The organism is Nitratireductor sp. L15S-10 (genome assembly GCF_045011005.1).
Taxonomy (GTDB): Bacteria; Pseudomonadota; Alphaproteobacteria; order Rhizobiales; family Rhizobiaceae; genus Nitratireductor.
The window spans coordinates 676,644-732,230 of record NZ_CP120674.1 but is presented as its reverse complement, the minus strand read 5'-3'; the positions used below and the strand labels follow the sequence as shown (position 1 = coordinate 732,230).

Genomic DNA, 55,587 nt, shown 5'->3' with positions numbered 1-55,587 from the left:
ACGAGGGAGTGTTCGGGGTCGCAGCCCCTTCTACCCGCACCCGTTCGGCAGGTTCAGGAGGCGAAGGGGCAAAGATGTGGTGCGATCATGTGAAGAGCTTCATCCCGACCGGGCGAAGCGCCAACCGGACCGCATGGCAATGGGGCCGAGACGCCCTGCCCTGAACACAACCTCAGCCGACGAAGGCGCGCTCGACGACGAAATCGGCCGGCTCGGCGTTGGAGCCTTCCTTGAGGCCCGCCTTCTCGACCAGCGCCTTCACATCCTTGAGCATGGCCATGGAGCCGCAGATCATGACGCGGTCATTCTCGCGATCGAAAGGCTCGGTGCCGAGCTTCTTGAAGAGTTCGCCATTCTCAATCAGCGTCGTGATGCGTCCCATTACGGGCGAGGTTTCGCGCGTGGTGGAGGTGAAATGGGTCAGGCGGCCCTCGACCAGCTCGCCGATCAGCGGATCGTCCCTGAGAGCGGTCACCAGTTCCTTGCCGTAGTCAAGCTCGGCGACGTCGCGGCAGGTGTGGGTGAGAATGATGTTGTCGAACTTCTCATAGGTCTCCGGGTCGCGGATCAGGCTCGCGAAGGGCGCGATGCCCGTGCCGGTGGAGATCATGTAGAGGTTTTTCGCCGGCGTCAGCGCATCGTTGACCAGCGTGCCAGTGGACTTCTGGCGCATGAGCACCGTGTCGCCGGGCTGGATCTTCTGCAGATGCTGGGTCAGCGGACCATCCGGCACCTTGATGGAGAAGAACTCCACCTCCTCGTCCCAGGCGGGGCTGGCGATGGAATAGGCACGGAAGACAGGCTTTTCCGCATTGGGCAGGCCGATCATCACGAACTCGCCGGAGCGGAAGCGGAAGCTCTGCGGCCGCGTGATGCGGAAGGCAAAGAGATTGTCCGTGTAGTGTTTCACCGATGTCACGCGCTCGGCAAAGCAGCCGGCGGGAATCGGGAATTCAGGGGTCTTTTCGGCGTCGTTCTCGCGGAGCGCAGCGCTGTCCATGAATACTGTCCTCGTTCGGTCGGAAGTCTCTATGCCTGTTTCCGGTTCGGATGCAAACCCAAATCGCGGTACCAATGGCTGCTCTTGCCTGTCGAAATTATTAGTATACAAATGAATTTGACGTCAAGTTTGGTGCGTTCGACACCTATTTCATTTGGTCGGGTCAACAAAGGTTTCACATTCCGGATTTCACCCATGAATGAGAAAAAAGGCATCAATTCGGGTTCTGTGGTCGTCGGCATCGATGTGGGCGGCACCTTCACCGACCTGATCCTGATCGATTCCCGCGAAGGGTCGGACACGGGAGCCCGGGTGCGGGTCGCCAAGACCCCGACCACCGTCGAGAACCAGGCTTTCGGTGTGGTCAACGCGATACGCGAGACCGGGGTTCCGGCATCCGAGATCGGCCTGATCGTGCATGGCACGACCACCACGACCAATGCGGTGCTGGAGCGGCAGCTTGCCAGAACCGGGATGATAACGACCGCCGGTTTCCGCGACATCATCGAGCTTGGGCGGCGCACACGGCCACAGGCCTATGGCATGACAGGAACCTTCACTCCGGTGGTGCCGCGCAATCTGCGGCTCGAGGTGGATGAGCGCATGGACGCCGCCGGAAACGTGCTCACACCACTCGATGAGGATGGTGTGCGCGCGGCGGTGAAGGCGCTGCTCGATCAGGGCTGCGTTTCGCTGGTGATCCACTTCCTGCACGCCTATGCCAACCCGACGCACGAAAAGCGCGCGGCTGAAATTGCCGCCGAACTCTGGCCCAACAATTACATCACCACCGGACATGCGCTGCTTTCCGAAGCGCGCGAATTCGAACGCGGCGTAACGGCCGCGGTCAACGCCTCGGTGCAGCCGATCCTGGAGCGCTACATCGCCCGGCTTTCGAACGAGTTGCAGGGCCTCGGCTATGCGCGCGACTTTCTGGTGATGAATGGCAATGGCGGCATGATTTCCGCTGCCCATGTGGCCCGTGAGGCCGCCAAGACGGTGATGTCCGGCCCGGCCTCGGGCGTGATGGCCGCAGCCTTCACGGCGCGGCGGGCGGGCCTCGACAATCTCATCACCTACGATATGGGCGGCACATCCACCGATGTGGCTCTGGTGCGCGGCGCGCGACCGGCCGTCTCCAACGAGATTGAGGTGGAATATGCCATGCCGATCCACGTGCCGATGGTGGACGTGCACACGGTGGGAGCCGGCGGCGGATCGATCGCGCGCGTCAACGATGCGGGGCTTCTGGAAGTGGGGCCGCAGAGCGCGGGCGCAAAGCCTGGCCCGATCTGCTATGGCCGCGGCGGCACGGAGCCGACCATCTCCGATGCCAACCTTCTTCTGGGCCGGCTGAACTCGAAAAAACTTCTCTCCGTCGACAATCCGGTTTCCGTTTCCGAAGTCGAGGCGATCTTTGCAAAAAGGCTTGGAAGCCGTCTCGGGCTTTCGGGCGTGGAAGCGGCGGGTGCGGTGCTGCAGATCGCCAACATCAAGATGGCGGGCGCGATCCGCATGGTCTCGCTCGGCAAGGGGCACGACCCGCGCGATTTCGCGCTGTTCGCTTTCGGCGGCGCTGGGCCGCTGCACGCGGCAGCCCTTGCCCGCGAACTAGGCATTCCGCGCGTGATGGTGCCGGCGCGGCCCGGCATCACCAACGCGCTCGGCTGCGTGGTCGCGGACCTCAGGCACGATTTTGTGCGCACGGTGAACCGCCCTGTCGCGAGCCTCGACGTGGCGCTGGTCAAAAGCGTGCTTGAAGAGCAGCGCGCCGAGGGCGAGGCGCTGATCGCGGAAGAGACGGTGCAGCCGGAGCGCATCGAGTGTGTGCACACGGCGGACATGCAGTTTGTCGGCCAGACGCATCTCATCAATGTGCCGCTGCCCGGCCCCGAGGTTGATCGCGATACGCTGCAGACGCTTTTTGAAGAAGCCTATTTCGCCCGCTTCAAGGTGCGTCTGCCAGAGATCCGCGCCAATCTCGTCAATCTCAACACCTCCGTGATCGGCGTGCGCGCCGATATCGACCTTGCCAGCCTGATCGACCCGGCGGGACGTGTGGCAACACTGGCCGAGGCGCTGAACGAAAAACGACAGGTCTGGTTTGCCGGCGACTGGCACGACACGCCGGTCTATGCCCGCGAAAGACTGCCGCTCGATGCGGAGATCGAGGGGCCGGCGATCCTTGAACAGCTCGACACGACAACGGTGATCGAACCCGGCGACCGGGCCGCATCCGATGCCGATGGGAACATCATCATCACGGTGGGAGCGGGCCGATGAACGACACCTCTTCTCTCGACGCCATCACGCTTTCCGTCATTCAGGCGGCACTTCAGCAGGTGTGCGACGAGATGGACCTGACCTTCTCGCGCGCCGCCTTCTCTCCCGTCATCGCCGAGGCAAACGACCGTTCGGACGGCATCTACGCCGCCGAGGATGGCGCGCTGATTGCGCAGGGCTCGGCCGGGCTGCCGGTCTTTGTCGGCGTGATGCAGTATTCCACGCGCACGCTCATCGAGCGCATCGCGGGCGGCGAGACGGCAGCGCCCGAACCCGGCGACATCTACATCGTCAACGACCCGTATCTCGGCGGCACACACCTCATGGATGTGCGCTTTGCCATGCCGGTCTGGCGTGATGGGAAAATCTTCTGCTGGCTCTCCAACACCGGCCACTGGCCGGACATTGGCGGCGCGGTTCCGGGCGGCTTTTCCGCCTCCGCCACGGCGGTGGAGCAGGAAGGGCTGCGCCTGCCGCCGGTGAAGCTTTTCAAGAAGGGCGAACTGGATCCTGAAATCTACGCGATCATCTGCTCCAACATCCGCGTTGCCGACCAGCGCATCGGCGATATTCGGGCGCAGGGCGCGGCGCTGGAAGTGGGTGCAGATCGGCTGGCACAGGTGCTCGATCGCTATGGCGACGAGACCGTGCGACAGGCCATTGCCGAACTGCGCACCCGCGCGGCGACGCAGATGCGCGCGCTGATCGCGCCGATCCCCGACGGGGTCTATCGCGGCGAGGCTTTCGTGGATTCCGACGGCGTGATGGACGAACCGCTGACCATCGCGCTGGCCATCGAAAAGAAGGGCGACACGCTGACCTTCGATTTCAAAGGATCGAGCCCGCCCTGCATGGGGCCGATGAACAGCGTGCTCGCGACAACGCTGTCCTCCGTCTATCTGGCGATGCGCCACATCTTTCCCGAAGTGCCGCTGAGTGCGGGCGCGTTCGAGCCGCTGATCATCAAGAGGCCGGAGGGTACGTTTCTCGACGCGCGCTATCCGCGCCCGGTCTCGGGCTGTGCGGCGGAGGTCTCGCAGCGCATTGCGGAGGCCGTATTCGCGGCGATGGTGAAGGCGCTGCCGGAAAAGGTGACTGCTGCACCTGCCGGCTCCAGCGGCAATTTTGCGCTTGGCGGGCACGACCCGGCGCGCGGCCGCGATTTCGTGATGTACCAGATTTCCGGCGGCGGCTATGGCGGCAATGCCGACCATGACGGGCTGACCAATGGCTGCTCGACCATCGGCATTTCGAAATCGCCTCCCGTGGAGGTGATGGAGCAGGCCTTTCCCGTGCTCTATCGGCGCTATGCGCTGCGCGAGGGCTCGGGCGGTGCCGGCGAGCATCGCGGCGGGTTCGGCCTTTCCTATGAGGTGGAGCTTCTGCGCGGCGATGCCCGCGCCTCCTTCGTGATGGACCATGGCCGCACCGGCCCGCAGGGCGTGCTTGGCGGCAGGGACGGCAGGGTGAACGAGGTGACGGTGTGGCGCGATGGAAAAGCCCATGTGCCGCCACATCTTTCCAAAGAACAGGATATTCCACTGAAAGCCGGTGACCGGGTTTGTGTCGGAACGCCGGGCGGCGGCGGCTATGGCGATCCGCTGAAGCGCGCGCCGGAGAAGGTTTTGCGGGACGTAGCGCTCGGATATTACACGGCGGACGAGGCCAAGGCGCTGTTTGGCGTGGTGTTCAGCGCAGATGGGATGACGGTGGACGCAGTGGCGACGCAGTCGAAGCGCGGCAGCTGAGAGGGTTGAGCCAGGCGCCCTCGCCCTGAGCTTGTCGAAGGGCGAGGGCGCTTGGTGCCATAGGGCGCCACTCACTCCCCAAGCAGCCGAAACTCCAGATAGAGATTGCGCTGCAGCAGCGAGTGGTTGTCGTCGGACATGAGCGACACCATGGTCGCGCCATCGGCACGCTGCCAGACATCGAGCGCTTCCATATTGTCGATCTGGTGATCCATGCCAGCGGTGAAGAGCACCGGGCCGTCGGCCACACTGCCGGGCGCGATGGTTGCGCCGTCGATCCGGCGAATGCGCAAGGCGACACCGCTGGCGAAGGTGAAGCGGCGCTCCAGCAGAAGCAGATCGCCATCGGGCAGAAACGCGCCATCGGTGATGTCAAAACCTTCGGAGCGCGCGACGGTGAAAACACCCTTCATCGGCCCTTCGAGAATGGCGGCAAAGCAATTGCCGTCCTCATCGATGCTGCGCTCGGCAACGATGACCCGCGCACCTTCCAGCCGTCCGCCCGACGGCGCATAGGCGATGGTTTCGAAGCCGCGATTGCTGCGCAACTCCTCTCGCGGAACGAGATAATCCAGATCCCGGATGGCAGATCCCATGGCATCGCGCTCGATCTCGAACTCGGCAATGCGCTGAACGCGCTCGAAGCTCACCGTCGCCAGGTCGCCCCTGACGGCAATGCCTTCGGCATCGGTGGTCCATTTCTCGCGCGTGGAATTGCCGTCTCCGTCCACCATGGGCTGCATGGAGAACTCGGCAAAGCCGGAAGGCCGTCCCTCGGCATCTCGGGTCACAGTCCCGAAAAACCAGAACCCCGTGTCGGAAACGCCGATGAACTCAGTGCCAGGCGAGGTGAAGCGAAAAGACGAAAACGCCCCGAAATGATCGACCGGTGAGGTCATGGAGAGACCGCCGACAAACTCCAGCGGTCCGAATTCGGTTTCATAAGAGCCAATGGCGAAATGCCGAATTGGCACTGCATTGACCGCCATGGGGATGGACGGTTCCTGAGCCTTTACCGGGATGGCTGTTGCAAGTGTCAACGCCACAAGCAACAGGCGCAAGGCCAAAGGACGCAGCCTAGCCCGCACGTCGCATCGCGCCGCCGCCACGGCGCGCGCCCTCTTCCTCGAAGAGCGAAGCAAGCTGCTCGGTCATGGCGCCGGCCAGCTCTTCCGCATCGACAATGGTGACGGCGCGCCGATAATAGCGCGTGACGTCATGGCCGATGCCGATGGCCAGAAGCTCGACCGGCGAACGGGTCTCGATTAATTCGATGACCCCGCGCAGATGCCGCTCCAGATAATTGCCGGGATTGACCGACAGGGTGGAATCGTCGACCGGCGCGCCATCGGAAATCATCATCATGATCTTGCGCTGCTCGGGCCGCGCCATCAGGCGCTGGTGCGCCCACAGAAGCGCCTCGCCATCGATGTTTTCCTTCAGGAGCCCTTCGCGCATCATCAGGCCGAGATTGCGCCGCGCGCGGCGCCAGGGCGCATCGGCGCTCTTGTAAATGATGTGGCGCAGATCGTTCAGACGGCCGGGATTGGCTGGCTTGCCTTCCTTGAGCCATTTCTCACGCGCCTGCCCGCCCTTCCACGCTCGCGTGGTGAAGCCGAGGATTTCGACGCGCACACCGCAGCGCTCCAGCGTGCGGGCCAGAATGTCGGCGCAGGTGGCGGCCACCGTGATCGGCCGGCCTCGCATGGAACCCGAATTGTCGAGCACCAGCGTCACCACCGTGTCGCGGAAATTGGTGTCGCGCTCCTGCTTGAAGGAAAGCGGCTGCATGGGATCGATCACGAGGCGCACCAGACGCGCCGTGTCGAGAACGCCTTCTTCCAGATCGAAATCCCAGGAGCGGTTCTGCTGCGCCATCAGGCGGCGCTGCAGCCGGTTCGCCAGACGCCCGACCACGCCCTGCAGATTTGAGAGCTGCTTGTCGAGGAAGGCGCGCAGACGGTCGAGCTCTTCCTCATCGCAAAGCTCTTCAGCGCCGATAGTCTCGTCGAACTCGGTGGTGAAAACCTTGTAGTCTATGTCGCGCGCGGCCTGGTCGAACGGGCTGTCGGGACGGCGCGCCTCTCCAGGCGTTTCCGAATCGAGCTCGTCGTCTTCTGAGACATCGTCGGCGGTGGTGTCGCCGGCTTCGCTCTCGCCGGTCTCGGTGTCCTCGCTCTCGCCGCTGGACTCCTCGCCTTCGCTCTCTTCGCCGCCGGAATCATCCTCTTCGCTCTGCTCGGCCTGTTCCTGCGCCTCGGGTGCGTCGCTGTCTTCCTCGCTCTCCTCGGTCTGCTCTTCCTCGGCCAGGTCCTCGCCCAGGTCAATGGAGGAGAGAAGATCGCGCACGGCACGGGCAAATCCGTTCTGATCGTCGATCTGGCTCGCTAGCGCGTCAATGTCCGCTGACGCCTTGTCCTCGACCCAGTCGCGCCAGAGCGCCACAAGCTTCTCGCCGCTTTTTGGCGCGGGGCGACCGGTCAGCTTCTCGCGCACCATCAACGCGATCGCTTCCTCAAGCGGCGCATCGGCCCTTTCGCTCACATCGGCCAGATTGGCGCGCTCATACTTGTCCTCGAGCATGGCGGCAATGTTGTCCCCCATGCCCTGCATGGCACGCGAGCCAATAGCCTCGACGCGCGCCTGCTCGACGGCGTCATAGATGGCACGCGCCTCATTGCCTTCCGGCGCGAGACGACGGTGCAGATCGATGTCGTGGCAGGCGCGGCGCAGCGCCATGGAATCGCCAATGCCGCGCGTGACCGTGAGCGCTTCGGCCGTCGCCCGTTTGGGCAGATCAGGAAGGCGTGCACGGCTACCGGTCAGCGACGGCTTGTCCTTGGAAAAGGACACCTCAAGCTCGTGATCGCCCGCCACCGCGCGCATGCAGGCGGTGGTGGCCCGCTTGAACGGGTCGAGCGGCGCTTCGGCGGCTTGTCCGGGCTTTCGGTTGGTCTGGCTCACGGGTCGTCTTTTCTCGGCCTTGTCGCCGCGCTAGCTCAGCGCAACATTCGCAGCCGATTCCGGCAATTCCTCACCGAAGGCGCGCTGGTAGAACTCGGCGACCAGCGCCCGCTCCAGCTCATCGCATTTGTTGAGGAAGGTAAGGCGGAAAGCGAAGCCGACATCGCCGAAGATCTCGGCATTTTCCGCCCACATGATCACCGTACGCGGGCTCATGACGGTGGACAGATCACCATTCATGAACGCCGAGCGCGTGAGATCGGCGACCCGGACCATGCGCGAAACGGTCTCACGCCCCTTCTCGTTCTGAAAATGCTTGTTCTTGGCCTGAACGATGGCGACTTCATCGTCATGCGGCAGATAGTTGAGCGTGGTCACGATGGACCAGCGGTCCATCTGCGCCTGGTTGATCTGCTGCGTGCCGTGATAAAGGCCGGTCGTGTCGCCCAGGCCCACCGTGTTGGCCGTGGCGAAGATGCGGAAGGCGGGATGCGGGCGGATGACGCGGCTCTGATCGAGCAGGGTCAGGCGGCCGGACGATTCCAGAACGCGCTGGATGACGAACATCACATCCGGACGGCCGGCATCGTACTCATCGAAGACCAGCGCGACATTGTGCTGGTAGGCCCAGGGCAGGATACCGTCCTTGAACTCGGTGACCTGCTTGCCTTCCTTGACGACGATGGCGTCCTTGCCGACGAGGTCGATACGGCTGACATGGCTGTCGAGATTGATGCGGACACAGGGCCAGTTGAGACGGGCTGCGACCTGTTCGATATGGGTCGACTTGCCGGTGCCGTGATACCCGGAAACCATCACGCGGCGATTGTGGGCGAAACCGGCCAGAATGGCGAGCGTCGTCTGCTTGTCGAACAGATAGTCCGGATCAACGTCCGGCACGTGGGAATCGGCCACGGAATAGGCTGGCACGACCATATCGGAGTCAAACCCGAATGTATCTTTCACCGAAACGGTCGTGTCGGGCAAATTTGCGATATCGCGGTCAATCTTGTTCATCATGCCTCCAGCGGCCAGGCCCTTGCCTGCATCGCTTGAACTTTTTGTTTTCCGGAACGTCTCATCAGACATCGTTCAAGGCGTCTTATCAGACGCGCGCTTTAACAGAAACCCGCCTGCTTCAACAGACGGTATGCTTCAAGCACGCTTCTGAGCCGGTCTTCGGACCCCCGGTCGCCACCATTCGCATCGGGATGGTGTTGCTTTACAAGGTTCTTATACCGCGCCTTGATCTCTTCGCTAGTGGCTTGTGCGCCCAGGCCCAGTGTTTCCAGCGCCTTGGCCTCAAGCGGTTTGAGACGTTTTGCACGCGGCTTGCGCTCCGCCTGCTTGTCGCCAAACAGGTTAAACGGATCGCCCATGCGGTTGTGATAGGCAGCCCGGCCGGAACGATAGGTCGAAAAATCGGCAGCGGCACGCGTTTCGCTGTCACCGCCCATCTTCCAGGTGGGGCGGTGCCCCGTCAGCGCTTCCTTCTGGTAGCGCGCAACCTCGGTGTCGCTCAGGCCTGAAAAATAGTTGTAGCCCTTGTTGTATTGCCGCGCGTGATCGACGCAGAAGCGGAAATACTGCCCCTCCGCGTGACGCCCTACGGGCGCACGATGCATGCCCGGCTCATCGCAGCCATCCCATTGGCAGCGTGGCGCGCGAGATTTCGCCTCCGCCTGAGGGTCGGGTCGAATTCGAATTTTCTCGAAATATTTCGAGTAGGGTTTCATATCGGACTGTGTGTCACCAAATCAGTGTGGAAGTATGGCCGCTCAGCGCAGGGATACAAGAATTGACTTTTGGTCAAAGTTCGACCTAGCGCTTGAATCGAACGTGAATTTGGGGATGCACCCCATATGGTGTGAGGAAACGGAATTGTCCATCCAGTCAACGATAGAAAGCAAGCTGACCAGTGCATTTTCTCCAGAGCGGCTTGCGGTCATCAATGAAAGCCACCTGCATGCAGGCCACCAGGAGCATTTCGATGGCACGGGCGAGACGCATTTCCGCGTGCGTATCGTTTCAGAAGCATTTGCCGGGATGAGCCGCGTGGAACGGCACCGCGCCGTCAATGAGCTGCTCGCCGAGGAACTCAAACACCCGGTACACGCACTCGCCATCGAACCGGCAGCTCCTGGCGAGCCGACGCGCTGGTGATCAAGCGAAAACGGAGGATCAGGCGAGCGGCCTGATCCGAAGCTTCGTGATGCGGTTCTTGTCGCGCTTCATGACGATGAAGCGCTTGCCGAAGAAGGTGAAGGCCTGCTTTTCTTCGGGAATCGTCTGGGTCTCGTGGATGACAAGGCCGGCAATCGTCGTCGCCTCCTCATCCGGCAGGTTCCAGTCGAGCGCGCGGTTCAGGTCACGGATAGGCACAGAGCCCTCCACCACGATGGAGCCATCGGCCTCCTGTTTGACACCCTGAACCTCCACATCGTGCTCATCGGCAATGTCACCGACGATTTCCTCGATGATGTCTTCGAGGGTAACAAGGCCCTCCACCTCGCCATACTCATCGACGACGATGGCGATGTGCGCCTTGCGGCGCAGAAAGGCGTTGAGCTGGTCCTGCAAAGTGGTGGTGTCGGGAACGAACCACGGCTTGGACGCCACTTTGGCGATGTCGATCTTTGTGTAGTCGTTCTGCACATCGCCGAGCGCGCGCAAGAGGTCCTTGGCGTGAACAACGCCGACAATATTCTCCGTCGACCCCTTCCAGATCGGAATGCGGGTGTAGGGGCTGCGCAGGATTTCGCGCACCACAACCTCCGGAGCCTCGTCCGCATCGACCGAACGCATGTTGGTGCGGTGGATCATGACGTCGGAGACTTCCAGCTCATGCAGGTCGAGCAGACCGCCGACACGGTCGCGGTCCTGTTTCACCACAGCACCCTCGCGGTGGAGCACCTCGACGGTACCGCGCAGCTCTTCATGGGCAGACAGCATCGACTCGCGGCTTTGCAGATCGACGCCGAAAATCGAGAGAAGAAGCCGGACAATCCCGTTGGCAAGCGAGGACAGGAAGCCGAACAAAAGCACCACGATGCGCGCGAAAGGCGACACGGTGAGCGCGAACAGCTCGGGCTTTGCAAGCGCCCAGGACTTGGGCAGGATTTCAGCAAAAATGACCAGAAGGACGGTCATGATGACGGTTGCGTAGAGCACGCCGGCATCACCGAAGATTTTCAGGAACAGGCTGGTCGTGAGCGCAGAGGCGAGAATATTGACCAGATTGTTGCCGATCAGAAGCGCTCCCACGAGCCGGTCTCGCCGCTGTATCAGGCGATCGACCAGACCGGCGCGCGCATCGCCATTTGCTTCCATCGTGTGAAGCCTGGCGCGCGAGACGGCCGTCATGCCGGTCTCGGTTCCCGAAAAGAGAAATGAGAGCGCGATCAGGCCCAGAATAATGCCGCCTGTGATCCACATCTCGGGTGTCATTGCGATAGAGCTCCCTCAAGAAAGGACAAAACCTCGCTTGCCGGCACATCCTTCGCAACGAAAGACTGGCCGATGCCGCGGGTGAGAATGAAGGTAAGCGCGCCGCGCGATACCTTCTTGTCCTGCGCGATATAGGTCAAAAGCCGATCGGCGCCAGGCAGGTCGCCGGGCACATCGGAAAGCCGGGTGGGCAGACCGACAGCAGCAAGATGCGCCTCGACGCGCTCGGCATCATCCGGGCTTGCCAGATTGAGCCGCGCGGAGAAACGGTGTGCCAGTGCCATGCCGATGGCGACACCCTCGCCATGCACCAGCCGCGCGCTGTCATAGCCCGTCGCCGCCTCAAGTGCGTGGCCGAATGTGTGGCCGAGATTGAGCAGCGCCCGGTCGCCCTTCTCAAGCTCGTCGCGGGCCACCACGTCGGCCTTCGCCTGACACGACTGCGCAATGGCTTCGACGCGCTCGCTCCCCCCGGCAAAAACCGCCTGCCAGTTTTTCTCCAGCCAGGCGAAGAAGTCCGGCCGGTCGATCAGCCCGTACTTGGCGACCTCGGCATAGCCCGCGCGGAACTCGCGCGGCGAAAGCGTATCGAGCACGACCGTATCAGCGATGACAAGCTGCGGCTGGTGGAAAACGCCGACCAGGTTTTTTCCATGAGCAGTGTTGATGCCGGTCTTGCCGCCGACAGAGGAATCCACCTGGGCGAGCAGCGAGGTGGGCGCCTGGACGAAGTGCATGCCGCGGCGCACGACGCCGGAGGCAAAGCCCGCCAGATCGCCCACCACGCCACCGCCAAGCGGGATGACGACATCACCGCGCTCAAGCCGGGCATCGAGGATGCCGGCCACCACCTCTTCAAGCGTCGCGAAACTCTTCGAGCGCTCACCCGGTGCAACAGTGATCGCGGCCGATTCCACACCAGCGGCAGCGAGACTTCCCTGAAGGGTTGCCAGATGATTTGCCGCGACATTGGTGTCCGTGACAATCGCTGCGCGCACACCAGGGAGGCGGGAGGCAATTTCCGCGCCCGCCTGTGCCAGCAAGCCCGGCCCGATCAGGATGTCATAGGAGCGCGCACCAAGCGAGACATGCACCCTAGCGGGCGCGGCATTTACATCATTCATGATCGGATGTCCTTCCGGCGTTCGTCCTGCAGATACGCGTCGAGGGCGGCAATGACCTCGGCCACGATGACCTCCTTGGGCTCGTTGCGCGAGTGAATGACAATGTCTGCTTCGGCGTAGAGCGGGTAGCGTTCGTCCATGAGACTGCGCATGACGCCTTCGGGGTCGTCATTGTTCAAGAGGGGTCGGTTCGAACGACGCCCGACACGCTCCATCAGGGTCGGCAGATCAGCTTTCAGCCAGACCGAGACACCGCGCCGCGCGACGGCCCGGCGCGTCTGAGCGTTCATAAACGCCCCGCCGCCGGTGGAGACAACACGGGGTCCGCTCTTCAGCAAGCGAGCGATCACCCGGCGCTCCAGCGAACGAAACTCGGTTTCACCATAGGCTGCGAACAGATCCGGCACCGTCATGCGCGAGACCGTCTCGATCTCGTGATCGCTGTCGATGAAGGGCAATTTCAGCACATCGGCCACACGCCGGCCAATCACCGTCTTGCCTGCGCCCATCAGGCCGACGAAGACCAGCGACCGCCTGCCCAGCCGGCAAGCGAGATTTTCTGCATCTGGAACTGATAGGTTTTCGGTGAATGTCATTCTCGCGCCTCTGCCTGCCGGTTTCGACATAAAAGCCATGATCCGTCAAGCGCTTGACTGTCGAGCACCCCACATACTTGCTTGCAAAGAAGGAACCGGCATCCCATAAACGGCCTGGGCAGGGGAAGACAGAACGGGGCACTGAAAGCATGCCGACGCTTTTTCGGCTATTGATGATCATCGCGGTCCTTGCCGGCCTGGTTTATGGCGCCATGGTCGCTCTCGTGACCTTCGTGGAACCGCAGACCGGCGAGATGAGTGTGCGGATTCCGGCAGAAAAGCTGAATCCATCGCAATGACACCCAGGATCGGCAGCGGCGCGCGCATCGAGGCTTTTCTGGAGATGATGGCAGCCGAGCGCGGCGCCAGCGACAACACGCTAGCCTCCTACCGCCGTGACCTGGAAGACGCAGCCCTGCATCTTGCAGCAAGTGGAAAGACACTGCAGGATGCCGACGCAGACGATCTGCGCGCTTTTTTGAGCACCCTTTCCACTCAGGGTTTTGCAGCCACCACCCAGACCCGCAAGCTCTCCGCCCTCAGGCAGTTTTTCCAGTTTCTCTATGCCGAAGGTCTGCGCGGCGACGACCCGACAGGCGTACTCGACAGCCCGAAAAAGGGGCGCGGCCTGCCGAAGACGCTGAGCGAGAAGGATACGGGAAACCTGCTGGAACGAGCAGAAGCAGAGACCCACGAAGCAACGGCAGGTACGCCGGAGCACACTGCCGCGGTGAGGCTTCATGCACTGCTTGAGGTGCTCTACGCCTCGGGCCTGCGCGTTTCAGAACTGGTGAGCCTGCCGGTAACGGTTGCGCTTCGGGACGAGCGTTTCTTTGCCGTGCGCGGCAAGGGCGGCAAGGAGCGTATTGTGCCGCTCTCCGGCAAGGCGCGCGCGGCCATGCAGACCTGGCTCACCGTGCGCAAGGCAAACCCCTCCTGGGCAGAGAGCACCTGGCTCTTTCCTGCCAGTTCCGAGAGTGGTCACCTGCCACGACAGGTCTTTGCACGGGAACTGAAGGCGGTCGCCGCGCGCGCGGGCATCGATACGGCGAAGATCTCACCGCATGTGCTGCGCCACGCCTTTGCAAGCCATCTTCTGCAAAATGGTGCGGACCTGCGCGCCGTGCAGGAACTGCTGGGTCATTCGGACATATCCACGACGCAAATCTATACGCATGTGCTTGAAAAACGCCTTGCCGAGCTGGTTCAAAAGCACCATCCGCTTGCCGATTAGCTTCATGAACGTTATGTGGAGCGTCACATTACCGGCGGCAGGCCGTGTTCAACCCAGAGATGCCTCTATCGCAGTGTCTCGTGTTCGATTTGGCGAGTGAATGTACAACTATCTCGATTTTGAAAAGCCCGTTGCCGATCTCGAAGGCCAGATCCTTGAACTGAAAAAGCTCGCCGAAAGCGGCGAAGCTGTGGACGTCGCCGATGAGATCGCACGCCTTGAGAAACGCTCCAAGGACGCACTGGTAGAAATCTACCGGTCTCTGACGCCCTGGCAGAAGGCACAGGTCGCGCGCCATCCCGACCGTCCGCACTGCCTCGATTATGTACGCGGACTCTTCACCGATTTCACACCGCTTGCCGGCGACCGCGCTTTCGGCGAAGACAATGCGGTGATTGCCGGTTTCGCGCGCTTCAACGGTCAGTCCGTTGCAGTGATCGGCCAGGAAAAAGGCAATGACACGCAGAGCCGGCTGAAGCACAATTTTGGCATGGCCCGGCCCGAAGGCTACCGCAAGGCCGTGCGTGTCATGGACCTGGCGGACCGTTTTGGCATTCCTTTGATCAGCATTGTCGACACGACAGGTGCCTATCCCGGCATCGGCGCAGAAGAGCGCGGACAGGCCGAAGCCATTGCCCAGTCAACGTCGAAATGCCTTGGTCTGAAAGTTCCCAACATCGCGGTTGTCATCGGCGAAGGTGGCTCGGGTGGCGCCATTGCCATCGCCACGGCCAATCAGGTCTACATGCTGGAGCATGCCATCTATTCGGTGATCTCGCCGGAGGGCGCTGCCTCCATTCTGTGGCGCGACTCTGCCCGTGCGAAGGATGCGGCAACCAACATGAAGATCACCGCACAGGACCTCATGGGCCTTAAGGTGATCGACGGCATCATTCCCGAGCCGATCGGCGGCGCGCACCGGGCACCGGAAAAGGTGATCGCTGCGGCCGGCGAGCAGATCGAGAAGGGATTTGCCGAAATGGCCGAGGGCAAGATGGACTATCGCGAGCATCGCCGCGAGAAGTTCCTCGCCATCGGCCGGACGTTGTAAGCCTCGATCAGGCGGCGGAAGCACGCTGGGGTCTGCGCACCACGCGGATGGTACCACTGTTTCCGCCACCACAGAAAAAGCGGTCGCCGCCGTCGGATTCAAGACCCGAAATGCCCATACCGGACGGCATGTCCAGTTGGGTCAGCACTGCCCCGTTTTCGGGGTCGATGCGCCGAAGTTCATTTTCGTCGCCTTCCCACGTGCCGTGCCACAGCTCTCCATCCACCCAGGTAACACCCGTAACGAAGCGGTTGGATTCAATGGTGCGCAGGATCGCTCCTGTCTCCGGGTCGATCTTGTGGATTTTCCGATCACGGAACTGCCCGACCCAAAGTGCGCCATCCGCCCAGGCCAGTCCGGAGCTGCCTCCGTCCTGCGGTGCAGGGATGCTGGCCAGCACCGAGCCGGTTTTCGGATCAATCTTCTGGATCCGGTCTTCCGCGATCTGAAACATGTGCGTGCCGTCGAAGGCCGTGCCCGCCATTGCCGTCATCTCGATCGAGCGAACGATATGGCCTGTTCCGGGATCGACGGCGTTCAACCTGTCTCCCGAAGCAAACCACACATACTGTCCGTCATGGGTGACGCCGTGAACGGCCTCCACGTCCGGGAAGGGGCCGAGTTCCTGGATGATGTCTGCTTTTGATCTGGTCATGATCCATTTCCTTTCCGATTGATCATGGACCGAACCTATCCGTCGGTGATTTTGGCCGGGAGTAACAAGTTTGTCGGGAAACCGGGCAGTGTTGGCACGACCCAGCGGCAGGCGCGACCGCGCCCGAAGGATCGCACCTTCTTCTCCTCCCGCAACCGCTCAAGGGCCCGCTGAACCGTACGGGAACTGACACCCAAAGCCAGTGCAAGCGCCGCGCTGGACCAGGCCTCTCCATCCGCGAGCAGCGCCAGAACATCTGCATGGCTGTCTTCTACGGGCTGCGCCAGAACAACAACGTCCCGCCCCTCTGGAACAGTCAGAACGAAGCCCGCATCTGTTGCGCGCAGACCTGCATGGTGCCTGAGAAGCGCTCGCAATCTGCCGATCTCGACCCGCAGACGCGCGCGGTGGGATTCATCCGCAACCCGGCTTCTGAACGCTTTTGCCACCAGCACCTCGCGAGACACATCCGACGGCCATGCTTCGGCAAGCGCACGTGCAAGAGCGAAGAGAACCGGTCGTGTCTCGAGCCCGATGATCGCGCCTTCACTGCGAATGACATGCCGGCAGGCATCGACCACCAGCGTGTTCGCCGCGAGAAGCGTCTCCACCTGATCAAGCTGGAGCAACGCTTCACGCTTGCTCGTCACCAACCTGGCAGCAGGCGCCTCGAGCGCCCGTTTGGCCGTCTCAACCTCGCTGACCAGTGCGGGGATGCCCGCCTGCCTTGCAGCAGCGGCAGCGCGCTCCAACGCGGTCCGCGCCTTCCTTGCTTCAACCCGACGCATGGCGATGCCGGCGACCACCATCTCGCAGCCGGCCTGTGCCTGCAGTGGCAGCAGGCGCGGATCGAGCGCATCAAGCGCGTGCTCGGCCTCATCCAGACGGCCGATCAGCAGGAGATGCCGCGCGGAGAGGTAACGGGCATAGGCGGCGTTGACGGTGTCGCCGTGTCGTTCGAGCGTATCGCGAGCCCGTTGAAGCGCCTCCTCCGGCCAGCCCAGATCGCGTGAGACGAGGGCGATCTCGGCTTCCGCCACGACACAGCGCGCCCGCGCCCTGTGCTCCCGCGGACTGAATGCGCGGGCCGCGCGGCGCAAAAGCGCCTTGGCCAGATCCAGATCGCCAAGCTGCGCCATGGCAATGCCACGCAATGCGAGTGCCGGCGCATCACTACGCAGGGCAATGCGATTGAGCGCGCCCAGAGGGTCACCCGCCGCCAGGGCACGGCCCGCTGCCGTGATCAGAGCGTCCATCTAAATCGCGTCACGATTGTCACTCTCACCCCCGAAAACCGATCCCTACTCTAGCCGACAGCCGCCCGCCGACAAGACGCGGATGACGGGCGGCAATGCAAAGGAGAAAACCATGACCGTACACTTAACCGGAACACGTGAGGAATGGCGCGCAGCGCGGCTGGCGCTTCTGCAGGAGGAAAAAGAGCTCACCAGACGCAGCGATGCGCTGGCACAGAAGCGCCAGCAGCTCCCCTGGGTGCGCATCGACAAGGAGTATCGCTTCGACACGGAGAAGGGCGAAGCCTCGCTGCCTGATCTTTTTCAGGGACGTTCGCAGCTTCTCGTCTACCATTTCATGTTCGGCCCGGACTATGAGGTGGGCTGCCCCTCCTGCTCTGCCATAGCGGACGGGTTTGATGGCTCGGTGGTTCATCTGGCCAATCACGATGTGACCCTGATGGCCATATCCCGCGCACCGCTCTCAAAGCTGATGGCTTTCAGGAAACGGATGGGCTGGTCCTTTCCATGGGCCTCTTCCGGCAAGTGCGACTTCAATCAGGATTTCGGGGTTGGCTTCACGAAAGAGCAGCAAGCCGAAGGCATCGAATACAATTTCCGCAGCGAACCTCCGATGAAGAACTCGCTGGCCGGCAAAACGATGGCGACCTGGGATGGCGACAGCCCCGTTGCCCAGACTGCCGCGATGACGGGGACCGACGTACCAACCTTCACACGCGAACGACCCGGTGCAAGCGCATTCGTGCTGGAGGACGGCGTGGTCTACCACACCTACTCGGCCTATTCGCGGGGGCTGGACGGGCTATGGGGCATGTATCAGTGGCTCGATCGCACGCCCAGGGGACGCAACGAGACCGGCATGTGGTGGCGCCATCATGACAAATACTAAAGCGCTCCCCGTGGCGCTCGCCCTGGCCACGACGCTGGGGCTCTCCGCTCTCTGCTGGGGTGTCATGGCGCAGAGGTTGGGCACCATGCAGATGGGGCCGTCCGCCCCACTCGGCCCGCTTCCTGCGTTCATTGCAATGTGGGTCACGATGATGGCTGCGATGATGTTGCCCGGTATCGCACCAACCGTTGTGAAGACTGCCAGAGGTGGCGCTTCAAGTACAGCCGTGCTGGGGTTCGTTGCCGCCTATCTCATCGTCTGGGCCGTGATCGGCCTGCCGGTCTATCTGCTCTACCAGCCTCACGGCACCGCCATTGCGGGCATCGTCACGATTGCGGCAGGCCTATACGAGCTTACTCCGGTCAAGAAGGAGGCTCGCCGGTGTTGCCATGACCCGATAGCATCCGGAGTTGAATGCGGACTCTTCTGCGTCGTGGCGACCATGGGACTGATGGCAATGCAGATCGCCATCGGCGTCATGAATCTTGGCTGGATGGCGGCGGTGACACTCATCATTTGCGTGCAGAAACTGATACCGCCGCGCGCAGTGCTGGACACCAGCCTGGCCCTGGGCCTGATCGCCCTCGGGCTCGCCATCATCGCCGTTCCGGAACACGTGCCCGGCCTAATGCCGGACATGTGAGGATCAGCAGCCCGATCAAAGCACCTTGCGCAGAAATGCGCGGGTGCGCGGGTCCTCCGGATTGCTGAACATCCTCTCGGGCGGGCCCTGCTCGACGATTCTTCCGCCATCCATGAACAGGACGCGGTCGGCTATGTCGCGGGCGAACTGCATTTCGTGCGTGACGATCAGCATGGTCTGACGCGCATCGGCCACGCGCTTCAGCAATTGAAGCACCTCATCCACCCATTCGGGATCGAGCGCTGAGGTGGGTTCGTCGATCAGCATGATCTCGGCCTCCGCCGCCATGGCGCGACCTATGCCGACACGCTGTTGCTGACCACCGGACAACGCGGCCGGGTAGCTCTGCGCCTTGTCGGCGAGACCGATGGTGGCCAGTATCTCTTCGGCACGGGCATTCGCCCTCGCCCTGTCCCAGCCCCGGACGGTGATGAGACCCTCGGCGATGTTGTCGCGCGCGGTCTTGTTGGCAAAGAGCGCGTAGTTCTGGAACACGAAGGAGGTCTGCCGCCTGAGCGCCAGTTCGTCCGCCGAACCTGCCCTGCGCGCGTCGACGGTGACGGGGCCGATGGTGATGGTTCCCTCGTCCGGCCTTTCGAGAAAGTTGAGCGAGCGCAGCAGCGTCGACTTCCCTGTGCCGGACGGGCCGATGATGGCAACACGCTCACCCGAACGGATATCGAGATCGATGCCATCCAGAACGGTATTGTCGCCGAAACGCTTGGTGAGCCCCCGGACAGAGATCATCGCGCCACCGCCTTTCCGAGCCGCGCCTCAAGTTGGCGTTGGACCACCGTAAGCGCCTCGACAATCACCCAATAGATGATCGCCACCAAAATGAAGGCCTCGAAATAGAGAAAGCTGCCGGCGGCTTCCTTCTGGGCAGCGCCCATCAGCTCCGTCACGCCCAGCGTGAAGGCAAGCGAAGTGCTCTTGATGATGTCAACGAAGTAGTTGACGAGGGTCGGAGCAGCTATGCGGGCCGCCTGCGGCAGGATGATGCGACGCATCATCTGCGCTGTCGTCATGCCAACAGAGCGCGCCGCTTCCCATTGTGAACGGTCAACCCCGAGGATCGCAGCGCGAATGCTCTCTGCCATATAGGCCGCGAAATGCAGGGTGATCCCCATGATCGCCGCGGTAACCCCATTGATGGCTGTCAGAAACGAAAACACCTGCGGCAGGCCGTAATAGAACAGGAAAAGCTGTACCAGCAGGGGTGTGCCGCGGAAGAAGCTGATGAACACCTGTGTGAGGCCATCGAGAAGAGGGACACGCATGACGCGCACTATGGCCATCAATGACGCTAGCAACAGCGCAAGGACCATTGCCACCGACGCCATGGCGAGCGTCAGCGGCACATATTTGAGAAGCACGGGGACGAGCCCCAGCATATAGTCGAGATCAAGTGGTCTCATCGTCCCCGGCTCTCATTGGCGTTGCGTGTTTACTGGGTAATGTCGGTGCCGAACCATTTCTGCGAGATTTCGGTCAGCGTGCCGTTTTCCTTTAGCGTGGTGATGGCCGCATCCACGCGGTCGCGCAGCGCCTTGCTTTCATCGTCGTTGCGGAACGGGAGCGCGTTGCGGATCTCGGAAAAGGGCTGGCCGGCGAGCGCCAGCGGCAGCGGCGTTTCCTTGATCACCTGGCTGGCGCTGACGCGGTCCATGACGAAAGCGTCGACGCGGCCGAGCGCCGTGTCCTGCTCGAGATTGCTCTCATAGGTCTTGATGTCGATCTCGTCGGCATAGGGCAGTTCGCGCAGAAGCTGCTCGAAATTGGAGCCAAGGTTGACGGCGACCGAGCGGCCCTTGAGGCTTTCAGGTCCGGTGATCTCACCCTCATTGCCCTTCTTCACGACCACCTGCGCGCCATCGATGACATAAGGCTGCGAGAAGGCAAACTTCGCCTCGCGCTCGGGAGTGATGGTGATCTGATTGGCGATGGTGTCGATACGGCCGGACTCGAGCGCGCCGACAAGGCCGGAAAAGCTCATCGTGACATACTCCACCTCGTCACCCGTCTCCTTGACCACGGCGTCAATGAAATCCACCTCGAAGCCCTGAAGCTTGTCCTGCTTGACGAAGGTGAACGGGAAATAGCCGCCCGACATGCCCACACGGATGGCTTCTGCGTTGGATGCCGAAACAGTGGCGGCGAAAATTGCTGCTATTAGTGCCAGTTTGCGCATTGTAATCTCCAGCGGCGCCATGCGCCTGCGTGTTGCTTGGTGCGGCACAAATAGCCAGTGTAGAAAAAATTTCTATACACTGGCGATAATGGCAAGATAAAAAGCCAGTTTTTTGTCTTTTAATCCATAGTTTTAGTACATAATACTATAAAATATGGATTGTTGAGCATGCTTTGGCTGCCCCGTCCGCAGCGTCGATGGCGGGTTTCTGCCGCTAAGGCAGGGACAGGGAGCGCAGGCACCACTTGCGCGCCGACCATTCCTCGCCTAGAAGCCGCGAAAAGGCCACAAAGCCCGACAAAATGCCACGAAAAGGTCACGGCCTGGCTGCAATGCCTAACGAGCCGGGTAATCTTTTCGAAAGCATAAGGGTTCATTTTCTATAAGCGGAGTGGCATTCTAGAATCTCCGCATGGGGCCCAAATTGGCGGGACGCGACAACATTCCATGACACGCCTGATCAAATATGCCTTCTTGCTGTCGACAGCGCTCGCGCTCGCCGCATGCAACGAAACATTTGAAGACATCGCGCCAAAGGCCGAGCGTCAGTTGCCGGCACGCATCGTGCAGACGATGAAGGCCAAGGGGATGAGCAAGAACTCTCCCGTCATGATGCGTATCTTCAAGGAAGAAGGAAAGCTTGAGGTCTGGAAGGCCAGGACCAATGGCCGCTACGACATCATCGCCAGCTACGACATCTGCAAATGGTCGGGCCAGCTCGGGCCGAAATTCACAGAGGGTGACCGCCAGGCGCCAGAAGGTTTCTACACGGTCCGCCCCGGCCAGATGAACCCGAAATCAAGCTATTATCTTGCTTTCAACATCGGTTTTCCGAACGCCTACGACCAGGCAAATGGCCGGACGGGCAAACACCTGATGGTCCATGGCGCCTGCTCGTCCGCCGGCTGCTATTCAATGACCGACGAGCAGATCTCGGAAATTTACGCATTTGCCCGCGATTCCTTCAACGGCGGGCAGCGCGAGTTTCAGGTGCAGGCGTTCCCCTTCCGCATGACAGCGGAAAACATGGCACGCTACCGGAACGACCCGAATTACGATTTCTGGAAAATGCTCAAGGTCGGTTACGATCACTTCGAACTGACCAAGATCCCCCCGAAGGTCGATGTGTGCGGCAAGCGCTACGTCTTCAACAGCGAACCCGTGGACGGACAGAGCTTTTCCCCGACTGCCGCGTGCCCGCCAATGAGCCAGCCTGAATCGCTGCTCACTGCCTATCGTCAGCACCAGGCGCTTTACGACATCGCATTCAACAAGGCTCTCAAAACACAATCGACGGCGCAGCGCTCTGAGACGATAGCCGGGCATGAGGAAGCCCGTCTGGTTGCGGACTGGAGCAAGCGCCGCGCCCGTGGTGAGAAGGTTTCGCGCCTGCCGCCCAACATTCCGTCTCCAACGGCGGTCGCTGCAGCACCTCAACCTGCATCCACGCCTGCTATCGCTGCTACAGCTTCTGCCTACACGGCCGAGCCTGCGTCGCGCCTTCAGAGCGCGCTGGAAGCCGCTGCCGCCCAGCCTGAACAGCGAGAGCCTGAACAGCAAGAGGCTGCAGACAACCCTGCTCCTGCCGTGACGGAAGCGACGGTCGAGGGCACCGTTCCGAATCCGACACCGCGGCCTGACACAAGCGCCGAACGCACCGCATCCGTCCCGGCTCCGGCCACTGGCGGCCAGGGAACCTCGCTGCGCCGCCGCTTTCAGAATATCTTCAGCCGCTGATCGTGACAGCCGCACCGCAGACATACGACCTCAAGGGGCTCAACTGCCCCTTGCCTGTTCTGAAAGCGCGCAAGCGCCTTGCAGATATGCCGAGTGGAGGCCGGCTTTGGCTGGAAACCACTGACCCGCTGGCGGTCATAGACATTCCGGCATTCTGCAACGAGCATGGGCACCTGCTCGTCGAGACCGAAGCGACCCCTGACGGTCATCGCTTTCTGGTGGAACGAGGCTAAGGACGAAACCCGGCTATGGCGAGCGGGTTGTCCTCAAGGGCGGCTCTGTCGGGCGTGTCGATCGCCGCTTCACCCACAAAGGCCGCGAACAGGCCCTTCACATAGGTTTCATCGAGGCCGGTTCCGATAATGACGAGGCGCACGCCGCGCGTCCCGTCGGGCCACCCCGTCAGATATCGCGGCTCATGCAGGATCTGGCGCACCCCCTGCACGACAAGCGGACGATCGGGCTGCCCGCTGAGCTCCACGAGGCCCTTCAGCCGCAGAATATGCGGTCCGCACTGGCTGCGCAGAAGGTCGAGAAAACTCTCGATTGCCGGCCCGCTGATGGGACGGTCATGCGTCAGCAGTATCGTCTCGAAGGCTGCGCTATGTCCATGCCCATGGTCATGCCCATGCCCATGCCCATGGTTGTGGTCGCGGTTGTGGTTGTGGTCGTGGTCGTGTTGGTGCTCGTGATCATGGTCATCACTATGATGCTGATTTGGCGAAGCCTCACGCAGGACCGCTGCGGCGCGCGAACCAATCTCGAGCGCACTGCAATCGATAAGAGCGGCTGCCTCCATCTCGTCCACCCGAAGTGGCTTTAGACCTGGTGCAAGCTTGGCAAGATGTGCTTTCAGATCGCGAAGAACATCCGCTTCAACCATGTCGGTCTTGGTGAGAAGAAGCCTGTCGGCCACCGCCACCTGATGCCGGGCCTCCTCGTGCGCTTCGAGCGTCGCACGCCCGTGCATGCAATCAACCAGAGTAACGACGCCATCAAGCCGGAAACGGGCAGCGAGCGCCGGGTGGGCGGCAAGTGCCTGCAGGACCGGCACAGGATCTGCAAGGCCTGTCGTTTCGATCACCACACGTTTTAGACTGGCTGCGCGGTCGTTCGTCAGCCGTTCGTCGAGCCCGAGCAGCGTATCCACCAGCGCACCGCGTACAGTGCAGCAAAGGCAGCCATCGGATAGCTCGACGACCCCATCGGAAGCCTCTCCCACCAATAGATGATCAATGCCCACCGCACCGAACTCATTGACGATCACCGCTGTGTCCGAAAGAGCCGGATCCCGCAAAAGCCGATTGATCAAGGTGGTCTTGCCGGCGCCGAGAAAGCCCGTGACAAGCGTCAATGCAATATGGTTGGCCATATCGTTTCAGCCGCCCTGCGCTGTCTCGGCCGTGGCACTTTTCAAAGGATAATCCGGCCGTGGCGTCGGAATCGGAACATCGGCGTAGCGCGGCACGGAGGGCGCAGGACCGGTAGCCCCGCCAAGACTGATCGCCACGGCGCGCGGCTCGTGATCCATCGCCGTCAGATAAGGCGAGCGTTCTACCAGGAGATTGTCATCGTCACCGCGTTCAAAACGCGCCTTGACCGCCGCTTCCGAACAGACCTCGGGGCGCATGTCGACCGCCACGTCCCGCCCCTCCCCATAAGGCGCGAAAGAGGCGATGGAGGGGGAAACCGCACCTTGAATCCTGAACCCTTCCGCAAGCAGGCGTGCGGCTTCCTCGCCGCGCTCCACCTGCGATGGAGCACCCAGCACGATGGTCGCAAGCGTGCGGCCATTGCGTGTGGCCGTAGCCGCCAGATTGAAGCCGGACGAACACACATAACCCGTCTTCATGCCATCGGCGCCCGGAAAGCGGCCGATCAGCCAGTTGTAATTCGGCAAGACCTTGTCGCCGGTGCGTATCGCCTCAAGCGAAAAATAGTGCGCGTGCTGCGGGAACTCGGTGCGGATGGCCCGCACGAGAAGCGCCAGATCACGCGCGGTGGTGTATTGCTCGGTAGAGAAAAGGCCGTGCGGATTGACGTAATGGGTTCCGGACATGCCAAGCTTTCGGGCTGTAGCATTCATGCGTTCTGCAAATGCACCAACCGAACCACCGACGTTCTCGGCAATGGCCGTCGCCACGTCATTCGCTGATTTGACCATGATCAGCTTGATCGCGTTGTCGAGAGTCAGCACCGAGCCGGCCGGATAGCCCATCTTGCTCGGCGGCTCCCGCGTTGCCCGCTTCGAAATCGTAACCGGCGAATCGAATTGCAGCTCGCCATTCCGCACCGCCTCGAAAGCCACATAGGCCGTCATCAGCTTGGTCAGCGATGCAGGATACCACCGCTGGAAGGCATCTTCATGGGACAGAACCCTGCCGCTGTTGACATCGAGAACGATCGTCGGCCCTGCCAACGCCGGCAGAACTGCCGCGATCATCCCCATCACTGCCCCGGCCACAACGGGCGTGGCGAACCTTGCGAAACACATGCGCATTATCCGAATTTCATGTCCGCCTGAAAAATCAGGCACAATTGTTGACCCGTATACCGATCATGACCCGATGCGCCAGCAGAACGAAGTCAACGACCAGACTTAAACCCTGTTCGTTTCTCGCTGATGAAACCGGGACCATTTAACGCGACCCGGTACTTATAGCAAAAAACCATTATGCCGGCGTCTGAATCTCACTCGCGGAAGCCGGCGGGTGGCGCGCGAAAGTCGGAACTGGCCCATGCGGATCAGCTTGCAATCGCACGCAATCACATCTTACCTGCTTCACAGCTTCAGACTGATGACCACAGGATGGATGCGGGCCCACCGGCACTTTTGCGAAACCCGCTCCACAATGAGACCCGAATACCGGCAAAAATTTGAAGGAAGTGCAAAACATGCCGATCTTGAACCGTTCTGCGGAGTTGCAGGCAGAAATCACAGAATGGCGACGTGATATTCACCGCAATCCCGAACTTCTCTTCGATGTGCATCGCACCGCCGGTTTCGTGACGGAGAAACTCCGGGAGTTCGGTTGTGAAGAGGTCGTGACCGGACTTGGCAAGACGGGCGTTGTCGGCATTATCCAGGGCAGGTTGGGCAACGGCCCGACCATTGGCCTGCGGGCCGATATGGACGCCTTGCCGATGACGGAGATGACGGGCAAACCCTGGACCTCCACATCCCCGGGAAAGATGCATGCATGCGGTCATGACGGACATACGGCGATGCTTCTCGGCGCCGCCAAATACCTTTGCGAAACACGCAACTTCAAGGGCAGGGTCGCGGTGATTTTCCAGCCGGCCGAGGAAGGCGGCGGCGGCGGCAACGAAATGGTGAAAGAAGGCATGATGGAGCGCTTCGCCATTGAGCGCGTCTTCGGCATGCACAATCTGCCTGGGCTGCCGATCGGCCAGTTCGCGACCAGAGCCGGGCCTATCATGGCTGCCACTGCGGAATTTGTGATCACAGTGAAGGGACGCGGTGGTCACGCTGCCATGCCGCACACGGTGGTCGACCCCATTCTTGCCGCCAGCCAGATCGTCACAGCGCTCCAGAGCATCGCGTCGCGCAATGTACACCCACTCGACTCTGTGGTGGTTTCGGTCACCAAGTTCCATGCCGGAGATGCCTTCAACGTGATTCCGGATACGGTGGAACTGGCCGGTACTGTGCGCACTCTCAAGAAGGAAGTGAATGCCGATGCCGAAAGCCGGATGCGCACAATCTGTGCAGGCGTGGCGGCGGCTCACGGAGCCGCGGTTGAGATCTTCTACGATTCCAATTATCCGGTGACGTTCAACCACGCTGAGGAAACGGCCTTTGCGAGCGCCGTGGCTAGCGAGATTGCCGGCGCGGCGAATGTGGACACCGACATTACCCCCACCATGGGCGGCGAAGACTTTTCCTACATGCTTGAAGCGCGCCCCGGTGCTCTCATCTTCATCGGCAATGGCGACAGCGCCGCGTTACACAACACGGCCTATGATTTCAACGACGACGCCATCCCGCATGGCGTCAGCTATTGGGTGCGGCTTGCTGAAAACGCCCTGGCGGGCTGATCCCGCCGCGACCTATGGACGGGTTCTGCATGATGCCCATTTCATCTTGGCGAACCGGCTTCATCGCGTTATGAGAGGGTTTAGCGGTCCCGTAGCTCAGCAGGATAGAGCATCAGATTCCTAATCTGAGGGTCACAGGTTCGAATCCTGTCGGGATCGCCATTCATCAGCGGGTCCATTCTCGTCACATTGCCTGGATTCATCAGCGGAGATAGTGTTTTCATCTTCTCCGTCACGTGTGGTCTCCGTTGCCTCTGCACGAACTTTGACAGGGTCCAGTGTGAGCCGTCGAATGTCTATGGGCCTGAAATAAAGCATGACCGCAAGAACCAGAAAGCTAAACACCACCGATATTGGAACAGCGAGTTCCGATACAAACAAAACGAAATTCCCCATACTTTCTCGCTTAATGCAGTTTCAGGGGAACCAAGAGATGCTTCGCGTTCTCGATCGTCCTTCATCACACCTAGCTTAAACGGCTAAGTGTTATATACTTCAAATACCCGCAATAATTGCAATGCGATCAAGGTCCCCACCCATCGAATAGAAACGATCTAACGCAAATTTGCCGGCTTTAAATTAACTTGAGTTAAGTTTCCGCGTCTTTCTTCCGCTACGTCAGCATAATCACCGTCCGTATCAGTATGGCGGTGCCCCATCCACACCAGGCCAAATACACTCGAGAAGGTCTGACAAAGGTGGAGAACGGCGAGGGAGCGGCCTCGGATATCCGCACCTTTCTTCTGCACGATTTTTGCGGCTCATGCCACGATCCGATCCATATGCACTGCTAGCGAAAAGACGTTTCAGCCTTATCCGGCCCATTCCCGGCCAGCGTGGAGAAATGATGTGAGAGCGAATCCAATCCCCAATGTGAACCGCAACATCGTGCGCGCCGCACTATACGGCGCCTGTTTTGCCCTGGCACAGGCGACACCGTCGGCCCTGGCCGACATCATCGATAACGGGCGGATCAAGGCGATCACGCTTTCCTCCGGCGGGCTGGCCGAGGTGAGGCGCTCCGCACGCATCGATGGAGATGGCACGCTCCGCGTCGATATTCCGCTCGACCAGGTGGACGACTTTTTGAAAAGCCTGGTTGTGAGAGATCCCGCAGGCACCATAGATGCGGTCACGCTGGATGGGCTTTCCCCGGTGGAAGAGACGTTTCGCCGGCTTCCGTTCAGCCCGGGTGACATGGGCTCTGTGCCAGCACTGGCTGCTGCGCTTCAGGGTATCTCAGTGCGCGCCACTTCGGGCGGGCGCTCCGTCGAAGGCATGATTCTCGGTGTCGAAACAGAGCAGGCAGGCAGCGAGGAAGCACCGCGCACCGAGCGGGTTCTCACCGTGATGACCGCAGATGGCACGCTAGAGCTTCTGAAACTTGGTATGGACACCAGACTGGACATACTCGACGAGGCACTCAAGGAACGATTGCGCGAGGCGGCCAAGGTGAGCGGACGCGGGCGCACGGATACCATCAGGTCTGTAGCGATCGCACTGTCGGGAACCGGCGAACGCGATATAGCGGTTTCTTACGTAGTGCCTGCTCCGGTTTGGAAAACAGCCTATCGGCTCGTTTCAGACGGCGAAGACACAGCGCGCCTGCAGGCATGGGCAGTGATTGAAAACGCAACCGGAGAAGACTGGGAGGGCATTGGTCTTACGCTCTCATCCGGAGCACCGGTAACACTCGCCCAGAAACTGCATCAGCGCTATTGGAGCGCACGCCCGGACATTCCCGTGGCCGTCGGCAACGCCGCGCCGCCACGACCGGACGCTTCAGCCGGCCTGGAGATCGCTCAAATGGATTCCGCCCCCCGCCACATGCGTGCATTCAACGGCGCCGCAGCTCCCGCGCCGATGGCCGACATGGTTATGGAAGAGCCTTCCGCCCCCACCAGTCGCACCGCGGCGCAAGAGGGCCGAACGAGCGCCACCTACCATTTGCCGAACCCCATTCACCTTGCAGCGGGACAGAGCCTCTCCGTGCCATTCGTGGACGCCGAGATCGAAGCTGAGCGGGTCTCAGTCTTTCAGCCAGAGAGCGGTGGGATCCACCCAATCGCTGCGGTTTTCCTCAAAAACGGCACCGAAGCCAGCCTGCCGCCTGGGATCGTCACGGTCTATGATCGCACGAGCGGTTATGTGGGCGATGCGCAGCTTCTGGGCATTCCGGCCGGCGAGAGCCGCATGGCAAGCTTTGCCAGCGATCGCAAGGTCGAGATCACAACGGAAACGAAACCGCAGGAGATCGTCGGCGAGGTAGCGATCAGCGAGGGCGTTCTGCGCACGACGACGGTTTCACGAATCACCACCACCTACAGGATCAAGGGGGCTTCGGACGCAAAGCGTACAGTACTGATCGAACACCCACGTCGCGATGGGTGGCAGATGGAAGCCGCCGCGCTCGATAGCGCAACCCCCACCCACTATCGCCTCCGCGCCACGGTGGAAGCCGGCGGAACATCCACCATACGGGCCGTGATGGAACGCAGCCACATGGAGAGTTTCGCTCTCACCGAAGCCAGCGCCGATGCGCTTTATGTATGGGCCGGCTCAGCCACCGACAGTGATACCGACAAAAAGCTGAAGGAGCTTGCCGCGCTCAAACGGGAGGCCACAGCGGCAGAGCGCACTGTGGCGAACCTCCAGCAGGCGCTGGAGCGGGCTGCCGGCGACCAGGCCCGCATTCGCGACAATCTGGGCTCCCTCCCCGGCGAAAGCGCCCTGGCCGAGCGCTACATGCGCATGCTCGAAGAAGAGGAAAATCGGATTGCCGCGCTCAATCAGGAAAGAGCGAAGGCCGAACGCGATCGGGATCGTCTGAATGGCGAGGTGCGGGCGTATATCAGCAGACTCTGAAAACGCCTTTACTTGCGATCCACCGCGCCGACATCGAGCAGCGGCGCGGCATCCAGTGCACCGGCATTAAGCATTGCGCCAACACGCTCAAGCGCAGCGACGATCATTCCCTGCTCCCAGTCGGGCAGGGCCTGAAACTGCTCGGAAAACGTCTTCTGCAGCGGATCGGGAGCAGCGCTCAGGAGAGCCCGTCCTTCCTCCGTCGGCGCGACCCAGACCACACGCTTGTCGCGTTCGCTGCGGGTGCGGGTGACGAGGCCGCGCGCCTCCAGCTTGTCGACCAGAGACGTTGCGGTCGCCTGTCCGACGCCGGCCTTGCCGGAGATATCCTTGGGCGTCGCCCTGCCGGCTGCAGCGACGATTTCAAGCACGATGAGCTGCGGTGTCGTCAGCCCGGTCGCCCGGGCGAGCGTCCGCGCGTTCAACTCTGTTGCACGCAGAATACGCCGCAACGCGATCAGGCTCGTTTCGGTACGATCTTCCATGTCGTCATTCCCAAACTCGCAGGCCGAAAGGGCGATTCTTGGCCGCCACTCCCCGCATATCTATGGATAGCAGAGAAAATATATTTTGATTAGCGAATAAAATTTTCCTTGGAAACCCATTCATTTCATGGGCTTGAGCGCTCTACGGAACCATTTCTGTTTCCAGCGGTTGAAATATCCTTCGATAGTCATAATATTCGGCGCGCTATGAGGAGACCAATGGCCATTACTGATATCAAGCTTGTACGCAAGCGATCGCCCGAAATTGTCTATCGCCCCCCGCGCAAGGAAGACGGCGCGGACGTGTGGCGGCTCATCCAGTCCTGTGAGCCGCTCGACGAGAATTCACTCTACTGCAATCTGTTGCAGTGCGACCATTTCGGCGACACATGCATCGCCGCCGAAAGAGCCAGCGACGGAGCGCTGGTAGGCTGGGTTTCAGCCTATCTTCTGCCCGATGAAGACAACACACTGTTCGTCTGGCAGGTTGCCGTGGACAAGAGCGTCCAGGGCATGGGCGTCGGCAAGAAGCTGCTCGCTGCATTGCTTGACCGGGAAGCCTGCGAGAACGTGCAGGCACTCAAGACCACCATCACCTCCGACAACAAGGCAAGCTGGGGCCTGTTTACCTCGCTCGCCCGCAGCCGCGGCGGTGAATTGAGCCACGAGCCTTACTTCCGCAAGGATGCGCATTTCGATGGCAAGCATGCCACCGAACACATGGTGACAATCCAGTTCACTGAAAATGCATCTGGCAATTTGAGCGGAAACTGGATGTCCCTGCGCAAAGCAGGCGAGGCCCGGAGCGACGACGCCGCCTGATCGCGGCGTCCACAACCGCACGACCGAACAATCCGAAGGAAAAGACATGACGACCGTTACGACGGACGACAAACAGATTTTCACGCGACGCGAGTCGGAAGCGCGCAGCTATTGCCGCAGCTTCTCCACCGTGTTCACAAGGGCGAAGGGCGCGACTCTCACAGACGCCGAAGGCCGGGACTATATCGACTTTCTGGCCGGCTGTTCGAGCCTGAACTATGGCCACAACGACCCGGACATGAAGGCAGCGCTGATCGAGCATATCGAGCGCGATGGTGTCACCCACGGGCTAGACATGCACACCGACGCGAAGGCCGAGTTTCTCAAAACCTTCGAGCGGCTGATCCTGCGTCCGCGCGACATGGATCACCGTGTCCTCTTCACCGGCCCGACGGGTGCCAACGCCATCGAGGCTGCGCTCAAGATCGCCCGCAAAGTGACGGGACGCCAGAACGTCGTGTCCTTCACAAACGGCTTCCACGGCGTCACGCTTGGCGCGCTGGCAGCCACCGGCAATGGCTATCATCGCGGCGGAGCCGGCGTGCCGCTCAACCACGTCACGCGCATCCCCTATGACAGCGCGATGGGCGGCGACATCGATACGGCAGATCTCCTGAACCGGATGCTTTCGGAGCCCTCCAGCGGCGTTGAAAAGCCGGCTGCAATCCTGCTCGAAACCGTGCAGGGTGAAGGCGGGCTGAATGCCGCATCGCGCGAATGGGTGCGTCGCGTCAGCGAGATTGCCCGCGCCCATGGCGCGCTGCTGATCATCGACGACATTCAGGCGGGCTGCGGCCGTACCGGCAATTTCTTCTCCTTTGAGGAGATGGGCATCTCGCCGGACATCATCACCATGGCGAAATCGCTTTCGGGCTATGGCCTTCCGTTCGCAACGGTTCTGGTGAAGCCGAAATATGACGTCTTCGGCCCGGCCGAGCACAACGGCACCTTCCGCGGCAACAACCATGCCTTTGTCACCGCACGCGTGGCGCTTGAAAAATTCTGGGCGGACGACACGTTCCGCAACACGATCGCCGAGCGCAGTGCCTATCTGGAAAAGCGCCTCAACGAGATCGCCGCGCTTCTGCCCGATGCCCGCGTGAAGGGCCGGGGCATGATGATGGGTGTGGACGTGGGCTCCGGCGAGCTGGCGAGTGACATCTGCAAACGCTGCTTCCGCGATGGCCTGATCATCGAGACCTCCGGGGCGCATGATGAAGTGGTGAAGATCCTTTGCCCGCTCAACATCGAGCAGGAGACCTTTGAGCGCGGTCTGGACATTCTTCAGTCTGCCGTCGCCGAAATAAGCCAGAACACAAAAATCGCTGCGGAGTAACGAATATGATCGTGCGCGACCTGAACGAAGCAAAAAACACTGATCGTCATGTCCACTCGGAAGGGTGGGACAGTGTCCGTCTTCTCCTGAAATCGGACGAGATGGGTTTCTCCTTCCACATCACCACCATCCACGCCGGTGCCGAACTGCACATGCATTACAAGAATCATCTTGAATGCGTCTATTGCGTCGACGGCACGGGCTCCATCGAGGACTGCGCCACCGGCGAGGTTCACAAGATCAAGCCGGGCGTCATGTACGCGCTCGACAAGCACGACAAGCATATTCTGCGCGCCGACGCGGAAAAGCCGATGATCATGGCATGCACCTTCAACCCGCCGGTTTCCGGCAAGGAAGTGCACCAGGCCGACGGCTCTTATGCGCTGGAGGATGCATAACCTTCCTGAAGCCTGGCACCCTTCAACATCGGGGTGCCAGGCTCATGCATCCGACGGCGAAAACCCTGAAAGAAAAGGAGAACGACCATGACAGCGATGTCGAAGGAACGTGACCGAAGAAGTCAGGATCCCTATCCCAGCAGGCTGCCCGAAGAACGCTGGTTGCCCCGCCAGGATCGAACCGTCTGGAGCCAGTGGCGCCCCGATGCGCCCCTGACAGCACAGCAGGCCGACCAGTTTGACCGTGACGGCTTCCTGATCCTCAAAGACATTTTCACGGCCGAAGAGGTCGAGGCGCTGAAGGCGGAATCCGCCGCCATGCGCAATGGCGAGCGCGATCTGATGGATGGCAGCGTGATCACCGAGCCCGGCTCGGATGAGGTCCGCACCATCTTCAAGCTGCCCGAGCAGAGCTCCCTCTTCAATCGTCTGGCCAGCGACCGCCGCGTTGCAGGCATTGCCCGTTTCCTTCTCGGCGACGAGGTCTACATTCACCAGTCGCGGCTGAACTACAAGCCCGGTTTCACCGGCAAGGAATTCTACTGGCACTCGGATTTCGAGACCTGGCACGCCGAGGATGGCATGCCGCGCATGCGCGCTGTCTCCGCCTCGCTGCTTCTGACCGACAATGACGCAATGAACGGCCCGCTCATGCTGATGCCGGGCTCCCACAAACAGTTCATCGCCTGCGCCGGTGAAACGCCCGACGACAATCACAAATCCTCGCTCAAGAAGCAGGAAGTGGGTGTGCCATCACATGAGGCGCTGACCAAGCTTGCAAGCGAACACGGCATCACTGCTGCCACCGGCAAGGCCGGCACGCTGGTGCTTTTCGACTGCAACACCATGCACGGCTCTAACGGTAATATCACACCGTTTCCGCGTTCCAATGCCTTCTTCGTTTTCAACGCCATATCGAACCGCCTTGAAGAGCCCTATGGCGCGAAAAAGGCCCGCCCCGATTTCCTCGCGGAGCGCGGCGAACCAACCCCTGTCGAAATCAAGACCGGGAAACTGGCATAAGCCACAACTGAACTGGACATCATGACTGACCGACAAGAAAGCGGTGCGGCCGAAACGGGCCGCACCAACCAGCAACAACGAGGCATCCACACCGTCGAGAAGATCGGTGGAACATCGATGAGCCGCGCGCGCGAGCTGCTCGACACGATCCTGATCGGCAAACGCAAGGGCGATGCACTCTACAACCGCGTCTTCGTCGTTTCCGCGTTCGGCGGCATCACGGACAAGCTGCTGGAACACAAGAAGTCAGGCGAACCCGGTGTCTATGCATTGTTCGCCCACGCCGACAACGAACATGGGTGGATGGAGGCGCTGAGCGCTGTGAGCCGCGCCATGCACGCGATCAATGAAGAGATGTTTGACGAGGCCGCCGACCGGCACGCCGCCGACGACTTTGTGCGCGAACGCATCGAGGGCGCGCGCGGCTGCCTGATCGACCTGCAACGCCTGTGCTCCTACGGGCATTTCCAGCTCGGCGAGCACATGCAGACGATCCGTGAACTTCTCTCGGCGCTGGGTGAAGCGCATTCGGCCAACAATCTGGCCCTGCTTCTGCGTCGCTCGGGCGTGAATGCACGCTTTATCGACCTAACCGGCTGGCGCGATGAAACGCAGCCGAGCCTCAACGAACGCATCGAACAGGCGTTTGCCGAGATCAACCTCTCACGCGAGCTGCCCATCGTCACCGGCTACTCGCAATGCCGCGAAGGCCTGATGCGCGAGTTTGACCGCGGCTATTCCGAAGTGACCTTCGCCACCATCGCGGCACTGACCGGCGCGCGCGAAGCGATCATTCACAAGGAATTCCACCTTTCGAGCGCCGATCCGCGCCTTGTGGGACCGGAGAATGTGCGCAAGATCGGCCGCACCAATTACGATGTCGCCGACCAGCTCTCCAATATGGGCATGGAGGCGATCCACCCGAAGGCGGCAAAGAAACTGCGTCAGGCGGGTGTGCCGCTGCGCGTCGCCAATGCTTTCGAGCCGGAAGACCCCGGCACACTCATCGATGCCGAGCCGGCCGATGGTGTCGGCGTGGAAATGGTCACCGGCCTTCCCGTCACTTCGCTCGAACTGTTCGAGCAGGACATGGTGGGCGTGAAGGGTTACGACGCGGCGATCCTCGAATCGCTGACCCGCCACCGGGTGCGCATCGTGTCGAAAAGCTCGAACGCGAATTCCATCGTTCACCATCTGGAGGCGACGCTCAAATCCGTGCGCCGCGTGGAGCGCGATCTGGCCGAACGCTATCCCGCCGCGCGCATCACCGCACGTCGCGCAGGCATGGTGTCGGTGATCGGGCGCGATCTGACCGGGCTTGGCGTCATGCTGGAAGGTCTGAAGGCTCTGGACGAGGCTGGCGTAAAGCCGCTTGCCTCGCAGGAGACGGGTCGCGGCGTCGACGTACAGTTTCTCGTCCGCAATGAAGATCTGGAAAAAGCCGTCAAGGCGCTACACTGGGCCTTCATTGAAGAGGGGGAGGAGACGTTGAAGGAAGCGGCCTGAGCCGGTTTCCTTCAACGTAACCCGTTCGCCATGAGCATTTTGCAGTCAGGTGGTGTCACCTGACGTCTGCGTAAGTGGGCAAAATCCGATAGATTGAGCGGTTCACCGTTTCTTGGAAGCGCGGATCCGCCCTAGCGCGCCAGGACGTCGGCCCATTCCGGATGGCGTCGAAACTGAGCGGTGGCAAATGGGCACAACGGCCTGATCTTGATACCCTTGGCGCGCGCGTCTTCCACGGCGCGCGTGACAAGCGCGACGCCGACTCCCTGCCCGCGAAACGCCTCCGGCACGCCCGTGTGATCGATGATGATCTGGCTCGTTCCGATCTTGGAGTAGGTCATCTCCGCTTCGTGGCCATCGGCGCGATAGAGATAGCGCCCCTTGCTGTCATTGTCTTCGACAATGATGGATTCGCTCACACTCATTGTTCCACTCCCTTCAGAAACGAATGCAGGAACCGCCCTGCCGCCAATGTTTCGTTCGGGCGTATTTCATGCCCGCCCTCATGCCATTCGATCTCGGTCTCTGCACCGGCTTCGGTGAGATAATCCCCAAGCCGTGTTGTGAGATGAGCCGGGCAGATGGGATCTTTCCGCCCCGCCGTAAGCAAAAACCGCGTTGTTACGGTCCCCTCGCCCCAGCGGGGCGCAAAGGGAATGAGCGGATGCATCAGCACGGCAGCATCGAAAAGCTGCGGCGCGGCAAAGATCACGGATGCGAGAATGTTCGCTCCGTTGGAGTAGCCCAGACCGAGCACCGCGCTGGGCTTTTCCCGCTGCACATGGGCGGCGATGAATTCACGCATCCTGTCGGTCGCCCGAGCCAGATCGTCCATGTCGTAGACCCCCTCGCCGGTGCGCCGAAAGAAACGTGCCGCGCCCTGTTCGCTGACATCGCCACGCGGTGAAACAATGCCGGCTCCGGGCGCCAGCTCCGCACCCAGCTGCAGGAGCTGACGCTCGTCGCCGCCTGTTCCATGGAAGAGGAACAGGAGCGGTTTTCCCGGCCCCGCCGAGGCCAGGTGATGCACGTAATTTTTCGCCGCCATGGCTCAACCACCGATCTCTGGAAGCGATGCCTCGAGCCGCTCGCGCAGATGCGCGTGCTGTCTGGGCAGTTTCAACGCCTCGCCCAGATGGGCCATGTCTTCATCACTGGCAAAGCCCGGATCATTGGTCGCAATCTCAAAGAGCACACCGCCGGGAGCGCGGAAATAGATCGAATGAAAATAATCCCTGTCGATCACCGGCGTGATCTGAAAGCCCTGTGCCACCAGTTCCTCGCGCACGGCGATCTGCGCTTCGTCATTTGCAACGGCAAAGGCGATGTGATGAACCGAGCCGGCTCCCTGTCGCGCCACTGGCGCATCGGGCCGGGTTTCGAGGTCGATCAGGTTGGCATCGTTGCCGCCCTTTCTCACCATGCGCAGCACACCGTCTTCTTCGCCGAGCGGCGTGTAGCCCATGAGCGAAAGAAGCGCCTGGGTGCCGGCCCTGTCGCGCAGGACCAGCGAAGCGGAGTGAAAGCCGTGGATTGCCGCCTCATCGGCAACCCCGGCGCCATTCCACGGTTCACGCGCATCGCTTTCCACCTCGTTCAGGGCAAAGCCATCGCCATTCACACCCTCGAAAAGCAGGCGCGTCTGGCCAAAACGGCTCTCGCGAGAAACGCCGGCGACACCGTGCGCTTCCAGACGTCTGGTCCAGTAATCGAGACTTCCCTGTGGAACGGCATAGACAGTCGTTCCGACCTCGCCTGCCCCTCGGCTGCCGGCGACGATATTGGGAAACGGAAAGTAGGTCATCACCGTGCCGGGCTTCCCAGTGCCATTGGCATAGTAGAGATGATAGACATCCGGCGCATCGAAATTCACCGTCTTCTTCACGCGGCGCAGACCGAGCGTATCGGTGATGAAACGATCCGTCGCCAGCGCATCCCGGGCCATGGAGGTGATGTGGTGAATGCCTTCAATCTGGGTCAGCATGGCAATTCCTTTCGCGCCTGGCCGTCGCATGGTTGCGACAAACCCTGGCGCCAAGATGGCGGCAATTACTCGTCGATGAAAGCGGTAACGATCAAACGCATTGTCAACGCTCCATGAACAAAGAGCCCCGCGCTTCGCACGGGGCTCTTCGCTCTAATGCGGTACGCGCAGATTACTGAACCTGCATCCGCATTTCGTCGCGACGCTCGCCATAGCTTGCCTCGTCATAAGCCGGCTGCTGCTCGAGCTCTTCCTCGGTGAACTCGGTGTAGAGGTAGAGCGAACCATTCCCGTCGCTCATGAAAGCGAGGTTGTCCATGCCAATGGCGACCTCTTTCTCACCGATGCCGAGGAAACCACCAACATCGACGATGATGGCATCGACCTTGCCGTCCTGCGAGATGATCACGTCACCGATCTCGCCGATGTTCTCCTCATTGGCGCCGTAAACCGTGGTGCCCGTGAGTTCCTCGGTGCGAATTTCATTCGCCGGCATTTCCTGAAGACTGGAGCGGTCGATCGCAGCGGTCATCGTATCGTCAGTCGCCTGATCCTGCGTGTCGGCGGCCTGATCGACGGGCTTGGAAGCATCGTCAGCCTCTGGAGCAGGCGCTGCAGCCATATCATCGGTCTTTACAGCTTCATCGCCACTTGTCGCGTCGGTCGCCGGCGCCATAGCGGTCTCTTCCGCATTGTCATCTGCCTTGACCGGCGCGTTGGCCAGATCATCCTTGGAAGCAGGCTTTGCTTCCGAAACATCGGCATCAGCCGGCATCGGACGATAAGCAGAGCGATCGAACTCTTCCTGAGCCTCCAGCGCCTCGGCCGTCGTCTCTACCACGAGCCAGCGCTCGCCATCCTGTTCGGCCCACTCGACCAGATCGTACTCGAGAGCAACTTCTTTCTGGCCGATGCCGAGGAAGCCGCCGACGCCAACGACGATAGCGCTGACTTCGCCCTCTTCGTCCAGAACAAGGTCATTGACCTCGCCGATGTTCTCGGCCTCTTCACCGGTGCCATTGTAAACGGTCTTGCCAATAAGATCGGTCGCCAGGTGGCCGTCAGCGCGCACCACCATTTCAGTGGGCTGCTCGGTGGGTGCAGCTGCCGGTGCGCCAGTTCCCGTCGTGGTCGACGTCTGGGCGACGGCACCGGTCGCCACAAGAGTTGCAATTGCGGTGGTCGCCAAAAGGTTGCGGAACATGATAAGCTCTCCGTGTGCAGTGTTTCTGTACAGGCCACGCACCGAACCGAACCTGCCAGGGAGGATTGGTGTGTGGCCGTTTGCACCCTTAGAACGCGCCGCCCCGATTCTTGTTCCGCGATTTTCTTCTCACTGTGACAGACTTCTTTCGGGAACCATTCTTTCCGCCTCCCCTTAAAGTCGGACCGCAGAGAAACTTTTAGGAAAACCCCGATGCATGTTCTGGCCGTTCTCAACCGCAACGGAGGAACACTCCGAACTCTCGACACTGAAGCGCTTGCTGAAGAAATAAGAAATATCTTCCAGGCGGCCGGCCATTCCATCGAAGTCAGGCTCTGTCCCGGCAAGGAAATTGTGTCGATGATGGAAGAGGCGGCCAGTGATAAGAAGGCGGATGTTCTTCTTGCGGGCGGTGGTGATGGCACGACCTCGCTTGCCGCCGGCCTGCTCGCCCATTCCGAAAAGGCGCTTGCCATCCTCCCCGCCGGCACGATGAACCTCTTCGCCCGCAGCCTCGGCATTCCGCAAGACCTGCATGCGGCCATGCAGGCTCTCGCCCAGGGCTCGATCAGACACGTCGACATCGCGGAAGCCGATGGCACATTTTATGTGCACCAGATGTCGATCGGCATGCACCCGCAACTTATCCGTCTGCGCGAACGCATGGAGTTCCGATCCCGACTGGGCAAGATTTTCGCCTCAGTGCGCGCGGCAATCGCAACGATGATCCGGCCACCCAAGCTGGAGCTGGAACTCGAACTGCCCGAGACAAAGATGCTCGCCACCACCTCAAACCTGGCAGTAACCAACAATCTCTACGGTGAAGGCCAGCACCTGCCGTTCACCAACAGCCCCGACGGTGGCCAGCTCGGCATATATATCACCCATGCGCGCACACGCGCCGAAATGCTTCTCTTCTTCTTCAATATGGGTATTGGCCGCTGGCGCAAGAACGAACAGGTTGAGATCCATCAGGCGAGCGAGGTGACGGTGCGCGTCCACTCCGGAACCCAGCGCTTCAAGTGCGCCATCGATGGCGAACTGCGGCCGTTGCCGAGGGAGACACGGATCGTCCTTCATCCGAAGGCGCTGCGTGTTCTGGTGCCGAAACAGGAGAGCGACCTCTCCTGACAAAAAAACCGGCCGGGGCGAACCGGCCGGCAGAAGTCCTGGGAGGAGTTTCGTATATCAATCTGCGATAAGAGCACGCAGCATCCACAGCGCCTTTTCGTGGAAGGTAAGACGATCGGTCAGCATGTCGGCGGTGACAAGGTCACCCTTCTCGTCGGCCTTGGTACCGATCTCGCGCATCTTGCGCACAGCCTCCTCATGGTCTTCGACCAGATCCTGGACCATCTCCAGCGCCGAGCGGCCCGAGGCGCGAAGCTCAATGGATGTGTCGACACCCTTGCCACTCAGAATGGGAGCGTGATGGCCCAACGCGCGCACCCGCTCGGCGATGATGTCGGTCGCCTCGAACAGTGTATTGTACTGCTCTTCGGTCAGCACATGGATCGAATGGAACAGCGGCCCCACCACGTTCCAGTGGTAGATATGTGTCTTGATCAATAGGCGATAAGTATCGACGAGGATTTCCGAAAGGCCGGCGGAAATTTCCTTTCTGTCCGCTGCAGAAAGGCCGATATCCATCTTTTCGGCATGGGTTTTCGGTTTGAGAACTTCAGCGGCATCGCTCATGGGGTACTCCTTTGGTTGACGGGTTCTGACGAGGTATCCAGGCGGATCAGCTCGTCGGTTCATCCTGTGCGGCCGGCAGCTCTATGGCCTGCTGATCATCCAGCATCAGGCCGTAGACTTCGACGCCCCACCAGACCAGGGCAGCCAGCAGAAGGCCGCACACCAGCACCATCAGCACTGGAAAGCCTCGACGCCCCTGGCGAGCGTCCTGCGGCGGTGTCTTTCTCGGGGTCTCGGGCCTCGGGGTTTCAGGCATGATCACTGCTCCTGTTTCTGTGCCTCAATCAATGCCGAGGGCAGAAGAGGGTTCCATGAAAATGCAGGAGCCGCACTACAGCGCCCTTTAACGGTCGTCAGGGTCCTGGCCGGAATTTTCCCGATAGATCGCGTATCCAAGGACGGCCAAAGCCGGCAGCGCCACCGCACCAAGCCCTCCCGTGCGCGAAAGCACCGACGGCAACAGGGTCAGTGCTGCGGTGCCTGCAAGTACACCTGCATCGCCGATGCGGCGACGGCGCGCACGGCGGGCCTGAACCCGGCTCCACACCTTCAGACCGACAAGGACGATTATCGCCATGGTTACGAACGCAACCCCGAAACCGAGTGCAGCCTCGATCACACCCCACTGCCGCGAGGCCGCAATGAACCCGGCCAGCACCAGAAAGCCGAGGCCGAAAAGGCCGAGAAGTGCGGCCAGCGCATAAAAGCCGGTCGTGACTTTCATACGCTTGAACACACCCGAAAACTCTCCGGCTGCGAGTGAAGCCAAAAGCCTTGCCATCATGGCGAAGGCCTAGCGGCGGGTAGCGAGAGCGATGAGAAATCCGGCCCCCACAGCCAGCGCAAGCGAGGTGAAGGGGCGCTCACGCACCGTGCGGACCAATTCCTGCTCCAGCTCCTGCGTGCTGTCCTTCACGCTGTTCAGCGCTGCCTCGCCCTGCCCGCGCAACTGCTCGATCCGCTCTCCGGCCGCCTTACGCGCTGCCTCGCCGGATTGACCACCCATGTCTTTAAGATGGCTGACCAGCTGCGCCATGTCGGTGCGCAATTGCTGAATATCCTTTTCCAGATCGCCGGTCGTTACCGCATCGTCTTTCTGGGTTCGGGCGGTTTTCGCGGTGGTCGTTGCCATATGCAGTCTCCCATGGTTCGGCCATGTTTGGGGCCATGTTTCGTGCAAGTTTTGCTCACAGCCCAACGCGAAACATCCCACGAAGTTCCCTCCGCCAAGGAACCATTTGCCCACCAGCACGCTTTTCACTGGAAACGTCGGCGGATAACTGGATGGATCACAAGTCTTTGGACACCTCGCGCAAACGCTCGCACATCATGACCCTCGAGATGGCGCTGACTTACGGCGCGCAGAGTTCTGTTCTGCTTCTGGGTCTGCTGGCGCTGATCATCGCGCTGCACTTTGGGCGTTTCCTGCTGGCACCGATATCGCTCGCGGTCTTCATTGGCTTGATGCTCGGGCCCATTGCCACCCGCCTGGAGCGGATGGGGGTCTGGCCAGCCGTCTCGGCTGTAGCTGTGGTTCTGATTTTCATTGGCCTCGTGGGCGGCTTCCTGACAGCGATCGCGGCCCCGCTGACGGCCTGGGCCGACCGCCTGCCCCAGATATGGAACGAATTGCAGTTGCAGCTCTCGAGTCTGAGACAGCCTCTTGGCACCATCAAGGATTTGCAGGAACAGATTCGTTCCGTCACCGGCGGCTCCAGCGTGACGGTCGCCGTGAAGGAAGACACCACCGTGGAGAACGTCGCGGTTCTTGCGCCGTCGCTGCTGGCGCAATTGCTTATCTTCTTTGCGAGCCTTTATTTCTTCGTGGCCACACGGCACGAAACGCGGGCGGCTATTTTGCACCTTTGTTTCAACCGTCGTTTGCGCTGGCGGGTCGCGCACATTTTTCGGGATGTCGAAAATGCCGTCTCGGATTATCTTCTGTCGATTACCATCATCAATATCGGTCTGGGCATCGCTGTAAGCATCGCCCTTTGGCTGCTCGGCGTCCCTTCACCGGCGCTATGGGGAGCGATGGCGACATTGCTCAATTTCGTGATCTATATCGGCCCTGCGGTCATGGCCTGCGTCCTGCTCGCAGTGGGCCTTGCCACCTTCGACACCTTGACGGCGAGTTTTCTGCCGCCTCTAACCTATCTGGCGTTAAACGCGACAGAGGCACAGTTCGTCACGCCGACCGTTATCGGTCGGCGAATGACGCTCAACCCGTTTATCGTTTTCCTTGCAATAGCTTTCTGGCTTTGGATGTGGGGGCCTATCGGCGGTTTCATCGCCATCCCCGCATTGCTGACACTTTATGCAATAGCCGGCAACATCATCCCGGGCATCGAACCTCCCACGCCCGCCAAACCGCGTGCATCGACACGTTCGCCTGAACCGAAACCACCTATAGAAAAGGCCGCTTCGCCGCTTTCTCGGCCGTCCAGTCCGCCAGTTCGGCCAAGGCCTCCGGATTGAGTATCCGGCAGCCACCATCCTCCCATTTCAAAAGACCCCGCTCCGCGAGGCGCGCAATGGTTTTGTTGGTGTGGACAAGAGACAGGCCGAGCGTATCAGCCACATGCTGCTGCGTGAGCGACACCGTGCCGTTCCTGGTCAGACCACTTTGCCGGCTTCGCTCAAGGATGAACATCAGGAGATAGGCGACTTTTTCCAATGCTGTGCGACGACCAACCGTGAGAAGGTTGTCATCCAGCATGCATTCCTCACGCGAGGCGATCCAGGTGATGTCATAGGCAAGTTCAGGAAACTCCCGGTAGAGGGAAAAAAGCTCGGCTTTCTCAAACACGCACAAAACCATGTTTGAGAGCGCCTCGACCGAGTGCTTCATCTCGCCCAGCAGGCTGCCCTGCAGACCGACAAGATCGCCGGGCATTACGTAATTGACGATTTGCCGGCGGCCATCTTCAAGCAGTTTGTATCGAAAGCCCCATCCGGAAAGAACGGTGTAAAGGTGCGGGTTGTGTGCGCCCTCCACCAACACGGTCGCGCCTTTCTTGACCGCCAGGTCACCTTTTTTGAAGCGGCCGATAAATTCCAGTTCACACTCGTCGAAATCCCGAAAAAGCTCGAGTTTCCGCAAGGGGCACTTTTCACACGGTAGACTGGCGTGAACGCGTTCTTGTTCTTTTGTCACAGCTTGCCTCGATCCGCGGATCCGGAAGCATGTCCGCCGATCCCCTCGGCTTCTTTGGTACCATGTCTTTTTTTAATGACAAGTCAGTCAACTAATGAGATTTCAGGAGAAAATTTCTCTGGTTTCGGAAGGATGCCCATTTGAAAAAAACCCTCGATGGGGCCCGAGTGCTGCTGGTCGAAGACGAAGCCCTGATTGCCATGAACATCGAAGAGCTCTGCAAGGAACATGGCGCAGAGGACGTGGTGACCGTAACTTCGTTTAACGCGCTGAAGCCAGACGTGCTTGAAACCGGGCGGATTTCAACAGCCATTCTCGACATCAGGATATCCGACAACTGGACAAACGACTTCGCCCACCTGCTGCAAAGCCGGCGAATTCCATTTATTTTCGCCACGGGCTACGCCGCCAGCCATCAGGTCTTTGAGCCCTTTAACGGCATTACCATCGTCGAAAAACCGTACAAGGACAGCGACCTGATCCAGGCGTTGGCGCAGGCGATTGGCTCTTCGAATGAAAGCGGTTCCCGCTCGGATTAAGCGGTAAAGACGGAGTTTGTTATCTGGGCCGAGATCGCATCCGGGCCGAAGTCGTTCTCGCCCGTGATCTTGAGGATCTCCTGCAGACGCGTGCGGGCACGACTGACCCGGCTCTTGATCGTACCCACCGCGCAATCACAGATTTCCGCCGCCTCTTCATAGGAAAAGCCTGAGGCGCCAATCAGAATGATTGCCTCGCGCTGATCCTCGGGCAGTTGCTCCAGCGCCCGGCGGAAATCCTTGAGATCCACGGAGCCCTCCTGAGCCGGATGGACAGACAGACGCCCTGTAATGGCGCCGTCGCTATCCTCCACCTCTCGCTTCCGCTTTCGCATCTGGGAATAGAATTCGTTGCGAAGGATCGTAAAGAGCCACGCTTTCAGATTGGTGCCCGGCTGGTAGCTGGCCTGCTTGTCCCAGGCTTTGACGAGCGCCTCCTGAACGAGATCATCGGCCCGGTCGGCGTTCTTTGAAAGTGAGACCGCAAACGCGCGCAGGCTAGGTACGGTGGCCAGAAGATCGTCACGAAAGCCAGGATATACACTCATCGATATCAATCCTTGTTCCCGGCGGTCTTGGCACTGCTCTTCTGTTCCAGCTGGTTGAGAAGATCGCTGAACCGGTCCGGAATGTCTTCCGTTATCAAATCATCGTAATACTGCCTGAGCTTGCGCCCGATCTCGGAGTTTGCGCCAAGAGGATCGCTATCCTTTCCGCGCTTGTCCGGGCCCCGATGGGTGTTGGGTTTGCCGTAATTCATGCCCTGTCTTCGTCCATATAGTCTGTCTCCCAATGAAGCGGGCGCAATTGAATTGGCCCGCGCCACCACTCTTCCATAGCAGGCAAAACGCCGCCGAGCAGAAAACGTTCCCTCCTTATGGAACATTTTCCCGCAACACGCGTTTTCACCATCATAAATATGCATTGTTCCCATTGCCACATTACGAGGGAGACCTGAAATCCATGACTTTGTCAGCGCGTATCGCACCGCATCTTCCATATCTGCGGCGCTTTTCCAGAGCCGTGTCTGGCTCGCAAACGAGCGGTGACGCCCTGGTGGCCGCGGCGCTTGAAGCGCTGATCGCCGACACAAGCATTTTCCCCGAAGCATCAACGGACAAGATCGCGCTTTTCAGGCTTTTCACATCGCTTTTCGAAACGCTCGATGTGCCGATCCCCGAAAGTGCACCGACGTCCGCATGGGAACAACGCGCTTCCAGAAATCTGTCGTCGCTCGCCCCCCGCCCACGACAGGCGTTCCTTCTGGTGGCCGTCGAGAACTTCCGACCGGAAGAAGCGGCGGAAATTCTGGAAACCGATATGAACGGCATCAACGCGATGTTGCACGAGGCCAGCGAGGAGATATCCCGCCAGGTGGCCACCGACATCCTGATTATCGAGGACGAGCCGCTGATTGCCATGGATATCGAGGAGATGGTTGAAAGTCTCGGTCATCGCGTCGTCGGCAATGCCCGCACCCACAAGCAAGCCGTCGAGATGTTTGCAAAAACGCAGCCGAAAATGGTCCTCGCAGACATCCAGCTTGCAGACGGGAGTTCGGGCCTTGACGCAGTGAACGAGATTCTCGAAGGGGCCACCGTCCCCGTGATCTTCATCACCGCCTTCCCGGAACGATTGCTGACAGGTGAGCGCCCTGAGCCGACCTTCCTCGTCACGAAACCGTTCAGCCCGGAAATGGTCAAGGCGCTAATCAGCCAGGCGCTTTTCTTCGACCACCAGGCTCGCGCGGCCGCCTGAGGCATCAGAAGCACCGGCTTCATGAGAAAGGCCGCCTTCGGGCGGCCTTTTTTGTTTGCCGGTTTTCTTTCTCCGGGAACCAATCATCGTGGATGGACGTTTAACAGCCATAACTAAACGGAGAGACAGAATGCTTTACTGGGCACTTATATTCCTCGTCGTCGCACTCATCGCCGGCGCCCTTGGTTTTGGCGGTATTGCAGGCGCTTCCGCGGGGATCGCACAGATCCTGTTCTACATCTTTCTCGCCCTTCTCGCGATTTCCCTGATAATGGGGCTGCTGAGAGGGCGTGGTTAAACAAGTACGAAAGACGTAAACGAATGCGGCATCCGACGATGCGGACCATCCATGGCTTCCGCGTCGGGCAGACAGTGAAAGGAGAACGCCATGGAACATATCGCTGCGCTTCTTCTGGTTGTCGGCTGCTCCGGCAACATGGCTGAATGCCGCGAACTTCCCGCCCCCGCTCCGGTCTATGAAACGTTCGAGGAGTGCGAGGCGGAGAAGCCCATCTCCATGCGTGAGCTTGAAGGCGAGGCCCCGCGGGTGATGGCAACGTGCGTCTTTGTCGATCCAGCGCTCGTCTATGATGACGCGGTGCTGGAATGGGACATCACCAAAGACGGAAAGCTGACAGCCTCGCTGGAGCCGGCCACAAGCTTCGCCGTTGCTCAGAACCAGCATGCTCGCCAGAAGAATACCTTCACCGAGTAATCACACTACGGCTTGAACAAATAACCCCGGCATTTGCGCCGGGGTTATTTCCAGGATTTTCGACAGGAAGTCGAGATAAGCGGAAGTCACGCCTCTCGAATGGCGTAGCCAGCTCCGCGAATGGTGCGAATCACATCGGGGAGCCGCCCCTGATTCACGGCTTTGCGCAATCGGCCCACATGAACGTCGACAGTACGCTCGTCGATGTAGATCGTCTCCCCCCAGACATTGTCGAGCAACTGGCTGCGCGAGAAGACACGGCCGGGATGCTGCATCATGAATTCGAGAAGTCGAAATTCGGTCGGGCCCAGCCGGATTTCATTCTTGCGCCGATAGACGCGATGCGATTCCCGATCGAGCACGATATCGCCTACAGAGAGAACCGTTGAGAGAACCTCAGGTTTGGCTCTGCGCAAAAGGGCGCGCACACGCGCCACGAACTCCGGCGTCGAAAATGGCTTGACCAGATAGTCGTCGGCACCGGTGGAAAGCCCCCGAACGCGGTCGCTTTCCTCGCCGCGCGCTGTGAGCATGATGATGGGAAGTCGTTCGGTTTCAGGCCGCATGCGCAGCCGGCGGCACAGTTCGATGCCTGATACAGCCGGAACCATCCAGTCCAGCACTAGCAGGTCCGGGACATTTTCCTGCAACCGCACTTCAGCTTCATCGCCGCGTGAGATCATCTCGACCTGATAACCCTCGGCTTCCAGATTGTATTTCAGCAGGACGCAAAGCGGTTCGTCGTCTTCAACGACCATGACCTTGGGGGCAATCATGGAAGGCATTCTCCTAAAGTATTGCTACGGCCGATCAGGCATCCGCATCGACCGTCATCTGTGTTTCATCAAGCTTCGGCCGCTGGACCGGAAGCTGTTCCCCCGTCACCACATAATAGGCATTCTCGGCGATATTCGTCACGTGATCGCCGATGCGTTCCAGATTCTTCGCGCAGAAGAGAAGATGCGTACAGGATGTAATGTTGCGCGGATCTTCCATCATATAGGTGAGCAATTCCCGGAACACCGACGTGTACTGAATGTCGATTTTCTCATCGTCGTCACGCAACTGGATCAATGCTTCGGGCTCGCGCTTCACATAGTGCTCGACCACAGCGTTGACCTGTTGCAGCACCAGGCCCGCCATAGCATCTATGGAATGAGCAAGTGTGCGCGGCGTCGCGCTCTGGCCGACCGCACTGACACGCTTGGCGATATTCTTCGCAAGGTCGCCGATACGCTCCAGATCGGCGGCCATGCGAATGGCACCGACAACGCTGCGCAGATCCTGTGCCATTGGCTGGCGCTTGGCGATCAGCGTGATGGCGCGCTCGTCGAGGTCGCGCTGCTTGGCGTCCATGATCGTGTCATCGGAGATGACGCGCTGCGCCAGTGCGGTATCGGAATGAAGAAGGGCACTGGTGGAGGCGCGGGTCATCGCACCGGAGAGATCGCCCATGTCGCGAATGAGGCGGTCGATCTCACCGAGTTCCTCATCGAAGGAGCTGACTGTGTGCTCGCCCATGATCTGGTTCCTTATCTGTGCGTCAGCCGAAGCGACCAGTGATGTAATCCTGAGTGCGCTTGTCATCCGGATTGGTGAACATCTTGTCCGTCGGCCCCTCCTCGACAAGGTTGCCCAGATGGAACATGGCCGTGCGTTGCGAGACGCGCGCCGCCTGCTGCATCGAGTGCGTCACGATGACGATCGTGTAGTTCTCGCGCAATTCGTCGATCAGCTCTTCCACCTTCGCGGTGGCGATGGGGTCGAGCGCCGAACACGGTTCGTCCATGAGGATGACTTCCGGCGACACCGCAATGGCGCGCGCGATGCACAAACGCTGCTGCTGGCCGCCGGAGAGGCCCGTGCCGGGTTCATGCAGGCGATCTTTCACCTCGTTGAAAAGCCCCGCCTTCTGCAGGCTGGATTCGACCACTTCATCCAGCGCGCTCTTTGAGGAGACCAGACCGTGGATACGCGGCCCGTAGGCGATGTTCTCGTAGATCGACTTCGGGAACGGGTTGGGCTTCTGAAAGACCATTCCCACGCGGGCGCGCAGCTCAACCACGTCGACCTTCGGGTCGTAGATGTCCTGCCCGTCAAGCGTGATCTCGCCTTCCACCCGACAGATGTCGATCGTGTCGTTCATACGGTTGAGGCAGCGCAGGAAGGTGGACTTGCCACAGCCTGAAGGACCGATCAAAGCCGTTACCTGCTTCTGCCTGACATCAAGATCGACATCGAAGAGCGCCTGCTTTTCGCCGTAGAAGACCCGGACCTTTGATCCGCGCATCTTCACGGGCAACTCTTCCGTCCTGTTCTGCACCGCTTCTTCCACTGCCGCATCCGTTAACATGTTCATTTCTCCTACTCCGTTACCAGCGGCGTTCGAAACGCTTGCGCAACACGACCGCAACGGCGTTCATCAAAATCAGGAAGCCCAAAAGGATCAGGATAGCCGCGGACGTCTTCTGCTGGAAGGCAGGCTCCGGGAAATCCGCCCACATGAAAATCTGGACCGGCAGAACCGTGGCCGGCGATGTGAAGCCGCCTGGAATATCCACGATGAAGGCGACCATGCCGATCATGAGGAGTGGAGCGGTCTCACCGAGAGCCTGCGCCATACCGATGATGGTGCCCGTCAGAATGCCCGGCATCGCGAGCGGCAGAACGTGATGGAACACCGTCTGGATCTTCGAGGCACCGACACCGAGCGCCGCCTCACGGATCGAGGGCGGCACTGCACGCAACGCTGCCCGTGACGCGATGATGATCGTCGGCAGGGTCATCAATGCCAGAACCATGCCGCCAACCAGCGGCGCCGACCGCGGCAGGTTGAACCAGTTCAGAAACACGGCGAGACCAAGCAAACCAAAGACGATGGACGGAACGGCCGCCAGATTGTTGATGTTCACCTCGATAAAGCCGGTCAGGCGGTTCTTCGGCGCGAACTCTTCCAGATAAATGGCGGCGGCAACGCCGATGGGAAAGGACAGCGCCAGTGTGACAAGCATCGTCAGAGCGGAGCCGACAACCGCGCCCCAGATGCCTGCCATTTCTGCTTCACGGCTTGCACCGCCGAAGAAGAACTGTGTGTTCCAGGCACTTGCCGTGCGTCCGTCAGCTTTGAGTTGGTCGACCCACACGATCTCGCGGTCGGAGATCTTCCGCTGACCTTCCGGCGTTGCAATGACCCGCAGGCGGACGGGTCCGGCAGCATCTGCCGAGACCGAAGCCAGGACCGGGCCGCGTGCAACCACGCCAGCATCGGCGTCCGGGGCAAGATCGGTGATCTTCACCGCACCACCGCCAAGATAGATGATGAAAGACGCGGCACCTGTCGTCAGACGCAGCGCACCGCCATCCTCTTCGAGGGCACCGGCTTCCCTTGCAGCATCGAGCAGGCTGTCATCGGAAAAACGCAGTTCCGCTTCGTTGCCCTCCACGGCCACGCTCTGCGGCGTTGCCAGAACCGTCTCGGCGCTGTCGGCTGCAAGAAGTCCCTTCAGATAAAGATCGGCAAAATCATCCATCGGCAGAGCGTATTCGACAGTCCCGCCGGGCGTGAGGCTGCCATTCTGCAATGCCTGGCGCAGAAGTGTCGGCGCGCCGCTCGAGATAAGACCACGAACCTGCCTGCGCTCCTGACGCCCCTCAACCTGCGGAAAGAGCGATAGCAGAGCATCGCTGATGATGGTGTCGTAGTTGTTGCCCGTCAGGTTGTCCGGGTTCACATGCTCAGCCGACAGGTTCAGCGGAAGGGTCAACTCATTCGCGCGAAAAGCCGGGAATGCCTTGAACACGATGGTCGAAAGAAGGAGAAGCAGGAAGAATGCCGAGAGAAGAACTGCTCCCGCACCCAGCCATTTGAAGCGGCTTTCTGCAGCGTAGCGTTTGCGAAGGCGGCCTCGCGCCTGCTCATTCGTATGCTGATTGTTCTGCGGCTTCGCGCCGCCAGCAAGCGTATCAGTCATATTGCTCTCGATATTTCTTCACCACACGCAGGGCGATGATGTTGAGGGCGAGTGTCACGCAGAAGAGAACCAGCCCGAGGGCGAATGCCGCGAGCGTCTTCGCGCTATCGAATTCCTGGTCGCCAACCAGGAGGGTGACGATCTGCACGGTGACGGTGGTCACGGCTTCCAGCGGATTGATGGTGAGATTGGCTGCCAGTCCAGCCGCCATCACCACGATCATCGTCTCGCCGATAGCACGGCTGATGGCCAGCATCAGCGCTGAGACAATGCCCGGCAGGGCAGCAGGAAGAACGACCTTGCGGATCGTTTCCGATTTGGTGGCACCAAGACCGGCAGAGCCGTCGCGCAGAGACTGAGGGACCGCATTGATGACATCGTCGGAAAGCGACGACACGAAGGGGATGATCATGATCCCCATGACGATACCCGCCGCGAGCGCCGATTCCGAGGCCACGCTGAGGCCCAGAACCTGCCCGAAATCACGGAAGAAGGGGGCAACGGTCAGCGCGGCAAAGAAGCCATATACGACGGTGGGGATGCCGGCGAGGATCTCCAGCATCGGCTTGGCAACCGACCGCACCTGTTTGGAAGCATAGTCGGACAGATAGATCGCCGACATGAGCCCCACGGGCGCTGCAACCAGCATCGCGATGAATGTGATGAGCATGGTGCCGACGAAAAGCGGGACCGCACCGAAGATGTCCGGATTGACCGCACCGGCTTCCTGACCTGCTCCGGTGAAAGCGCTCTGGGGGCTCCAGTGCGTACCGAAGAGAAACTTGTAGAACGGAACCTGCTGAAAGAAGCGCAGGGATTCAAAGATGAGAGAGAGGACGATGCCCAGTGTCGTCAGGATCGCAACCACAGAACAAAGGATGAGAAAGAGGCGGAGCACCCGCTCCACAACGTGGCGGGCGCGAAACTGCGGTGTGATGCGGCGAATGCCCCAGAAGAAGCCGAGAGCAGCCAGGAGCGTGACGAGACCACTGACGATCCACTCGCTTTGGCCGCGCAGGGCAGCGAAGTGCTCCGCAGCGGCTTCCTTCGCCTCATTCGGGAATCCCGCAATGCCGCCGAAGGCCAGAGCGCGCGCATCGCGCAAGAATGCCTGCTTTTCCGGAAGGTTCATGTCCGCGAGCTGTGTCGCAAAACGGCCTTCAACGATCGAAGCCTCGACACCGGGGGTTGCGACACCCCAGAAAAGAAGGATCAGAAGAGCAGGTCCCGCTGACAACAATGCCAGAAACAGGCCGTGCTGGCTGGGCAGCGAGTGCAGCGCGGCCGTATTGCCTTCGACGCTCGAAAGCGCTCGTGCGCGCCCGAAATAATACGCCACGGCGAAAAGCACCAGCAGCGCGATGACGACATATGTAATCATACTACCCCCGAGGGTCGGGTACGGTCGGATCTACCGTGAACCCGTGGGATCCCCATCCAAGCGCGACTTCGCATGAACCCCGAAACAGGAAGACCCGGCCGCAATGACGGCCGGGTCCCCGGTTGGTCTATCAGGAACCCATGCCCTTGAGGGCCTGGGCATCTTCCGCCTGCTTCGCGCGGGCGTCGTCCGGCAGCGGGATCAGACCCTTGTCAGCCAGGTAGCCCTCGGGGCCCCAGGCAGTATCGGTGGTGTATTCCTTGATGAATTCTTCCATACCAGGAATTGCACCGACGTGCTCTTTCTTCGCGTAGACGAAGAGCGAACGGGAGACGCCGTACTCACCGGCTGCGATCGCCTCGAAGGTCGGGGCGACACCGCCGATGGTGGAGCCCTGCAGCTTGTCGGCGTTCTGGTCGAGGAACGAAAAGCCGAAGATGCCAAAGGCATCAGCGTTTGCTTCAAGCTTCTGAACGATCAGGTTGTCGTTCTCACCGGCTTCCACATAGGCGCCGTCTTCACGGATCTCCGTGCAGCCGTCAGCAGCCTCGATCGCTTCCGGGCAGGCCTCTTCCATGACCAGCTCGACGAATGCATCGCGCGTGCCAGAGGTCGGGGGCGGGCCGAGAACCTCGATCTTGGTGTTCGGCAGGCTCTCATCGATGTCCGACCAGTTGGTGTACGGGTTCGCAACAACCTTGCCGTCGACTTCAACATTCTTTGCCAGAGCGGCGAAGATCTGTTCCTTCGTGAGGTCGATCTGCTTTGCAGCCTTGGAGTTGGAGATGACGATGCCGTCGAAGCCAACCTTGATCTCAACCGGTGTCACGCCGTTCGCCTTGCAGGTCTCCAGTTCAGAGTCCTTGATCGGGCGCGAAGCGTTGGTGAAATCCGGGTGGCTTTCACCGACGCCGGCACAGAACAGCTTCATGCCGCCACCCGTGCCGGTGGATTCTACGACCGGGGTCTGGAACTCACCGCTCTGGCCAAAACGCTCGGCAACTGCCGTGGTGAAGGGGAAGACAGTCGACGAGCCAACGACGCGGATCTGGTCACGGGCAGCAGCCGTACCAACTGCGCCCGCGAGGGCGATCGTGGCCGCCGAAGCGGTAAGAAGGAATTTGTTCATTGGAGACAGCTCCCTGTTCGGAATTCGGTCAGACGCCCTCTCGGCGTCGGGGAGCGGAATAACAACTCTGTGTAACAGTTCCATGACAGTTCCGTGTCAGCCCCGTTACGAACTGAAATCAGGCCATAATTCGCTTTTCGGCGCGAGTTGAGAACGGCCGGCAAGAAGGCAAGCCCAGCTGAAAGGCGAAGCGCAATTCACTGGAGCAACACGCCGGTGTCACGGCCCTGGCCGAAGTGGATGTTGAGAAGTCAGAAAAAGCCGGGCGGGGGAAAGACCATATAGAATGGCTAATCACACTGGGCTGGGTTTAAAACCCGGATAGATCCTGTTGGGGCTCGTTTGGACCACCCATGGCCTGTGGACCTCCACCCGCCCGGAAAAAGCATGGTCAAGCAATGACCATTTGTCTCAACTTTAATGAGAGCGCCGACTTACCTAAATGGTGCGATCACGCTAGTAATACAAAACCCGCAACTTTGGATAAAAAAGTATATATATCAATATATTAAGAGAATTTTTTACTCATTTTTGGATTGATTTTACAGTCAGAGAATTCACCCAGGAGTTGATTTTCTCCAAAAGCGCTCTGGGGCTGATCGGTTTGGAGAGATAATCATCCATCCCCGCCTCCAGACACAATTCGCGATCACCTTTCAGTGCATGTGCAGTCACACCGATGATGGGAACGCGTGTCGCGGCCCCATACTCGCGTTGCCGGATCTCCCGTGTTGCTTCCAGCCCATTCATTTCGGGCATGGAAATATCCATCAGAATTAGTCGCGGTTTCTTTCGCTCACACTCTTCGAGCGCACGTCGGCCATTTTCGACGATTTCGAAGCGCAATCCCGCTTCGCTGAGAATCTGCCGGAAAACGAGCTGATTAACCTCGTTGTCTTCAGCAACCAGAACATCGATGCCTGGAGAAGTTTCATCGCCACTCAGGGGCGCGATTTCTACCTTTTGAGGCGAATCGGCACCAGATTCCAAATGCCCCTCCCCCGCCATGGCGCCCTCCGTGCCCGACGGTCTGGCTGTCGTGGTCTGCATGGCCATGATCATCGCCTCAAGAAGCGCGGAGGACCGCGCCGGCTTGATCAGATGCGCCGCGATTGACAACTCGCGCGCGCCAAAGCCGGACAGCGACTGATCGACAGACGTAAGCAAAACCACGGGCACCTCCGCGATCTCGGGTTCCGCCCGGATCGCCTCGACCATCTCCAGCCCGTTCATGCCCGGCATCTGATAATCCACGACCACACAGTCGACCCGCAATCCCATTCTTGCCACTGCACGAAGCACTTCCAGCCCTTCAGCCGCGTCGCGCGCAACACAGGCATCAAAGCCCCAGTGTTCCATTTGCTCTCGCAGGATCATCCGGTTGACCGAATTATCATCGACAACCAGAACACGGGCGTTCTCCACTTCACGTGGAGCCAGAGGTTGATGCGTGGCGCCGGCAGCCTTCGGCAGCGTCAGCGTGAACCAGAACGTCGATCCCCGCCCTTCGGTGCTTTCTACGCCGATTTGCCCGCCCATGAGGCCGACAAGTCGCGAGGTGATGGCGAGCCCGAGACCGGTCCCCTCATGTCGCCGGGTGGAGGAAGCATCAACCTGACTGAATTTGTCGAAGATCAGATCGAGCTTGTTTTTCGGGATACCGATACCCGTGTCGGTAACGCTGAATTGCAGCGCGAGTTCGCCCTCCGGTGTGTCGCCGCCACTGACATTCACCAGAACATGCCCCTTTTCGGTGAACTTGACGGCGTTGCCCACAAGGTTCGTGAGTATCTGGCGGATGCGTCCCACATCCCCCACGACCGCACGCGTGATACCGGGATCGACCCGGACGATCAGCTCGATGTCTTTCTCCTTGGCCCGGGAAGACATGAGTGTCGCCACGTCGCCAACGGCTTCTCCCAGATAAAACGGCTCCGCTTCCAGAACGATGTGGCCCGCGTCGATCTTTGAGAAATCGAGAATATCATTGATAATCGTCAGGAGCGCGTTTCCCGACTTCAAAATGATATCCGTAAAGGTCTTCTGTTTGGCTGTAAGGTCTGTTTTCGCAAGCAGTTCTGTCATGCCCAGAACACCGTTCATCGGCGTCCGGATTTCATGGCTCATATTGGCAAGGAACTCTGATTTTGCCCGGTCGGCGAGCACCGCCTCTTCCCGCGCCGCCTGCAACTCGGCCTCACGCTGTTTCAGCTCGGTTATATCCACCCGCACGCCGACGAAGGTCCCGTCCTCCGTCCGTGTGTCAATGGCTTTGACCCAGCGACCGTTGGCGTGACTGCGCTCGAAGATGCGATGACGCACCTGGTAGGACTTGAGGTAGCCCTCGATCCACGCCTCTCGATCAGTGTCATACAGTGCATCGAGCTCCGCGTCGCCGCTCTGCCGGAAATATCCGGCATCATGGGCAAGCTCAACTGCATGCCGCAGGGATTTCCCCGGACGCATGGCCGGCACCATCGCCGGCAATGCCTCCTGCATCTTGTGATTGGCAAGGACATAGCGGTCGTCGCGATCATAGATGACGACGCCGGCTGGCAGCGTCTCCAGAACCTCCGCAAGCTGCCGCCGGGCATCTTCGGCGTCATTCTCGCGCTTGCGGATGTCGGAAATGTCGAACAGGGCCCCCACCACATAGGGCGTACCGCTTTCCGTCTCCACACGACACTTGCGCACAATGCGATACTTGCCGATGCCAGGCTGGTGGAAGTCCTCCTCGAC

General features: G+C 60.3%; 57 protein-coding genes and 1 tRNA gene (1 of these 58 cut by a window edge). 24 read left to right on the top strand and 34 right to left on the bottom strand.

Annotated features, from left to right (window positions below):
* Window positions 1-172 precede the first annotated feature (172 nt).
* Entirely contained in the window at window positions 173-1,000 is an 828-nt protein-coding gene (locus tag P2W41_RS03560; RefSeq protein ID WP_404934328.1) for a ferredoxin--NADP reductase, read from the bottom strand.
* A 195-nt stretch (window positions 1,001-1,195) separates the two neighbouring features.
* On the opposite strand from P2W41_RS03560, the gene P2W41_RS03555 reads away from it, so the two are divergent.
* Together P2W41_RS03555 and P2W41_RS03550 are read left to right on the top strand one after the other, a co-directional pair.
* Window positions 1,196-3,283: a hydantoinase/oxoprolinase family protein gene (locus P2W41_RS03555; protein WP_404934327.1), complete on the top strand. Its 2,088-nt coding sequence runs from the start codon at window positions 1,196-1,198 to the stop codon at window positions 3,281-3,283.
* A complete protein-coding gene (locus tag P2W41_RS03550; RefSeq protein ID WP_404934326.1) occupies window positions 3,280-5,031 on the top strand; it encodes a hydantoinase B/oxoprolinase family protein in 1,752 nt (583 codons plus the stop codon). Before P2W41_RS03555 ends, P2W41_RS03550 begins: the two co-directional genes overlap by 4 nt.
* Window positions 5,032-5,102: 71 nt before the next feature.
* On the opposite strand, the gene P2W41_RS03545 is transcribed toward P2W41_RS03550, so the two are convergent.
* The 4 genes from P2W41_RS03545 to P2W41_RS03530 all read right to left on the bottom strand — a co-directional run bounded on the left by P2W41_RS03545 (window position 5,103) and on the right by P2W41_RS03530 (window position 9,731).
* Entirely contained in the window at window positions 5,103-6,020 is a 918-nt protein-coding gene (locus tag P2W41_RS03545) for an esterase-like activity of phytase family protein (protein WP_404934325.1), read from the bottom strand.
* 88 nt (window positions 6,021-6,108) lie between these two features.
* Window positions 6,109-7,995 carry a cobaltochelatase subunit CobT gene (cobT, locus tag P2W41_RS03540; protein WP_404934324.1) on the bottom strand — a complete coding sequence of 629 codons (1,887 nt, stop codon included), beginning with the start codon at window positions 7,993-7,995 and terminating at the stop codon, window positions 6,109-6,111.
* 30 nt (window positions 7,996-8,025) lie between these two features.
* Window positions 8,026-9,012 (bottom strand): cobaltochelatase subunit CobS, encoded by a 987-nt coding sequence (cobS, locus tag P2W41_RS03535; protein WP_292899963.1) that lies wholly within the window; start codon window positions 9,010-9,012, stop codon window positions 8,026-8,028.
* Between the two features lie 101 nt (window positions 9,013-9,113).
* Window positions 9,114-9,731, bottom strand: coding sequence for a J domain-containing protein (locus P2W41_RS03530; RefSeq protein WP_292897806.1), 618 nt, complete (start codon window positions 9,729-9,731; stop codon window positions 9,114-9,116).
* A gap of 145 nt (window positions 9,732-9,876) precedes the next feature.
* Between P2W41_RS03530 and P2W41_RS03525 the strand changes: the two genes are divergently transcribed.
* Window positions 9,877-10,158 carry a BolA family transcriptional regulator gene (locus P2W41_RS03525; RefSeq protein ID WP_292897808.1) on the top strand — a complete coding sequence of 94 codons (282 nt, stop codon included), beginning with the start codon at window positions 9,877-9,879 and terminating at the stop codon, window positions 10,156-10,158.
* An 18-nt stretch (window positions 10,159-10,176) separates the two neighbouring features.
* Here P2W41_RS03525 and P2W41_RS03520 read toward each other — a convergent pair whose 3' ends face one another.
* The 3 genes from P2W41_RS03520 to P2W41_RS03510 are packed head-to-tail and all read right to left on the bottom strand — an operon-like array spanning window position 10,177 to window position 13,162.
* Window positions 10,177-11,442: an HlyC/CorC family transporter gene (locus tag P2W41_RS03520; RefSeq protein WP_292897809.1), complete on the bottom strand. Its 1,266-nt coding sequence runs from the start codon at window positions 11,440-11,442 to the stop codon at window positions 10,177-10,179.
* Window positions 11,439-12,566, bottom strand: a complete 1,128-nt coding sequence (aroB, locus tag P2W41_RS03515; RefSeq protein WP_404934323.1) for a 3-dehydroquinate synthase — start codon at window positions 12,564-12,566, stop codon at window positions 11,439-11,441. The genes P2W41_RS03520 and aroB overlap by 4 nt, the downstream gene beginning before the upstream one ends.
* Complete coding sequence (locus P2W41_RS03510) at window positions 12,563-13,162, bottom strand: shikimate kinase (RefSeq protein WP_292897813.1); 600 nt, start codon at window positions 13,160-13,162, stop codon at window positions 12,563-12,565. Before P2W41_RS03510 ends, aroB begins: the two co-directional genes overlap by 4 nt.
* A gap of 149 nt (window positions 13,163-13,311) precedes the next feature.
* Here P2W41_RS03510 and P2W41_RS03505 point away from each other — a divergent pair, with 149 nt between their 5' ends.
* The 3 genes from P2W41_RS03505 to P2W41_RS03495 all read left to right on the top strand — a co-directional run bounded on the left by P2W41_RS03505 (window position 13,312) and on the right by P2W41_RS03495 (window position 15,447).
* Complete coding sequence (locus tag P2W41_RS03505) at window positions 13,312-13,461, top strand: histidine kinase (protein WP_223021831.1); 150 nt, start codon at window positions 13,312-13,314, stop codon at window positions 13,459-13,461.
* A gap of 8 nt (window positions 13,462-13,469) precedes the next feature.
* The gene (xerD, locus tag P2W41_RS03500) at window positions 13,470-14,396 is read left to right on the top strand and encodes a site-specific tyrosine recombinase XerD (protein WP_404934913.1); all 927 of its coding nucleotides are present in this window, start codon (window positions 13,470-13,472) and stop codon (window positions 14,394-14,396) included.
* Between the two features lie 100 nt (window positions 14,397-14,496).
* Window positions 14,497-15,447: an acetyl-CoA carboxylase carboxyltransferase subunit alpha gene (locus P2W41_RS03495; RefSeq protein ID WP_404934322.1), complete on the top strand. Its 951-nt coding sequence runs from the start codon at window positions 14,497-14,499 to the stop codon at window positions 15,445-15,447.
* A gap of 7 nt (window positions 15,448-15,454) precedes the next feature.
* Here the strand turns inward: P2W41_RS03495 and P2W41_RS03490 are convergent, their stop codons facing one another.
* Together P2W41_RS03490 and P2W41_RS03485 are read right to left on the bottom strand one after the other, a co-directional pair.
* Window positions 15,455-16,102: a glutamine cyclotransferase gene (locus tag P2W41_RS03490; protein ID WP_292897815.1), complete on the bottom strand. Its 648-nt coding sequence runs from the start codon at window positions 16,100-16,102 to the stop codon at window positions 15,455-15,457.
* A gap of 35 nt (window positions 16,103-16,137) precedes the next feature.
* Window positions 16,138-17,358 carry a helix-turn-helix domain-containing protein gene (locus P2W41_RS03485; RefSeq protein WP_404934321.1) on the bottom strand — a complete coding sequence of 407 codons (1,221 nt, stop codon included), beginning with the start codon at window positions 17,356-17,358 and terminating at the stop codon, window positions 16,138-16,140.
* Window positions 17,359-17,470: 112 nt separating this feature from the next.
* On the opposite strand from P2W41_RS03485, the gene P2W41_RS03480 reads away from it, so the two are divergent.
* Together P2W41_RS03480 and P2W41_RS03475 are read left to right on the top strand one after the other, a co-directional pair.
* Complete coding sequence (locus P2W41_RS03480; RefSeq protein ID WP_292897819.1) at window positions 17,471-18,247, top strand: thioredoxin family protein; 777 nt, start codon at window positions 17,471-17,473, stop codon at window positions 18,245-18,247.
* Window positions 18,234-18,890, top strand: a complete 657-nt coding sequence (locus P2W41_RS03475) for a DUF2182 domain-containing protein (RefSeq protein ID WP_404934320.1) — start codon at window positions 18,234-18,236, stop codon at window positions 18,888-18,890. The genes P2W41_RS03480 and P2W41_RS03475 overlap by 14 nt, the downstream gene beginning before the upstream one ends.
* Window positions 18,891-18,905: 15 nt before the next feature.
* Here the strand turns inward: P2W41_RS03475 and P2W41_RS03470 are convergent, their stop codons facing one another.
* Genes P2W41_RS03470 through P2W41_RS03460 form a run of 3 tightly spaced genes read right to left on the bottom strand, consistent with a single transcriptional unit; the run spans window position 18,906 to window position 21,081 of the window.
* Window positions 18,906-19,637 carry an amino acid ABC transporter ATP-binding protein gene (locus tag P2W41_RS03470; protein ID WP_404934319.1) on the bottom strand — a complete coding sequence of 244 codons (732 nt, stop codon included), beginning with the start codon at window positions 19,635-19,637 and terminating at the stop codon, window positions 18,906-18,908.
* Window positions 19,634-20,308, bottom strand: coding sequence for an amino acid ABC transporter permease (locus P2W41_RS03465; protein WP_292897824.1), 675 nt, complete (start codon window positions 20,306-20,308; stop codon window positions 19,634-19,636). Before P2W41_RS03465 ends, P2W41_RS03470 begins: the two co-directional genes overlap by 4 nt.
* 29 nt (window positions 20,309-20,337) lie before the next feature.
* Complete coding sequence (locus P2W41_RS03460) at window positions 20,338-21,081, bottom strand: amino acid ABC transporter substrate-binding protein (protein WP_404934318.1); 744 nt, start codon at window positions 21,079-21,081, stop codon at window positions 20,338-20,340.
* 447 nt (window positions 21,082-21,528) lie between these two features.
* Here P2W41_RS03460 and P2W41_RS03455 point away from each other — a divergent pair, with 447 nt between their 5' ends.
* Entirely contained in the window at window positions 21,529-22,818 is a 1,290-nt protein-coding gene (locus P2W41_RS03455; protein ID WP_404934317.1) for a L,D-transpeptidase family protein, read from the top strand.
* A 2-nt stretch (window positions 22,819-22,820) separates the two neighbouring features.
* Entirely contained in the window at window positions 22,821-23,051 is a 231-nt protein-coding gene (locus P2W41_RS03450; protein ID WP_404934316.1) for a sulfurtransferase TusA family protein, read from the top strand.
* Here the strand turns inward: P2W41_RS03450 and P2W41_RS03445 are convergent.
* Both P2W41_RS03445 and P2W41_RS03440 read right to left on the bottom strand, forming a co-directional pair.
* Window positions 23,048-24,190, bottom strand: a complete 1,143-nt coding sequence (locus tag P2W41_RS03445; RefSeq protein ID WP_404934315.1) for a CobW family GTP-binding protein — start codon at window positions 24,188-24,190, stop codon at window positions 23,048-23,050. The genes P2W41_RS03450 and P2W41_RS03445 overlap by 4 nt on opposite strands.
* Before the next feature lie 6 nt (window positions 24,191-24,196).
* Entirely contained in the window at window positions 24,197-25,312 is a 1,116-nt protein-coding gene (locus tag P2W41_RS03440) for a D-alanyl-D-alanine carboxypeptidase family protein (protein ID WP_404934314.1), read from the bottom strand.
* A 401-nt stretch (window positions 25,313-25,713) separates the two neighbouring features.
* Here P2W41_RS03440 and P2W41_RS03435 point away from each other — a divergent pair, with 401 nt between their 5' ends.
* The 3 genes from P2W41_RS03435 (at window position 25,714) to P2W41_RS03425 (ending at window position 29,742) form a co-directional block, all read left to right on the top strand.
* On the top strand, window positions 25,714-26,877 hold the full coding sequence (locus P2W41_RS03435; protein ID WP_404934313.1) for a M20 aminoacylase family protein: 1,164 nt from the start codon (window positions 25,714-25,716) through the stop codon (window positions 26,875-26,877).
* Between the two features lie 85 nt (window positions 26,878-26,962).
* Window positions 26,963-27,039, top strand: a tRNA-Arg gene (locus tag P2W41_RS03430).
* A 687-nt stretch (window positions 27,040-27,726) separates the two neighbouring features.
* Window positions 27,727-29,742, top strand: a complete 2,016-nt coding sequence (locus P2W41_RS03425) for a DUF4139 domain-containing protein (protein ID WP_404934312.1) — start codon at window positions 27,727-27,729, stop codon at window positions 29,740-29,742.
* Window positions 29,743-29,750: 8 nt separating this feature from the next.
* Here P2W41_RS03425 and P2W41_RS03420 read toward each other — a convergent pair whose 3' ends face one another.
* Window positions 29,751-30,227, bottom strand: a complete 477-nt coding sequence (locus P2W41_RS03420) for a MarR family winged helix-turn-helix transcriptional regulator (protein WP_007010256.1) — start codon at window positions 30,225-30,227, stop codon at window positions 29,751-29,753.
* Window positions 30,228-30,446: 219 nt separating this feature from the next.
* Here P2W41_RS03420 and ectA point away from each other — a divergent pair, with 219 nt between their 5' ends.
* The 5 genes from ectA (at window position 30,447) to P2W41_RS03395 (ending at window position 35,312) form a co-directional block, all read left to right on the top strand.
* The gene (ectA, locus tag P2W41_RS03415; protein WP_404934311.1) at window positions 30,447-31,049 is read left to right on the top strand and encodes a diaminobutyrate acetyltransferase; all 603 of its coding nucleotides are present in this window, start codon (window positions 30,447-30,449) and stop codon (window positions 31,047-31,049) included.
* 46 nt (window positions 31,050-31,095) lie between these two features.
* On the top strand, window positions 31,096-32,385 hold the full coding sequence (gene ectB / locus P2W41_RS03410; protein ID WP_404934310.1) for a diaminobutyrate--2-oxoglutarate transaminase: 1,290 nt from the start codon (window positions 31,096-31,098) through the stop codon (window positions 32,383-32,385).
* Window positions 32,386-32,390: 5 nt separating this feature from the next.
* Window positions 32,391-32,783: an ectoine synthase gene (locus tag P2W41_RS03405; RefSeq protein WP_292897839.1), complete on the top strand. Its 393-nt coding sequence runs from the start codon at window positions 32,391-32,393 to the stop codon at window positions 32,781-32,783.
* Window positions 32,784-32,870: 87 nt separating this feature from the next.
* On the top strand, window positions 32,871-33,806 hold the full coding sequence (thpD, locus tag P2W41_RS03400) for an ectoine hydroxylase (RefSeq protein ID WP_404934309.1): 936 nt from the start codon (window positions 32,871-32,873) through the stop codon (window positions 33,804-33,806).
* A 21-nt stretch (window positions 33,807-33,827) separates the two neighbouring features.
* The gene (locus tag P2W41_RS03395) at window positions 33,828-35,312 is read left to right on the top strand and encodes an aspartate kinase (protein WP_404934308.1); all 1,485 of its coding nucleotides are present in this window, start codon (window positions 33,828-33,830) and stop codon (window positions 35,310-35,312) included.
* Between the two features lie 131 nt (window positions 35,313-35,443).
* On the opposite strand, the gene P2W41_RS03390 is transcribed toward P2W41_RS03395, so the two are convergent.
* The 4 genes from P2W41_RS03390 to P2W41_RS03375 all read right to left on the bottom strand — a co-directional run bounded on the left by P2W41_RS03390 (window position 35,444) and on the right by P2W41_RS03375 (window position 38,500).
* The gene (locus tag P2W41_RS03390; protein WP_292897844.1) at window positions 35,444-35,737 is read right to left on the bottom strand and encodes a GNAT family N-acetyltransferase; all 294 of its coding nucleotides are present in this window, start codon (window positions 35,735-35,737) and stop codon (window positions 35,444-35,446) included.
* Window positions 35,734-36,360 carry an alpha/beta hydrolase gene (locus P2W41_RS03385; protein WP_404934307.1) on the bottom strand — a complete coding sequence of 209 codons (627 nt, stop codon included), beginning with the start codon at window positions 36,358-36,360 and terminating at the stop codon, window positions 35,734-35,736. Before P2W41_RS03385 ends, P2W41_RS03390 begins: the two co-directional genes overlap by 4 nt.
* Window positions 36,361-36,363: 3 nt before the next feature.
* Window positions 36,364-37,296, bottom strand: a complete 933-nt coding sequence (locus P2W41_RS03380; RefSeq protein WP_404934306.1) for a ring-cleaving dioxygenase — start codon at window positions 37,294-37,296, stop codon at window positions 36,364-36,366.
* Between the two features lie 172 nt (window positions 37,297-37,468).
* On the bottom strand, window positions 37,469-38,500 hold the full coding sequence (locus P2W41_RS03375) for a PRC-barrel domain-containing protein (protein WP_292897850.1): 1,032 nt from the start codon (window positions 38,498-38,500) through the stop codon (window positions 37,469-37,471).
* 213 nt (window positions 38,501-38,713) lie between these two features.
* Between P2W41_RS03375 and P2W41_RS03370 the strand changes: the two genes are divergently transcribed.
* Window positions 38,714-39,631 (top strand): diacylglycerol/lipid kinase family protein, encoded by a 918-nt coding sequence (locus P2W41_RS03370; RefSeq protein WP_404934305.1) that lies wholly within the window; start codon window positions 38,714-38,716, stop codon window positions 39,629-39,631.
* A gap of 57 nt (window positions 39,632-39,688) precedes the next feature.
* On the opposite strand, the gene P2W41_RS03365 is transcribed toward P2W41_RS03370, so the two are convergent.
* The 4 genes from P2W41_RS03365 to P2W41_RS03350 form a co-directional block, all read right to left on the bottom strand.
* Window positions 39,689-40,198: a Dps family protein gene (locus P2W41_RS03365; RefSeq protein WP_223021856.1), complete on the bottom strand. Its 510-nt coding sequence runs from the start codon at window positions 40,196-40,198 to the stop codon at window positions 39,689-39,691.
* A gap of 46 nt (window positions 40,199-40,244) precedes the next feature.
* Window positions 40,245-40,454: a hypothetical protein gene (locus P2W41_RS03360; protein ID WP_292897855.1), complete on the bottom strand. Its 210-nt coding sequence runs from the start codon at window positions 40,452-40,454 to the stop codon at window positions 40,245-40,247.
* Window positions 40,455-40,541: 87 nt separating this feature from the next.
* Complete coding sequence (locus P2W41_RS03355; RefSeq protein ID WP_404934304.1) at window positions 40,542-40,967, bottom strand: hypothetical protein; 426 nt, start codon at window positions 40,965-40,967, stop codon at window positions 40,542-40,544.
* Window positions 40,968-40,991: 24 nt separating this feature from the next.
* Complete coding sequence (locus P2W41_RS03350; protein ID WP_292897859.1) at window positions 40,992-41,330, bottom strand: YqjD family protein; 339 nt, start codon at window positions 41,328-41,330, stop codon at window positions 40,992-40,994.
* A gap of 152 nt (window positions 41,331-41,482) precedes the next feature.
* Between P2W41_RS03350 and P2W41_RS03345 the strand changes: the two genes are divergently transcribed.
* On the top strand, window positions 41,483-42,676 hold the full coding sequence (locus P2W41_RS03345; protein WP_292897861.1) for an AI-2E family transporter: 1,194 nt from the start codon (window positions 41,483-41,485) through the stop codon (window positions 42,674-42,676).
* On the opposite strand, the gene P2W41_RS03340 is transcribed toward P2W41_RS03345, so the two are convergent.
* A complete protein-coding gene (locus P2W41_RS03340) occupies window positions 42,606-43,355 on the bottom strand; it encodes a Crp/Fnr family transcriptional regulator (protein ID WP_404934303.1) in 750 nt (249 codons plus the stop codon). The two genes, P2W41_RS03345 and P2W41_RS03340, sit on opposite strands and share 71 nt — an antisense overlap.
* Before the next feature lie 140 nt (window positions 43,356-43,495).
* Between P2W41_RS03340 and P2W41_RS03335 the strand changes: the two genes are divergently transcribed.
* Window positions 43,496-43,894, top strand: a complete 399-nt coding sequence (locus P2W41_RS03335) for a response regulator (protein ID WP_292897865.1) — start codon at window positions 43,496-43,498, stop codon at window positions 43,892-43,894.
* On the opposite strand, the gene P2W41_RS03330 is transcribed toward P2W41_RS03335, so the two are convergent.
* Window positions 43,891-44,442 carry a sigma-70 family RNA polymerase sigma factor gene (locus P2W41_RS03330; RefSeq protein WP_292897867.1) on the bottom strand — a complete coding sequence of 184 codons (552 nt, stop codon included), beginning with the start codon at window positions 44,440-44,442 and terminating at the stop codon, window positions 43,891-43,893. The two genes, P2W41_RS03335 and P2W41_RS03330, sit on opposite strands and share 4 nt — an antisense overlap.
* A gap of 5 nt (window positions 44,443-44,447) precedes the next feature.
* Window positions 44,448-44,654: a NepR family anti-sigma factor gene (locus P2W41_RS03325; protein ID WP_292897869.1), complete on the bottom strand. Its 207-nt coding sequence runs from the start codon at window positions 44,652-44,654 to the stop codon at window positions 44,448-44,450.
* A 203-nt stretch (window positions 44,655-44,857) separates the two neighbouring features.
* Here P2W41_RS03325 and P2W41_RS03320 point away from each other — a divergent pair, with 203 nt between their 5' ends.
* The 3 genes from P2W41_RS03320 to P2W41_RS03310 all read left to right on the top strand — a co-directional run bounded on the left by P2W41_RS03320 (window position 44,858) and on the right by P2W41_RS03310 (window position 46,367).
* Window positions 44,858-45,652: a response regulator gene (locus P2W41_RS03320; RefSeq protein WP_292897871.1), complete on the top strand. Its 795-nt coding sequence runs from the start codon at window positions 44,858-44,860 to the stop codon at window positions 45,650-45,652.
* A 130-nt stretch (window positions 45,653-45,782) separates the two neighbouring features.
* A complete protein-coding gene (locus P2W41_RS03315) occupies window positions 45,783-45,950 on the top strand; it encodes a DUF1328 domain-containing protein (RefSeq protein WP_292897873.1) in 168 nt (55 codons plus the stop codon).
* 90 nt (window positions 45,951-46,040) lie between these two features.
* A complete protein-coding gene (locus tag P2W41_RS03310; protein WP_404934302.1) occupies window positions 46,041-46,367 on the top strand; it encodes a hypothetical protein in 327 nt (108 codons plus the stop codon).
* Window positions 46,368-46,453: 86 nt separating this feature from the next.
* Here the strand turns inward: P2W41_RS03310 and phoB are convergent, their stop codons facing one another.
* The 7 genes from phoB to P2W41_RS03275 form a co-directional block, all read right to left on the bottom strand.
* The gene (gene phoB / locus P2W41_RS03305; RefSeq protein ID WP_025030226.1) at window positions 46,454-47,140 is read right to left on the bottom strand and encodes a phosphate regulon transcriptional regulator PhoB; all 687 of its coding nucleotides are present in this window, start codon (window positions 47,138-47,140) and stop codon (window positions 46,454-46,456) included.
* A 37-nt stretch (window positions 47,141-47,177) separates the two neighbouring features.
* Window positions 47,178-47,888 carry a phosphate signaling complex protein PhoU gene (gene phoU, locus P2W41_RS03300; protein WP_292897877.1) on the bottom strand — a complete coding sequence of 237 codons (711 nt, stop codon included), beginning with the start codon at window positions 47,886-47,888 and terminating at the stop codon, window positions 47,178-47,180.
* Window positions 47,889-47,910: 22 nt separating this feature from the next.
* Complete coding sequence (gene pstB / locus P2W41_RS03295) at window positions 47,911-48,726, bottom strand: phosphate ABC transporter ATP-binding protein PstB (protein ID WP_292897879.1); 816 nt, start codon at window positions 48,724-48,726, stop codon at window positions 47,911-47,913.
* Window positions 48,727-48,739: 13 nt separating this feature from the next.
* Window positions 48,740-50,338, bottom strand: coding sequence for a phosphate ABC transporter permease PstA (gene pstA / locus P2W41_RS03290; protein WP_292897881.1), 1,599 nt, complete (start codon window positions 50,336-50,338; stop codon window positions 48,740-48,742).
* The gene (pstC, locus tag P2W41_RS03285; RefSeq protein ID WP_292897882.1) at window positions 50,331-51,719 is read right to left on the bottom strand and encodes a phosphate ABC transporter permease subunit PstC; all 1,389 of its coding nucleotides are present in this window, start codon (window positions 51,717-51,719) and stop codon (window positions 50,331-50,333) included. The genes pstA and pstC overlap by 8 nt, the downstream gene beginning before the upstream one ends.
* Window positions 51,720-51,849: 130 nt before the next feature.
* On the bottom strand, window positions 51,850-52,848 hold the full coding sequence (locus P2W41_RS03280) for a PstS family phosphate ABC transporter substrate-binding protein (protein WP_292897883.1): 999 nt from the start codon (window positions 52,846-52,848) through the stop codon (window positions 51,850-51,852).
* 525 nt (window positions 52,849-53,373) lie between these two features.
* Window positions 53,374-55,587 carry the 3' portion of a response regulator gene (locus tag P2W41_RS03275; RefSeq protein WP_404934301.1) on the bottom strand. Its footprint extends 1,092 nt past the window's final position, so 2,214 of the gene's 3,306 nt are visible here — the last part of the coding sequence; its start codon lies off the right edge, out of view; it ends in the stop codon at window positions 53,374-53,376.

Bases quoted from the DNA above. Each gene is read 5' to 3' on its own strand.
- P2W41_RS03560 (WP_404934328.1), bottom strand. From the start codon at position 1,000: ATGGACAGCGCTGCGCTCCGCGAGAACGACGCCGAAAAGACCCCTGAA.
- P2W41_RS03555 (WP_404934327.1), top strand. From the start codon at position 1,196: ATGAATGAGAAAAAAGGCATCAATTCGGGTTCTGTGGTCGTCGGCATC.
- P2W41_RS03550 (WP_404934326.1), top strand. From the start codon at position 3,280: ATGAACGACACCTCTTCTCTCGACGCCATCACGCTTTCCGTCATTCAG.
- P2W41_RS03545 (WP_404934325.1), bottom strand. From the start codon at position 6,020: ATGGCGGTCAATGCAGTGCCAATTCGGCATTTCGCCATTGGCTCTTAT.
- cobS (WP_292899963.1), bottom strand. From the start codon at position 9,012: ATGAACAAGATTGACCGCGATATCGCAAATTTGCCCGACACGACCGTT.
- P2W41_RS03530 (WP_292897806.1), bottom strand. From the start codon at position 9,731: ATGAAACCCTACTCGAAATATTTCGAGAAAATTCGAATTCGACCCGAC.
- P2W41_RS03520 (WP_292897809.1), bottom strand. From the start codon at position 11,442: ATGACACCCGAGATGTGGATCACAGGCGGCATTATTCTGGGCCTGATC.
- aroB (WP_404934323.1), bottom strand. From the start codon at position 12,566: ATGAATGATGTAAATGCCGCGCCCGCTAGGGTGCATGTCTCGCTTGGT.
- P2W41_RS03510 (WP_292897813.1), bottom strand. From the start codon at position 13,162: ATGACATTCACCGAAAACCTATCAGTTCCAGATGCAGAAAATCTCGCT.
- P2W41_RS03505 (WP_223021831.1), top strand. From the start codon at position 13,312: ATGCCGACGCTTTTTCGGCTATTGATGATCATCGCGGTCCTTGCCGGC.
- P2W41_RS03495 (WP_404934322.1), top strand. From the start codon at position 14,497: ATGTACAACTATCTCGATTTTGAAAAGCCCGTTGCCGATCTCGAAGGC.
- P2W41_RS03490 (WP_292897815.1), bottom strand. From the start codon at position 16,102: ATGACCAGATCAAAAGCAGACATCATCCAGGAACTCGGCCCCTTCCCG.
- P2W41_RS03485 (WP_404934321.1), bottom strand. From the start codon at position 17,358: ATGGACGCTCTGATCACGGCAGCGGGCCGTGCCCTGGCGGCGGGTGAC.
- P2W41_RS03480 (WP_292897819.1), top strand. From the start codon at position 17,471: ATGACCGTACACTTAACCGGAACACGTGAGGAATGGCGCGCAGCGCGG.
- P2W41_RS03475 (WP_404934320.1), top strand. From the start codon at position 18,234: ATGACAAATACTAAAGCGCTCCCCGTGGCGCTCGCCCTGGCCACGACG.
- P2W41_RS03470 (WP_404934319.1), bottom strand. From the start codon at position 19,637: ATGATCTCTGTCCGGGGGCTCACCAAGCGTTTCGGCGACAATACCGTT.
- P2W41_RS03465 (WP_292897824.1), bottom strand. From the start codon at position 20,308: ATGAGACCACTTGATCTCGACTATATGCTGGGGCTCGTCCCCGTGCTT.
- P2W41_RS03460 (WP_404934318.1), bottom strand. From the start codon at position 21,081: ATGCGCAAACTGGCACTAATAGCAGCAATTTTCGCCGCCACTGTTTCG.
- P2W41_RS03455 (WP_404934317.1), top strand. From the start codon at position 21,529: ATGACACGCCTGATCAAATATGCCTTCTTGCTGTCGACAGCGCTCGCG.
- P2W41_RS03445 (WP_404934315.1), bottom strand. From the start codon at position 24,190: ATGGCCAACCATATTGCATTGACGCTTGTCACGGGCTTTCTCGGCGCC.
- P2W41_RS03440 (WP_404934314.1), bottom strand. From the start codon at position 25,312: ATGTGTTTCGCAAGGTTCGCCACGCCCGTTGTGGCCGGGGCAGTGATG.
- P2W41_RS03435 (WP_404934313.1), top strand. From the start codon at position 25,714: ATGCCGATCTTGAACCGTTCTGCGGAGTTGCAGGCAGAAATCACAGAA.
- P2W41_RS03420 (WP_007010256.1), bottom strand. From the start codon at position 30,227: ATGGAAGATCGTACCGAAACGAGCCTGATCGCGTTGCGGCGTATTCTG.
- ectA (WP_404934311.1), top strand. From the start codon at position 30,447: ATGGCCATTACTGATATCAAGCTTGTACGCAAGCGATCGCCCGAAATT.
- ectB (WP_404934310.1), top strand. From the start codon at position 31,096: ATGACGACCGTTACGACGGACGACAAACAGATTTTCACGCGACGCGAG.
- P2W41_RS03405 (WP_292897839.1), top strand. From the start codon at position 32,391: ATGATCGTGCGCGACCTGAACGAAGCAAAAAACACTGATCGTCATGTC.
- thpD (WP_404934309.1), top strand. From the start codon at position 32,871: ATGACAGCGATGTCGAAGGAACGTGACCGAAGAAGTCAGGATCCCTAT.
- P2W41_RS03395 (WP_404934308.1), top strand. From the start codon at position 33,828: ATGACTGACCGACAAGAAAGCGGTGCGGCCGAAACGGGCCGCACCAAC.
- P2W41_RS03390 (WP_292897844.1), bottom strand. From the start codon at position 35,737: ATGAGTGTGAGCGAATCCATCATTGTCGAAGACAATGACAGCAAGGGG.
- P2W41_RS03385 (WP_404934307.1), bottom strand. From the start codon at position 36,360: ATGGCGGCGAAAAATTACGTGCATCACCTGGCCTCGGCGGGGCCGGGA.
- P2W41_RS03380 (WP_404934306.1), bottom strand. From the start codon at position 37,296: ATGCTGACCCAGATTGAAGGCATTCACCACATCACCTCCATGGCCCGG.
- P2W41_RS03375 (WP_292897850.1), bottom strand. From the start codon at position 38,500: ATGTTCCGCAACCTTTTGGCGACCACCGCAATTGCAACTCTTGTGGCG.
- P2W41_RS03370 (WP_404934305.1), top strand. From the start codon at position 38,714: ATGCATGTTCTGGCCGTTCTCAACCGCAACGGAGGAACACTCCGAACT.
- P2W41_RS03365 (WP_223021856.1), bottom strand. From the start codon at position 40,198: ATGAGCGATGCCGCTGAAGTTCTCAAACCGAAAACCCATGCCGAAAAG.
- P2W41_RS03360 (WP_292897855.1), bottom strand. From the start codon at position 40,454: ATGCCTGAAACCCCGAGGCCCGAGACCCCGAGAAAGACACCGCCGCAG.
- P2W41_RS03350 (WP_292897859.1), bottom strand. From the start codon at position 41,330: ATGGCAACGACCACCGCGAAAACCGCCCGAACCCAGAAAGACGATGCG.
- P2W41_RS03345 (WP_292897861.1), top strand. From the start codon at position 41,483: ATGGATCACAAGTCTTTGGACACCTCGCGCAAACGCTCGCACATCATG.
- P2W41_RS03330 (WP_292897867.1), bottom strand. From the start codon at position 44,442: ATGAGTGTATATCCTGGCTTTCGTGACGATCTTCTGGCCACCGTACCT.
- P2W41_RS03325 (WP_292897869.1), bottom strand. From the start codon at position 44,654: ATGAATTACGGCAAACCCAACACCCATCGGGGCCCGGACAAGCGCGGA.
- P2W41_RS03320 (WP_292897871.1), top strand. From the start codon at position 44,858: ATGACTTTGTCAGCGCGTATCGCACCGCATCTTCCATATCTGCGGCGC.
- P2W41_RS03315 (WP_292897873.1), top strand. From the start codon at position 45,783: ATGCTTTACTGGGCACTTATATTCCTCGTCGTCGCACTCATCGCCGGC.
- P2W41_RS03310 (WP_404934302.1), top strand. From the start codon at position 46,041: ATGGAACATATCGCTGCGCTTCTTCTGGTTGTCGGCTGCTCCGGCAAC.
- phoU (WP_292897877.1), bottom strand. From the start codon at position 47,888: ATGGGCGAGCACACAGTCAGCTCCTTCGATGAGGAACTCGGTGAGATC.
- pstB (WP_292897879.1), bottom strand. From the start codon at position 48,726: ATGAACATGTTAACGGATGCGGCAGTGGAAGAAGCGGTGCAGAACAGG.
- pstA (WP_292897881.1), bottom strand. From the start codon at position 50,338: ATGACTGATACGCTTGCTGGCGGCGCGAAGCCGCAGAACAATCAGCAT.
- pstC (WP_292897882.1), bottom strand. From the start codon at position 51,719: ATGATTACATATGTCGTCATCGCGCTGCTGGTGCTTTTCGCCGTGGCG.
- P2W41_RS03280 (WP_292897883.1), bottom strand. From the start codon at position 52,848: ATGAACAAATTCCTTCTTACCGCTTCGGCGGCCACGATCGCCCTCGCG.